The sequence below is a fragment of the Marivita sp. genome (genome assembly GCF_020055635.1).
Taxonomy (GTDB): domain Bacteria; phylum Pseudomonadota; class Alphaproteobacteria; order Rhodobacterales; family Rhodobacteraceae; genus Marivita.
This window is the reverse complement of the sequence record NZ_JAIPUT010000036.1, coordinates 1-44,290: the sequence shown is the minus strand read 5'-3', so window position 1 is coordinate 44,290 and position 44,290 is coordinate 1. Positions and strand designations below refer to the sequence as shown.

Sequence of the window (44,290 nt, the reverse complement as noted above, 5' to 3'; positions counted from 1 at the left end):
TGGAGCCTGTGAGACGGGGCGGTCATCTTTGGAATTCAGGGCTGGGTCACCTTTGTGGTGCCTGCTGAGCCCATGATGAAGGATCGGCTCTGTGGCAGGCCGGGCGTTTGCATGTTTGGAAAGAGAAGAAGCCGGGAGCGGCGCGTTAACCTTGACGACGGCTTAACCTGCAACGGGACGGGTATAGAGGAGGCCACGCGGCTCAGTCCCTTGCACATCGCCGGGCAAGTTCGGCGATATGGGCGGGACCGGTTTCGCAGCACCCACCAAGGATGGTGGCACCGTGGTTTTTCCAGGTTGCGGCGTGATCTGCGTAAGTCTCCGGTCCCATGTCGCGGCGCGCGCTCAGGGACTCGACGGTGGATTTGTCCTTGAGGAAGTCCTTGGTGATCTGCGTGAACGCATTTGCATAAGCCCCTACAGGCTTGCCGCTGGCCTTGAGAATGTCGATCGCCGCGGGCATCGCCTCGGGGGCCGAGCAATTGGCGAGAAGCACGTCGGCGTCGCCGCACAAAGCCACTGCATCTGACAGCGCCTCGCCCGAGCGCAGGCGGCTGCCATCCTCGTCATCCACCGAAAAGGCGATCCAGAGAGGTTTGCCGACGCCGCGCGTCGCTTCGAGTGCGGCGCGGGTCTGGGCGGCGGAGATTACCGTTTCGAAAAGCAGCATGTCACAGTCCGGCGCGATCAGGGTCACCACTTCGGCCATGCGCGCAACCGCGATGTCATGAGGTGGCTGGAGATCCGACCGATAGGATGCGCCGAGCGGACCGATGGCGCCCGCGACCTGACCCGACCCATGGGCGTCGCGCGCTGCCAGCGCCATGTCGAGCGCGGTGCGGTGCAGGTCTTCGAAACGGTCCTCGAACGCGGTGCCAGCCAGCCGGTCGCGGTGGATGGCGTAGGTGTTGGTGGTCGCGATATCGGCCCCGGCGGCGAAATAATCTGCATGGATGTCGCGCACCAGATGCGGGCTGTCGATCATGATCTGCGTGGACCAGAGCGGGGTCGGTTTGCTGCCGGAACGGTGGATCAGTTCCTGACCCATGCCACCGTCAAGAATCGTGATCGTCATGCGCGCAGCCTTTCGTTTTTCGGATCCCAGAGGGGGGCGTCCTTCTGGACCACCGCCTTGCGCATTTCGCCGTAGATGTCGATCTCGAGTTCCGTGCCCGGCACCGCAAGATCGGCCCGCAGCATGCCAAGCGCTATGGAGGCATTCACCCGGTAACCCCAGTCTCCGCTCGTGGTTTCACCAACAACGGTCCCGTCATGCCAGAGCGTCGACATGTAGGGGGCGTCATGGGCACCTGCGTCCACGATCAGGGCGACAAAGCGTTTGGTCACGCCCTGCTGTTTCTCGTTTTGCAGAGCCGCCTTGCCGGGGAAGTCCTGTTCCCTGTCTAGTCTGACGAACCGGTCCAGCCCGCCTTGCAGCAGGGTGTAATCGGTCGAAAGATCGTCCTTCCACGCACGGTAGCCCTTTTCGATCCGCAGCGCGTTGAGGGCGTACATGCCAAAGGGCTTTGCTCCTGCGCCCAGAATGGCGTCGTAGATCGCGGGCGCATCCTCGGTCAGGCAATGCACCTCCCATCCCAGTTCACCGGCGAAGGAAACGCGCAACAGGACACAAGGTTTGCCGCAGACCTGCGCCTCCTGGAAGGACAACCAAGGCAAGGTCAGGTCGGCATCCGTCAAAGGTGCGAGCATCTCGCGGGATTTCGGCCCGGTCACAAGGAAACACTCGTATTTCGTCGTGCGGTCATGGATGCTGATGCCTTCGGGCAGATCGCGCATCAGCACATCGCGGTCGTGCCATTGTGCCACGGCCGCGGTGATTAGCCAGATCGCGTTTTCGCTTTGCGGGATCACCGACATCTCGGTCAGGATGCGGCCGCGATCATCCGGGAAATAGGCCAGACCAACGCGCCCCGGTTGCGGCAGGGACGAACAGGTGAGGGCATCGACATGGGCGCGCGCGCCGGGCCCTTCGACCGACAGGCGGGTGAAGCCGGAAATGGCGATAACGCCTGCCGTGTCGCGCACCGCTTCGCATTCTTCCTTGATGCGCTGCTGCCAAGGACCTGATCGCGCCCAGGTCTGTGTCGTTTCCTCCGATGTGTCGTCGCCCGGTTGCGCGAACCAGTTGGCCCGTTCCCAGCCATTGTAGGCCCCCATCACACCGCCTGCCGCGATGATCCTGTCATGCACCGCCGACAGTTTCTTGTCGCGTCCAGCAGGCCAGGCGTGGCGCGGGAAATGCATGGCGTATTCGTGGCCGTAGACCTCGATCGCCTTCTGGGTGCAGTAGTCTTGGTCGGTGTAATCGGTGTAGCGGCGGGGATCGACCGCCCACATGTCCCACTCGGTCTGGCCTTCGGTGACCCATTCCGCCAGCACCTTGCCCGCGCCGCCGCCTTGGGTGATGCCGAATGTGAACACACAGGCCTCGAACGCGTTCGGCACGCCGGGCATCGGGCCCAGCAGGGGCAGACCGTCGGGCGCATATGGAATCGGGCCGTTGATCACCCGGCCCACACCCGAGGCACCAAGGATCGGCACACGGGCCATCGCGTCTTCGATATACCATTCGAGCCGTTCCAGATCGTCGGGATAAAGCTGAAAGCTGAAATCGTCCGGCATGGGATCGTCGGGCATCACCCAATGCGCCTTGCAGTTCCTCTCGTACGGTCCAAGGTTCAGACCGTACTTTTCCTGCCGCAGATAGTAGCTGGAATCCACGTCCCGCAGAAGCGGCAGCTTGCCGTTCTCCTTGGACCACGCCTCAAGCTCGGCCACGGGTTCGGTCAGGAAATACTGGTGGCTCATCACCGCCATCGGGACGGTGCGCCCGCCATAAGGCTTGAACCATTCCCCGACCTGCTGGGCATAGTAGCCTGCCGCGTTGACCACCTTTTCGCAGGTGATGTCGCCCTTGTCGGTGTGCACGATCCAGTCGCCGCCTTTACGGGACACCCCCGTAGCTGGGCAGAAGCGTTCGATCTTCGCCCCCATCTGGCGCGCGCCCTTGGCCAGTGCCTGTGTCAGCTGCGCCGGGTCGATATCGCCGTCGTCAGGATCATAAAGACCCCCGGCAAGGTCGTGGGTTTCGATGAACGGATACCGCTGCTTGATGTCCGCGACGGACATCATCTCCAGATCCAGCCCCTGATACCGCCCCATCGCACGGGCGCGTTCAAACTCCTGCATGCGCTCCTTGGTATGGCCCAGACGGATCGACCCGGTGACGTGGTAATTCATCGGGTAATCGACCTCGTCCGCGAGGGTGCGATACAGTGACAGCGAATAGCGCTGCATGTTCATCACGGCCCAGCTTGTGCTGAAGGACGGGCAGTTCCCTGCGGCATGCCATGTCGACCCGGCGGTCAGCTCGTTTTTCTCCAACAGCACGCAGTCCCATCCCGCCTTGGCGATGTGATAGGCGCAGGAGGCACCGACGACACCGCCGCCGATGATGACGACACGGGTGGAAGTCGGGAAATCGGACATGGCAGTCTCCTCAGTTCCAGGCAAGGCGCAGCGCGAGCCCGCCAAAGACGATTGCAGACAGTTTGCCCAACCAGCCGGACGCGCGCTTGATGCGGGCAGCGGCAAGGCCGGCAAAGCCGCCCAGCACGCAGTAGACCGCCAGTTCCCCGACAGCGAGCAGCGTGCCGAGGATCAGGATCTGCTGCCAGACCGGGCCGATGGCGGGATTGGCGAATTGCGGCAGGAAGGCCAGCACGAAGAGGCCCACCTTGGGGTTCAGGATATTGGTCAGGAAACCGCGCCGAAACGCGCGCCATGTGTCATCGCGTCCCTGGCGCGTTGCGGGATCGGTTGTGTCGGTCCAGCTGTGCCAGGCGAGCCAGAGCAGATAGGCCGCACCCGCGTAGCGCAGGGCGTCATAGGCGATGGGGTAGGTGAGCAGCAACACGGCAAGACCCGCCGCCGCGATCACCACATGGCCCATGACGCCCAGCCCGATCCCTGCCGCCGCCGCCATGCCGGACCGCGCGCCACCGCGCATGCCGCTGGCCAGCGTGAACATCATGTCGGCCCCTGGCGTCAGATAAAGCACCAAGGCTGCCCCCATGAAAGTGATGTAGGTCCAGAGCGGGATCGACAGGGCAAGCTCGATCATGGTCGATCCTCGCGTTTCAGGTCGTGGAAGGGAAAGCTCATCTTCGCGGCTCCGGCAGCGAGGCAGCGCCAAGCGCGACGCCGTAAAGGACAAAGCAGATGGCGAGGAGGCGGCGGGTCAGGCGGTGCCCGATGGTTCCGAACGCGCTGCGTCCGAGCCCGGCCCCAAGCGCGGTGTATGTCATGTAGCTCGCGGCGGTGATGGTCAGCGCTGTGGGTACGATGACCCACATCTGCTGGCCGATCGGTGTGTCGGGCTGCACGAACTGGCTGAAGGCGGCCAGGTAGCCCGCGACGGATTTCGGGTTGATCGTGGCGATCAGAAAGGCGCGGCCATAGATCGTGCCGGCATGCACATCCGGCGTGGCCAGCGGCTTGGCCGCATTGCGCCAGCTTCGCACGCCAAGCCAGATCAGCACGCCTGCGCCCAGGATCCGGGCGACCAGGAAGGCGGTGGGCGATGCCGCGATCAGCGCGGTGATGCCGGCCGCCGACAGGCACAGGAACAGCACGGCCTGTGTCAGAATCGCCAGCACGCCCCAAAGGGATCGCGCAAAACCGAAGGTCATGCCGTTCTGGATACAATTGACCGCGTTCGGACCGGGAGAGGTGACGAACACCACCCAGAACAGCGCGAAGATGCTCCAACCCTCGAACGTCATCAGTAGACCGGCGGCGCGATGACCCAGATCGCCACGGCGGGGTCATCATAAGGGTTGATCCACTCGAACGGCTCGGCCCGTATGCGGAAGCTGTCGCCAGGGGTCAGCGTGAATCTGCGTGCGCTGATGATCAGGTCGAGCCTGCCCGACACAAGGTAGCCGACTTCCTGAGTCGGGCGGGTGACGACCTCGCCGATGCGGCTGTGCGGCTGGAAGGTGGAGTGCACGACTTCGAAATCATCGGACAGGTCGGGTGAGAGCAGTTCCTCGACAAGCCCCGAGTCGCCGCTCCCGATCGGCCGTCGCGCCCCGGCGCGCACGACGTATCCCGACTCGTCTGCCGCGGCCTGTGGTGTGCCGAAAAGCAGCGAGACCGGCACATCGAACAGCTTGGCGATGTGCCGCAGATCGGTGATCGACGGTTCGGACAGGTCGCGCTCGATCTGGCTGACCCAACCGACCGACCGCCCCAGCCTGTCCGCGATGTCCTGAAGCGTCAGTCCACGCGCCTTGCGCAGCGCCCGCAGATCGGCGCCGAGGGTCTTGCTGTGGAGGACCGGATCGTGCTGCACGGGTCGCCTGTGAAAATTCGGTTATGAATTTCATTGCACGGGAACGTGAAAATTCAAAAGGAAATTTCACGCCACAATTCCCGCTTTCGGACCCTCCGTCGGCAAGACAGGGATCAAGCGAGACAACGGCGGTCGGGACAAACGGCGCTGGCCGGACGTACTTTCCGGCCCGGTTCGAGACAGATTGCCAGGCATCTCTGCGGCGTCACTTGCACGATCCATGAAACAAATTGGCGTTCAGGCGGTTGAGAGCCAAAGCACCAGCAAACAGGATAGTCCATGAACCGCATCATCTACATCGTTGGCCTCGTCGTGATCGTCATCGCAATTCTGTCCTTCATCGGGCTGGCGTAGAACCGGCCTGCCTCCGGTTCAGGCGGCTTTGCGAACGGTGGCGCGGCGGCACGTCAGATCACCTGCGCAAAGCTGTCCTTCAGGATCGCGGCCAGCGCCTCTGAATCGGTTTGCGTGAACGCGTCGGGCTGATCGCTGTCGATGTCGAACACGCCCAGCAAGCGCCCCTTGCCGTTCCAGACCGGCAGGACCAGTTCGGATCTCGTGCTGGATGCGCAGGCGATGTGGCCCGGAAAGGCATGCACGTCGGGAACAAGCTGCGCCGCTCCGCTGCGCGCTGCAGCGCCGCAGACCCCGCGGGAGAACGGGATGGCCAGACAGCCATGCCCGCCCTGATACGGTCCGACCTTGAGCATCTGCGGACCGGTGACACGGTAGAATCCGGTCCAGTCGAACCGGTCATCCGCATGGTGGACCTCGCAGACCACGGTGGCCATCAGGCTCACCGTGTCGGTTTCACCTTGCGTCAGGGCTTGGATTGTCTTGGCGAGCGTCGGGTAGTCAATCGTCATGTTTGTGCCTTTGGCAACCCGGGGCAGGGGGCTCTGCCCCCCTCGGCCTTCGGCCTCACCCCCGGGATATTTCTGAACCAGAGAAGTGTCAGAGACGTTCGATCGCGATGGCCGTGCCTTCGCCGCCGCCGATGCAGATCGCTGCAACCCCGCGCTTCAGCCCGCGTTTTTCCAGCGCGTTGAGCAGCGTCACCATGATCCGCGCGCCGGACGCGCCGATGGGATGTCCCAGCGCGCAGGCGCCGCCATTGACGTTCACGATGTCGCGCGACAGGCCCATCTGCTGCATGAAGGCCATCGGCACCACCGCGAAGGCCTCGTTGACTTCCCACAGGTCCACCTCGTCCGTGCTCCAGCCGATCTGGTCGAGCAGCTTTTGCGCTGCCGGAACCGGTGCGGTGGTGAACAATCCGGGGGCCTGTGCGTGGCTTGCATGGCCGACAATGCGCGCGCGGGCGTTTGGCCCGGCGGCGTCCGCGGTCGTCAGGACAAGGGCCGCTGCGCCATCCGAGATCGACGAGCTGTTGGCCGGGGTCACGGTGCCGTCCTTGCGGAAGGCGGGTTTCAGCGTCGGGATCTTGTCGGGGCGGGCATTGCCGGGTTGCTCGTCCACGGTCACGGTGACGTCGCCCTTGCGGGTCGAGAGGGTCACCGGGCTGATCTCGTGCTCGAACGCACCGGATTTCTGCGCCTCCAGGGCGTTGGACAGCGACCGCAGCGCGTAGTCGTCCTGAGCCTCTCGGGTGAACTGGAACGCCTCGGCGCAATCCTCGGCAAAGGTGCCCATCAGGCGGCCCTTGTCGTAGGCGTCTTCCAACCCGTCGAGAAACATGTGGTCGATCACCTGGCCGTGCCCGATCCGCGCTCCGCTGCGCATCTTGGGCAGCAGGTAAGGCGCGTTGGTCATCGATTCCATGCCGCCCGCGACAATGGTGGTGGCACGCCCGAGCGCGATGGCGTCGAAGGCCATCATCGCGGCTTTCATGCCCGATCCGCACATCTTGTTGAGCGTTGTCGCGGGCACCTCTTCGCCCAGACCGGCGGCAAACCCCGCCTGACGCGCCGGGGCCTGGCCCTGGCCGGCCGGCAGGACGCAGCCCATCAGGAGTTCGTCCACCGAAGGCGCACCCGACTGACCCAGCGCGGCGCGGATCGCGCTGCCGGCAAGCTCTGCTGCGGTGACATCGGCAAAGACGCCCTGAAAGCCCCCCATGGCGGTGCGTGCTGCACCTGTGATCACGACCTCTGGCATATCCCATCCTCGTCTCTGAAGCGTTGGGCCCTGCATACCGGATGGTAAGGATTGGCGTCTAGCCTGTGCTGTGGAACAAATTGCAGAGGCACCATGGAACTTATCGTCACCCCCACCCCGACAGCGACCGTGATCCGCGTGAACGCATCCCGCATAGACGCGTCGACGGCGCTTCAGTTCAAGGAGGAAATGCGCAGCCTCACGGCAGCGGCAGAGGGGCGGTTCATGCTGGATTTGCAGCAGGTCGATTTCATCGATTCAAGCGGTCTGGGCGCGGTGGTCGCCTCGATGAAGCAGCTTCGTCCGGGGCAGGTCCTGGAACTGGCGGCGCTTCAGCCGGTGGTCGCAAAGGTGTTCCGTCTGACTCGGATGGATACGATCTTCACGATCCATGACACGGCGGATCAGGTTAGTGACACCGGGCAGGGCTGATCCCGCTCCGATCGCCGAACTCTGCCTGCCGGCGATGGACAGGACAACCCCCGTGATCCTGTCGCGGGTGCTCGGGGCGTTGCGGCGCTCCGGGTACGGCCAGATGTGCGACACGGTCCAGATCGTTCTTGCCGAAGCGCTGAACAACGTGGCCGAACACGCCTACCCGGCTGTGGCACTTGGTGCGGTGGCCGTGCGGGTCGACACGCAGGCGGCGCATCTGCGGATACGGATCACCGATTGGGGCTTGCCCGTGCCGCCGGCAACCCTGGCCGGTTGCTCGGCCCCGGACCCGCTGGAGCTGGCCGAAGGTGGGTATGGATGGTTCCTGATAAGATCGCTGGTGGCCGATCTGGCTTATGGCCGCCAGGTCTGCCGGAACGATCTGATCCTGCGACTCGATATGTGACCCTCGTGTGGTGATCCCGAGCATTGGCGACTTGCCGGCGCGATTGTCTAGAATTTGGATTAAATGGTTGTGAACAAACGGCTTTGTTGACCGATTTCGAGGGTAAGCCGCAGAAAGACCGCAATTGTTCCGAAATTTCGTCGCGGTTCGGATGGATAAGGCAAGGGTAGCTGCAAATAGCTTCACCTCGGCGCCGCGCCATTAACAGCCCCCACCCAGTGTGCGGCGTCGAGGTACTACTTCCCCCCAGCATGACCATCTGATTGACCTCCCTTCCCGTCTGCCTATGGTGGGCCGAAAAAAGAGGGGACGTCATGCGTGACTTTCAACGGCCAGGCCGCTCTGCGGTGATGGCGGCAAACGGGATGTGCGCCACGTCGCATCCGCTGGCGGCCGAGGCGGCCATCGACATTCTCAAGCGCGGCGGCAATGCCGTCGACGCGGCCATTGCGGGTGCCGTGATCCTGGGACAGGCAGAACCGGCGATGACCGGGATCGGCGGCGATTGTTTCGCACTGATCTCACCCGCCGGGGGCGACGAAGTGATCGCCGTCAACGGATCCGGCCGCGCCCCTGCTGCGGCCAGGCCCGAGGACCTGCGTGACCGTGGCGAGGCGACCGTGCCGCTTTATGGCCCCGAAGCGGTGACCATTCCCGGCGCGATCGACGCGTTCTGCACGATGTCCGAAAAATGGGGCCGCCTTGGCATCGCCGACAGCCTGGCCCCGGCGATCGGTTACATGGAGAACGGGCTTCCGGTGGCGGATCGCGTGGCGTGGGACTGGGCGCAGAACGCGCATCTGCTGCAGGGTCACGCCCGCACGCATTACCTGCCGCAGGGCAATGCGCCGAAGCGCGGCGATCTGTTCCGGCTTCCCGGCAATGCCGAGGTGCTCAAGCGCGTGGCGAAAGAGGGTCGCAACGGGTTCTATACCGGTGAGGTCGCAGACGACATGCTGGCCACGCTCAATGCGCTTGGCGGCGTCCATGCCGAGGCGGATTTCGCGGATGCCCGGACCACCACGGGCGACCCGATCAGCGGCACCTACAAGGGGCGCGAGCTTCTGGAACATGCCCCCAACGGTCAGGGCGCAACGGCGATCCTGCTGCTCAATATCCTGGCGCAGTTCGATCTGGCTTCGCTCGACCCGTTCGGCGCGGACCGGGCGCATATCGAGGCCGAGGCGACCAAGCTTGCCTATGATGCGCGCAACCGTTTCGTGGCCGATCCCGATCACATGACCCGGCTGGATCACATGCTGTCGATGGACACGGCGCAGCGGCTGGCCGGGCTGATCGATCCGAAACGCGCGATGGACGGGCCTGCCGCGCTCAGCGAGGCGGTGCACAAGGATACGATCTACATCACCGTCGTCGACAAGGACCGCATGGTCGTATCGCTGATCTATTCGGTGTTCCACAGCTTCGGGTCGGGGCTGGCGTCGGAAAAATTCGGCATCCTGATGCAGAACCGGGGCGCGGGCTTTACCCTGCAAGAGGGGCACGCCAACGAATATGGCGGAGGCAAGCGCCCGATGCACACGATCATTCCGGGGATGCTGCGCGATGCCGGTCGGGTGTCGATGCCGTTCGGCGTGATGGGCGGTCAGTACCAGTCCTGTGGACATGCGCGGGCGGTGACCAACATGACCGATTTCGGGCTCGATCCGCAGGCGGCACTGGATGCGCCGCGTTGTTTTGCCGAGAACGGCAAGCTGATGATGGAGCGCGGCTATTCGGACGCGGTGCGTGCCGAGCTGACGGCGATGGGACACGAGGTGGACACACCCGAGGTCGCCATCGGTGGCGCGCAGGCGATCCTGATCCACGACCACGGCGTTCTCGAAGGCGCGTCAGACCCCCGCAAGGATGGCTGCGCGATCGGGTATTGACCGCTCGTACAGGTCGAAATCGAAAAAAGCCGCTGCAAGGCGGCTTTTTTATCCCGATTCAGTAACTGTATTCGCGGTAGACCCGCGTCAGGTCGCCGTTCCAATCGCCGTTGTAATGCTCGATCAGCTCATCGGCAAGGGTCTGTCCCGTCTCGACGCTTTCCTTCAACGCGTTCAGGAAATGGGTCTCGTTCGGCACCAGCCCGCCCGCACCCGGTCGCGCTCGGGCCACCAGCCCGGCCTCGGAAATCGCCAGCGCCTCGCGCGCCAGATCGTGCATCCTGATTCCGTTCACCTTGGCCTGAAGCCCGTCGACCGACGCTGCCACGCGCAGCCCTTCACGGGTCTCGGCATCCCAGCCCTTGACCAGATCCCACGCCGCGTCCAGCGCTGACTGATCATAGGTCAGGCCGACCCAGAACGCGGGCAGCGCACACAGCCGCCGCCATGGGCCACCGTCCGCGCCGCGCATCTCGATGAATTTCTTGACCCGCGCTTCGGGAAAGATCGTCGTCAGGTGATCGGCCCAATCCGACAGCGTCGGGATTTCACCCGGCATCGCAGGCAGTTCACCCTTGAGGAAATCGCGGAACGACTGCCCCAGCGCGTTGTGGTAGACCCCGTCGCGGTAGACGAAATACATCGGCACATCGAGCGCGTATTGCACCCAGGCCTCGAACCCGAAACCGTCCTCGAACACGAAAGGCAGCATCCCCGTGCGTGCATCGTCCAGATGCCGCCACACGCGCCCCCGCCAGCTTTTGTGACCGTTCAGCTTGCCCTCGAAAAACGGCGACGTGGCAAAAAGCGCATTGGCGACCGGCTGCAACGCCAGCGCCACGCGCATCTTCTGCACCATGTCCGCCTCGGACGAAAAGTCGAGGTTCACCTGAACCGTGCAGGTGCGTCGCATCATCGTCGTGCCGGCGGTGCCGACCTTCTGCATGTAGCGATCCATCAACTTGTAGCGCCCCTTGGGCATCAGCGGCATGTCTTCATGCTGCCAGATCGGGGCGGCACCCAGACCGATGAACCCGACGCCGATCTTGTCCGAGATGTCCTTCACGTCGCGCAGGTGGTCGTTCACCTCGTCGCATGTCTGGTGAATGGTCTCCAAGGGTGCGCCGGACAGTTCCAGCTGACCACCGGGTTCAAGCGAGATGTTCGCGCCGTCCTTTTCCAGCCCGATCAGGTATTGGCCTTCCATGACCGGCGCCCAGCCATGGGCGTCGCGCAGACCCTGCAGCACCGCAAGGATCGACCGGACGCCTTCATAGGGCAGCGGGCGCAGACTGTCCTTGCAATAGCCGAATTTCTCATGCTCGGTGCCGATCCGCCAGTCTTCCTTGGGCTTGCACCCCTCGGCAAGGTACTGCGCCAGCTGGGCTTCGTTTTCGATGGGCCCGCCGCCGGATTGGGGGATGGACATGGCGCGTCTCCGGTCTGTCTGCTCGTCATTCGGCGCCAGCCTTGGGCCGATTTCTTCGGGCTGTCAATGCAGGCGCGCGATGCGTTTCTGAAGGTCTGGTCTGCGCCAGAGCACAATTGGCGCGGTGCCCTCGTGTTTCAAGGTCGAAGCGACACGCCCGGGGCTCAGGCCGGGCAGGCCGGCAAACGCATCAAACAGGCTGTCGGCCCCTTCGGCGTTGACCGGAATGTGCAGGGCGGGGCCATCCTCGTGGGCGATGACCCAATGACGCGGGTGTTCGGTGGGATCGAGGCTCAGCGACGTGATCGCGTCCAGATCGACCAGCCCGCCGTTGAGCGGCCCGAAATAGCCGATCCGCCGTTCGACAACCTGCACCACGCCGGGGCCGCCGCCACCCATGCGGGCGCGCCCGCGCTGAACTCCGGCAAAGAACAACGCGGCCCCGACAAACAGCGCCAGGTAGCCGATCCAGGTCAGCAATCCGGGCGTCACGCCAAGGCTCCAGTACAGACCCACCAACAGGATCAGCACGCCGACCAGTGCCTCGCGCCAACGCAGCATCGCCGCACGCACTTCGGGTCGAACAAAGCTCATCGCGCGTCACCGGGCGCTGCACATCCGTCGACGGATGTGCGCGTTTCGGTTGACCGAAACGCCGTCACGCCCAGTCCCCCAGGGTGGTCTGCCACAATGTCAGGGCCGCCACCGCCGCCGTGTCGGCGCGCAGGATACGCGGGCCAAGGCTGATCGCTGTCGCATGCTCCATCCCCCGCAGCCGTTTGCGTTCGTCTTCGGAAAACCCGCCTTCCGGTCCGATCAGAACCGCCCACGGTCCCGGTGTGTCTGGCAGGCGCCCGGTCTCTCCGGCCATGGCCTCGTCGCAGAAGGCGATGCGCCGGGCGCCGTCCCATCCGCTCAGCAGCCTATCCAGCTTGGTCAGTTCCGCCACCTCGGGCACGAACACGCCGCCGCATTGCTCGGCCGCCTCGATCGCATGGGCCTGAAGCCGGTCCTGCCGGATGCGTTCTGAATTGGTGTGCGCCGTCTGCACCGGAAGGATGCGCCGCGCGCCCATCTCGACGGCCTTTTCCACGATGAAATCGGTGCGGGCCTTCTTGATCGGCGCAAAAAGCAACCACAGGTCCGGCGGCGTTGCCTGCGGCTGGGACTGTTCGCGGCACACAAGGATGCCCCCGCGCTTGCCCGCCTCGGCGACCTCGGCCTGCCATTCACCGTCGCGCCCGTTGAACAGCGCCACGGGATCGCCCACACTCATCCGCATCACGCCAAAGAGGTAATGCGCCTGCTCCCGCGTCAGAGGAACCGGTTGTGCCGCCCCAAGCGGCTGCTCTACAAAAAGCCTGACTTTCGCACGCAGTTTCGCATTCATGGAGCAACACATATGCCCGGCCCGCAGATTTCACCAGACCAGAGCGGTCAGGTCGCCGACGCAGTCACGGGCAACTGGGTCGACAGCCATGCGCCCGCCTGGACCCGCCCCTATCTGCGGCTCAGCCGGGCGGACCGGCCCATCGGCACATGGCTGCTCTATCTGCCCTGCGTCTGGGGCACGTTGCTGGCGATGTTCCACACCGGTCAGGTTCGGCTTTTCGATGCGTGGATCATCCTTGGCTGCGGCATCGGCGCGTTCCTGATGCGCGGTGCGGGCTGCACCTGGAACGACATCACCGACCGCGACATCGACGGGTCCGTCGCGCGCACCGCCTCGCGGCCGATTCCCTCGGGACAGGTCAGCGCGAAACAGGCGCTGGCCTGGGCGGTGATCCAGTCGCTGGTGGCGTTCCTCATCCTGATCACCTTTCCGGCACAGGCGATCCTGCTGGGCATCATCGCTCTGGTGCCGGTGGCGATCTATCCCTTCGCCAAGCGGTTCACCTGGTGGCCGCAGATCTTTCTCGGTATCGCCTTCAACTGGGGCGCGCTTCTGGCGTGGACGGCGCATACCGGCCAATTGCAATGGCCCGCGGTGGCGCTTTACCTGGCGGGGATGGCCTGGACGCTCTTCTACGACACGATCTACGCCCACCAGGACAAGGAGGACGACGCCCTGATCGGCGTGAAATCCACCGCGCGCCTGTTCGAGGAGGACACACCGCGATACCTTGCCTGGTTCCTTGTACTGACCGTGGCGCTCATGGGGTTCGCGATCATCCTGTCGGCCCCACGCGGCGAAATCTTCGCATTGGTGCTCGCGCTGGGCGGCCCCTGGGCGATGGGCTGGCACATGATGTGGCAGTTGCGGCGGCTGAAAATGGATGACATGGACCGGCTGCTCGAACTCTTCCGATCGAACCGGAACGCGGGCCTGATCCCTGTGCTGTTTTTCGCCGCTGCGCTGTTCGTGTGATTGCGTTCCCCGGCCCTGCGGCGTATCGCTGGAGCAACATCATCTGACGCGGAACGCTGATGCGCCTGTCTTCTGTCTTTACATTGCTGTTCACATTTGCCGTCGCCGCCATGCTCAGCCTTGGCGCCGCCTGGGTCGCGGCCGGATCTGTCGAGGAAAGCTCCGAGAGCGCGGTGCGCACCGAACTCGACCGGGATGCGCTGACATGGGCCGACGTGGACACGAACGGCCTTCAGGTGTTCCTGATCGGCACGGCCCCGACCGAAGCGGACCGGTTTCAGGCGCTGACAGCGGCCGGCCGCGTGGTCGACAGCGCGCGCGTGATCGACCAGATCGACATCACCGACACCGATGGCATAACGCCGCCCCGGTTCTCGATCGAGCTTTTGCGCAACGACAACGGCGTGTCGATGATCGGGCTGCTTCCGGCGGCAACCGATCGCGAACAACTGGTCTCGGACATTTCCCGCGCAGTTCCCGACGCGCCCATCGCCGATCTTCTGGAGGTCGCGGATTACCCCGTGCCCGACCATTGGGAGGATGCGCTGGATTACGCGGTGTCCGTGCTGCGCGTGCTTGACCGGTCCAAGATCTCGATCGAGGCGGGCAGCGTGACGATCAAGGGGGCGGTCGCCGACGAGGACACCCGCCGCCGGGTCGAGGCCGACCTGGCCCGCCGCGCCGGGGACGACGTGCAACTGGCGCTCGAGATCACTGCGCCCCGCCCGGTGATCTCGCCGTTCACCCTGCGCTTCATCAAGGATGCGGATGGCGCGCGCTTCGATGCCTGTGCCGCGCCCACGATCGAAGATCGCGCGGCCATCCTGTCCGCCGCCGCCGATGCGGGGCTGGACGACAAGGTCGACTGCCGGCTTGGACTCGGCACCCCCACCAATGACTGGGGCCTTGCCGCGGCGATGGGCATTTCCGCGGTCGACACGCTGGGGGGTGGCTCCATCACCTTTGCCGATGCCGATGTCGCGCTCTTCGCGCTCGAGGGAACCGAACAGGCGCTGTTCGACAGGGTTGTCGGCGAACTGGAAAACGATCTGCCGGACGTCTTCGTCATCAAGGCGACGCTGCCGAAACCGCCGTCGGCCGAACCCGAGGGCATTCCCGAGTTCACCGCGACCCGCAGCCCGGAGGGCGACGTGCAACTGCGCGGACGCATCAACAGCGAAATCGCCCGCCAGACCGCCGACAGCTTTGCCCGCGCCGCGTTCGGGTCCGCCACCGTGCGCACCACCGCCCGGGTTGACGAAACCCTGCCCGCCACCTGGTCAAGCCGCGTTCTGGCAGGTCTCGAAGCGCTGTCCCGCCTGTCGAACGGTGCCGTCGTCGTGACACCGGACGCGCTGAGGATCACCGGCAACACCGGCAACCAGAACGCCAGTTCCGAGATCGCAGGTGTTCTGGCCGACAAGCTGGGCGAGAGCGAAGAGTTCGAGATCGAGGTCCTCTACCAGGAAAAACTCGACCCGCTGCTCGGCATCCCGACGCCCGAGGAATGCGAGGCCAAGATCGTCGAGATCATCGGCGAGCGCAAGATCACCTTCGAACCGGGATCGGCCACGCTGGACGCGGCAACGCGCGATATCATGGACGAGATCGCGGAGTTGCTGCAGCTTTGCGGAGACATTCCGCTGGTCATCGCGGGGCACACCGACAGCCAGGGGCGCGAAGTGATGAACCAGCAGCTGAGCCAGGATCGGGCGCAGGCCGTTGTCGATGCGCTGCGGAACCGGCGTGTCCTGACGGCAAGCTACGAGGTCAAGGGCTACGGCGAGGAACAACCGATTGCCAGCAATGACACCGAGGAAGGCCGCGAGGCCAACCGCCGGATCGAGTTCAAGCTGCGACGTCCCGACCCCATCCCCGAGACGGAAACCACGCTGGAAAGCATTGAAGAATCCGCGCCAACCGACGAAACATCCGAAGGCGAAGGCGCAGAGGACACCAGCGATGAACAGAACTGAGTTTGTCATCACGACCGCGATCATCCTGTTCGTGGCGTTTTGCCTGGGATGGTTCGCGAACTGGCTCGTGCACCGCTTCACCCGCGTCAGCCAGGCCGACATGGACCAACTCGAACGCATGAGCCAGGAGCTTCACGAGGCCGAGGAAACCCGCGATCAGGCGATCACCTATCTTCAGCAACGCGAGGCGGAGCTGACGAACCAGTTGGCGCAGACCGAAGCCGAACTGGCCGCCGCCATGGAGGGCCTGCGCGATGCCCGCCACGAGGCCGAAGAGATGCGCGCCTATGTCGAACGCATGAACGTCGGTTAAGCCGAAGACCCACGGCGCGCTGTCACAAAAGCCCGTAAGCAACGGTCAAGCGGGCTTTCCGCAAGCCTGACATGTGCCCATGCCGTTGACGACGATCCTTGCGCGTCAGACCGGACTCCTGAAATGCTTTGACGCGGTCGCTCGGTTGGAACCCGGCCGCGTCGCGCTGCGTTTTCCACCAATAAAATGGTGGAGGATCCTGTCATGAAACATTTTCCGAAAATGAGCATTGAAGATGCGCCCGAAGACAGCGGGCGGCGCGGGTTTCTGGGCGTTTCGGGTCTCGGACTCGCCGCTGGCATTCTGGGTGTGGGCGTGCCGATCCAGATGACGTCGACCCGCGCACTGGCGCAGAACGGCGGGCTGGATGGCAAGGACGGGCTTGACGTTCTCAATGACCGACCGATCAATGCCGAAACCCCGGCGCACCTGCTCGACGACGACATCACGCCCATTGATCGTCACTTCGTGCGCAACAACGGAATCGCGCCCGCCGAGACATCGGCCGAGGGCTGGACCCTGACCGTCGATGGGCTGGTGAACGAGCCGATGGAGATGAGCATCGACGAGCTGCGCGAGAATTTCGAGGTCGTGACGATGGCGCTGACACTCGAATGCGGCGGCAACGGGCGGGCATTCTTCAATCCGCCGGCCTCGGGCAACCAATGGACCTATGGCGCGGTGGCCTGTTCGGAATGGACGGGCGTGCGGTTGCGCGACGTGCTCGATGCGGCCGGTCTTCAGGACAATGTCGTCTATACCGGCCATTATGGCGCCGATGCCCACCTGTCAGGTGATCCGGACCGGTCGCCGCTGTCGCGCGGTGTGCCGATCGAAAAGGCGATGACGGACAACGTGCTGATCGCCTTCGAGATGAACGGAGAACCTCTGCACCCCTTGAACGGCGCGCCGCTGCGGCTTGTCGTGCCGGGATGGCCTGGATCGTGTTCGCAGAAATGGCTGACGCGGATCGAATTGCTGGATGAAAAGCACGACGGAACCAAGATGGCCGCGCCATCCTACAGCGTGCCGACGTATCCGGTCGCACCCGGAACAGATGTGCCGCTCGAGGATTTCGAGACCATCCACGCGATGCCGGTCAAATCCCTGATCACCCATCCGCAGGACGGGGCCGAGGTCGGAACCGAAATCGACGTGCGCGGACATGCCTGGGCGGGCGACCGCGAGGTGCGGCGCATGGAGGTGTCCTCGGATTACGGCGAAAGCTGGCAGGAGGCCGAGCTTGACGATCCGGTGAACAACGGCGCCTGGCAGAACTGGCGGACCAACGTGACGGTGCCGCAGGCTGGCTATTACGAGATCTGGGCCCGGGCCACCGACAGCGAAGGCGTCATGCAGCCCCACGCGATCCGCTGGAATCCGAAAGGCTATCTCAACAATTCGTTCCACAAGGTTTCCGTTCAGGCGGGGGATGCATGACGGTCCTTCCTCTGAAACGAACTCTTGGGGCGGCGGTTTTGGCCGCTGCCCTGCCATTCGGCCTCACCGCGCAGGACAACGGGTCCGAGGATCCCGCGGCGGATGTGGGCGACGTGGGCGCGCTTTATCCGGCGGAAGGCGCGGGCGTCACCTATTCCTATTGCGCAAGCTGCCATTCCACGCAGCTTGTGGCGCAGCAGGGCCAGACCCGCGAAGGCTGGGATGAACTGCTGGTGTGGATGGTCGAAAAACAGGGCATGGAGCCGATCCCCGACGAGGATCGCGAGATCGTCCTCGACTACCTCGCCGAACACTACAATACCGACAGGCCGCACTTTCCGCGCTGAGACAGGCGCCGTCTGGCGCGCGTCGTGCCGGCGCGCTCCAATCGTTACCAAATCGTTAATGGGTCCGATGCGGACCGAATGTTTCGCGCGCGAAACAATAGGACCCGTCCGGACCTATCTCTTGCGCTTGCGCCGCCCGCCCGCGCTGCGGCTGTGAAACTCCGGCGGCCGCTTTGCCACCCAGTCGAAGAAGCCTGACAACCGCGGATGGGCACGCAGCGCCTCGGGTGTGTTGAAGTCCCGGGCCAGTTCGGCTTCGGTCAGCGTGGCATGAACCTCGTTGTGGCAGATCTGATGCACCAGCACGGTCGGCCCGCCCTTGCCGCCCTTCAGTTTTGGGACAAGGTGATGATGGCTTTGCTTCACCCCGACCGGGATCGGGCGCTGGCAAAGCGGGCATATGGGGACTGAAGGACTCACTTTGGTGGCGCTCCGCCGTGCGAGGCTTGTGCAAGCAACAGGCTCAAGGCATTGACTTGCTTCATCAGGGCGCATTTTCAAGGGAATCGGCATGGATTGGGATTTGGCGGTACAGCACCCGATTGTGCAGCAGGCCGGTACCTACGCGCAGCAGGGATCGCAGATCGCGCTGACCTGGCTCATGTCGCCGGCGGCGTGGTCGCAATTTGCCACGCTGGTGGTCGCCTATCTTCTGGCCGTCCTTGTCGCGCGACGCGTTCGCAAGCCGTTTTCCGGCATGTTGACGCCGCGGGACGGGGCATCCGATCCTTTGTCCAGGGCGCGCGGCTTCTTGGTGTCCGGGGTGCCGCTGTTGCTTCCGCTACTTGCCTATCTGCTGAGCGGCATCGGCGAACAGGTCATCCGGTCTGTCTTCGGCTCGGGGGACATCATCGCGTTCGGAAAACGGCTGTTCCTGCTGCTGGCAGCGCGCGTCCTTGTTCGCGACATGGTCGCGGATCCGTTTCTCAAGCTGCTTGGCCGCTATGTGCTGTTGCCTGTGATGGCGCTTTACACGGTCGGGCTTCTCGACCCGCTGGCCGACCGACTGAACGCAACCATGATCAGCCTGGGCAACATCTCGTTCTCGGTGATGGCCTTGTTGCGCGGGGTCATCGCCGGAGCGATCCTGTTCTGGCTCGGGCGCTGGTCGAACGATCAGTCCGCGACCTATATCAACCGCCAGGAAGACATGCGCCCCGCCACCCGGCAACTGGCGGCCAAGGCGGCCGAACTTGTCATTTTCGGTGTCGCCTTCCTGCTGCTGATGAACATCATGGGTGTGCCGCTGACCTCTCTGGCCGTTCTCGGCGGCGCCATCGGTGTCGGTCTGGGCTTCGGTCTTCAAAAGATCGCATCGAACTATATCTCGGGTGTGATCCTGCTTCTGGAGGGGCAGGCAACGGTCGGCGACTATGTGGAACTCGACAATGGCGAGGCGGGCACCATCGTGAAGACAACAGCGCGGGCCATGATCCTGGAAACCTTCGACGGCCGCTGGATCGTGGTGCCGAACGAGGATTTCATCACCACACGGGTGATCAATTATTCGGACCAGGGCAGCGCCAACCGCTACGAGGTGCCGTTTTCGGTGCATTACGATACCGATATCAACCGCGTCCCCGAGATCATCGAGGCGGCGGTGTCCAGGCACCCGTCGGTGCTTCAGGATCCCGAGCCACCGGATTGTGAACTGCGCGGCTTCGGGGACAGCGGCATCGATTTCTGCGTGGAATTCTGGGTGAACGGCATCGACGACGGAAAGAACAGGTACAGCTCGGATGTTCTGTTCCTGATCTGGAATGCGCTCAAGCAGCACGATATCGAGATACCCTACCCGCATCGCGTGATCGAGATGCGTCATGCCGCTGCGGCGGAATGACGGATGCGCTGGTCATCGGCGGCGGCCCGGCGGGGCTGATGGCGGCAGAGGCGCTATTGTCCGCGGGTCGCGTGGTGACGCTGGTCGAGGCGAAACCGTCGATCGGGCGCAAGTTCCTGATGGCGGGAAAGTCCGGGTTGAACCTGACCAGGATGCAGCCGTTCGGGCCTTTTCTGGCCTCTTATGGCGCCGGGCTTCATCCGACATTGCGGGCCTGCCTCAAGGGCTTCGGGCCACAAGAAGTTCGCGCTTGGGCGGAGAATCTCGGACAGACGACATTCGCGGGATCGACGGGTCGGCTTTTTCCGCATGCGATGAAGGCGTCGCCGCTTCTGCGCGCGTGGCTGGAGCGGTTGGACGGGCTCGGATTGGAGCGTCACACACGCTGGCGCTGGGTTGATTGGGATCAGAACACCTACCGGTTCGACACGCCCGAGGGCACGCGGGTTCTGACGCCCCGAGTCACGGTCTTTGCGCTGGGTGGCGCAAGCTGGGCACGGCTGGGGTCGGATGGGCACTGGGCCGACCGTTTCGCAGCGAACGGAATCACGGTGACGCCGTTCCAGCCGTCCAATGTCGGGCTCAGGGTCGACTGGTCCGGCCACATGACGACGCAGTTCGGCCAACCGATCAAATCGGTGGAATGGCGCGCCGGTGATCTGCGGTCGCGGGGCGAGGCGATCCTGTCGAAAGAGGGGCTTGAGGGGGGCGGCATCTATTCGCTGGCCCCCGCGCTGCGCGAAGACGGAGCGCCGCTGACCGTTGACCTGCTGCCGGACCTTTCGGTGAAGGAGGTGCAAAAGCGCCTGCCGGACACGGCCAAGAAGGGCATGGCGAAGATCCTGCGCAACACATTGAACCTGCCCCCCGTCAAGATCGCGCTTTGGAACGAGTTTACCCAAGGTGCGCCGGTTCCGTTCGATGAGCTTGCGACGCGATTGAAGGCGCTTCCGATCCGCCATTCCGGGTTGCGCCCGATGGACGAGGCGATTTCGACCGCCGGGGGTGTCGCGTTCGAGGCGCTGGATGACAACCTGATGCTGAAAGACCGTCCGGGGACGTTCTGCGCGGGGGAAATGCTCGACTGGGATGCGCCGACCGGGGGGTATCTGCTAACCGCATGTTTCGCCACCGGGCTTTGGGCGGGGCGGCATGCGGCGGAGTATGATCGCCCATGACGTAACCCCGTGACGTGACGTTGGGGCGTGACACGTCAACTTCGCGCGTGTCAGGTGACGGCAACGGAGGAGTTCTGCCATGACCGAATACCCGCACATGCTGGCCCCGCTCGACCTTGGGTTCACGACGCTCAAGAACCGCGTGCTGATGGGGTCGATGCACACGAACCTTGAAGAGACCGGTGACTGGAACCGCGTGGCCGAGTTCTACGCCACCCGCGCGCGAGGTGGTGTCGCGCTGATGGTGACGGGCGGTATGGCACCTAACCGCGAAGGCGGGGTGTTTCCGGGGGCGTCGGGGCTGTTCACCGATCAGGACATCGCCAACCACCGGATTGTCACGGACCGGGTGCATGCAGCGGATGGCAAGATCGCGATGCAGATCCTGCATGCCGGGCGCTATGCCTATGGCAAGGAATGTGTCGCACCTTCCCCGGTCAAATCCCCGATCTCTCCGTTCCCGCCGATCGAACTGGATGAAGAGGGTATCGAGAAACAGATCGCCGACATGGTGACCGCTGCGAAACGCGCACAGGAAGCGGGGTATGACGGGGTCGAGGTGATGGGATCGGAGGGGTATTTCCTCAATCAGTTTCTTGTCACCCATACCAACAAGCGTACGGATCGCTGGGGTGGGTCGTACGAGAACCGCATGCGCCTGCCCATCGAAGTGGTGCGGCGGGTGCGCGAGGCGGTGGGGCCGGAGTTCATCGTCATTTACCGCCTGTCGATGATTGATCTGGTGCCCAATGGCTCGACCCATGACGAGGTTGTCCAGCTGGCGCAGGAGATCGAAAAGGCCGGGGCCACGATCATCAACACCGGCATCGGCTGGCACGAGGCGCGCATCCCGACGATTGCCACCTCCGTGCCGCGTGCCGCCTTTGCGTGGGTGACGAAAAAGCTGATGGGCAAGGTGGGGATTCCGATCATCACGTCGAACCGGATCAACACTCCCGAGGTGGCCGAAGAGGTGCTGGCGGAGGGCTGTGCCGACATGGTGAGCATGGCGCGGCCATTTTTGGCCGATCCGGATTTCGTGGCGAAAGCGGCAGCGGGCAAGGCCAAGCAGATCGCGCCCTGCATCGCCTGCAACCAGGCTTGTCTGGATCACACGTTCCAAATGAAAATCTCGTCCTGCCTCGTGAATCCGAAGGCGTGTTTCGAAACCGAGTTGCTTGTTGAACAAATCGATAACCCCAAGCGCGTTGCGGTGGTGGGTGCCGGGCCTGCGGGTCTGTCGGCGGCGATCACGGCGGCAGAGCGCGGGCATGACGTGACGCTTTTCGACAAGGCCGACGAGATCGGCGGACAGTTGAACATGGCCAAGCAAATCCCCGGCAAGGAAGAGTTCTGGGGCTTCGTGGAATGGTACCGGACGATGCTGGCGGAAACCGGGGTCAGGGTTGTTCTGGGCAAGGCTGTCGCGGTTGATGACCTGGCTGATTTCGACGATGTGATCATCGCCACCGGTGTCTTGCCGCGCGATCCGCAGATTGCCGGTCAGGACGGGCCAAACGTCGTGGGCTATGTCGACGTCCTGCGCGGCAGGGCCAAGGTGGGCAAACGGGTTGCGGTGGTCGGGGCCGGGGGCATCGGGTTCGACGTATCGGAGTTCCTTGTGCACGAGGGCGAGAGCCCGACCGAGCATCTGCCGGAATGGATGAAGGAATGGGGTGTCACCGATCCGGCCGAAGCGCGCTCGGGTCTGTCCCCCGACGGTGCGCAGCCCGGCCCGCCCGCGCGGCAGGTGACGCTGTTGCAGCGCAAGGCGGAAAAGCCGGGCAAGCGGCTGGGCAAGACGACGGGCTGGATTCATCGCATGAGCCTGACGATGAAGGATGTCCAGATGAAGGCGGGCGTGAATTACGAACGCATCGACGCCGATGGGTTGCACATCTCTTACGGAGAGGCGCGCGAGCGGCCCGAATTGATCGCCTGCGATACGGTGGTCCTGTGCGCCGGGCAGGTGTCGGAACGGTGGCTCGCGGATGCTCTGGAGGCGAAGGGTGTGGTCTGTCACGTGATCGGCGGGGCCGATGTGGCGGCGGAACTGGACGCCAAGCGGGCGATCGATCAGGGCACGCGCCTGGCCGCGACACTGTAAGGAACGGCTGGTACTCCGATGCGTTGATTGGTCAGACGGCGGGACATGATGTCCCGCTTCGACATTCATCCCATCAGGAGGCCCAAAATGCCAGCGATCAACGACGCAAAGATCCTACTCATTGCAACCCACGGATTTGAACAGTCCGAATTGGAGTTTCCCCGCGATCAACTGCGCGCCAAAGGTGCCAAGCTGCACGTGGCCACGCTTGACGGTAACCCGATCAAGGGCTGGGAAGGCAGCGACTGGGGGCGCGAAGCCGAGGCCGATGCGAAGATCTCGGACGTGTCTGCCGATGACTATGACGCGCTGGTGATTCCCGGCGGTCAGATCAACCCGGACCTGCTGCGCGTCGAGGAAGACGTGCTTGATCTGGTGAAGGCGTTTCACAACCAAGGCAAGACGATTGCCGCCGTGTGCCACGCGCCCTGGGTGCTGATCGAGGCCGACATTCTCAAAGGCCGCGAGGCGACGTCCTATCATTCGATCAAGACCGACGTGCAGAACGCGGGCGCGGATTGGAAGGATGAAGAGGTCGTGGTGGATCAGGCAATCATCACGAGCCGCAACCCCGGCGACCTCAAGGCCTTTGTCGGCAAGATCGTGGAAGAGGTCGAAGAAGGCAAACACACGCGCAAGGCGGCCTGAGCACAAAAGGGTGTAGTGTGAGGAGCGCCGGGCCGATTGGCCCGGCGTTTTGTCATTCGGCCACGGTGATCGTGATCACGTCGCTGACCACGGGCGGGTTGTGCGGGACGTGGAATTCATCGCCCAGGACAAGCTGGATCGTATGTTCTCCGGGCGGAAGATCGAGACTTACCTCGGTCTGGCCCCCGCCGAAGTGCAGATGTGACTCGTCGCTCGGGATGCCGTTCGCGATCAGGTCGTCATCCTCGGTGCCTTCGCCGAAGGGGGCGCGGTTCAGGAAAATATGATGATGGCCGGTGGCCTCTTTCTCGATACCGGCGGGCGCGACCCCCATGCCGCTGAGACCGAAAACAACGGTAACCGGGGATTGCACGCTGGTGCCGTCCTGCGGCGCGACGAAGTAGACTGCGGCCCCGGCGGGCGAGGGCGTGGTACCGGCATGGGCGGTGTGGGCTATGGCCAATGCAAATGCGGCCGTGAGTATGATGCGTTTCATGTATTCCTCCCTGAAAATGGGGCGCTGAAATTGCCCTTGGGTAAACATAGGCTGAGCATCGGCCATGGCGAGGGCAGAGCGGCTGTCGGACAGGGTGGACGGGGGGCAAACCTTGTTTCCATGCCGGTGACATTGCCAGAGAAAACCAAGATATTGTCGGCAGTACGCCCAAGTCGCGCCTGATTTGACGGCCATACCCGTGTCAACAAAACACGAGGGATACGTATGGACCGTCTTACCGAAATGGAGGCCTTTGCCACGGTTGTGGATCAGGGTGGCTTTACCGACGCGGCGAAGAAGATGGGCATTTCCAAGTCTGCTGTCTCGAAGCATGTGTCCTCTCTCGAGGCGCGGCTTGGCGCACGGCTCTTGAATCGGACGACGCGGCGGGTGAGCCCGACCGAGATCGGTCTGGCCTATTACGACCGCGCGCGCCGGGTGCTGAACGATGCGGGCGAGGCGGATGCGCTGGTCACGTCGATGCAATCCGCGCCTTCGGGCCTGCTGCGGATCAGCGTGGCGACCGATTTCGGGGTCAATCACCTGTCGCCTGTCCTTGGTGAGTTCCTGTCCGATTTTCCGGACATCACGGTCAACATGGTTCTGAACAACCGCTATGTGGAACTGATTTCCGAAGGGTTCGACATGGCGGTCCGGATCGGTGAACTGGAAGACAGCACGCTGCGCGCGCGCAAGCTGACCGAGACCACCAAGCGGATGATCGCGGCGCCGGGGTATTTCGACAAATACGGTCGCCCGCGGCGGATCGACGATCTGAACGAGCACAAGCTCTTGCACTATTCGAACCAGTCCAGCGGCAATGTCTGGAAGGTGACCGCGCCCTCGGGTGAAAAGCGCCAGATTCGCACCGCCGGTTGGTTGTCGGTGAATGACGGTCAGTCGCTGCTCAATGCCTGCGTGGCGGGTCTGGGCATCGCCTATCTGCCGTCGTTTCTGTATGCCGACGCGATGGAGAAAGGGCTGGTCGAGGATGCGATCCCGGACCTTCCGATCGACACGCAGGGCATTTACGCGGTCTATCCGCCGGGCCGCTTTACCCAGCCCAAGGTCCGCGCCTTCATCGATTTCCTGGTTCACCAGTTTGCCGACAAGGGTCCGAAGGACTGGTGATTTTTTCCTCCCTCGTCTGTTCGCAGACTACCTTCACGCCTCGGGTGCCATAGCCCGGGGCGTTTTTTCGTGTCGGTTTCCGGGTTGCGATGGGCGACCTGCGGGGGCAGTGTCTGGCGACCTGACACCTGCCGGAGATGCGCTTCATGTCCTTTACCCTTGCCACCTGGAACATCAATTCCGTCCGTTTGCGTGAGGGGCTCGTGGCCCGGCTGATGACCGATGAAGCGCCGGATGTCCTGTGCCTCCAGGAGTGCAAGAGCCCGGTCGACAAGATCCCGCTCGAGCAGTTCCGGGCGCTGGGCTACGGCCATGTGATCGCGCGCGGGCAGAAGGGGTATAACGGCGTTGCAATCCTGTCGAAGCTGCCGATCGAGGATCTGGGCGACAAGGACTTCGCCGGGCTGGGCCATGCGCGCCATGTTGCGGGGCGGCTCGAGAACGGGGTGACGATCCACAATTTCTACGTGCCCGCAGGTGGTGATGCGCCGGATCGGGAGATCAACGAGAAGTTTGGCCAGAAGCTGGATTACCTGACCGACATGCGGGACTGGTTTCATGGTGAGCGGCCCGAGAAGGCGATTCTTGTCGGTGATCTGAACATCGCGCCGCGCGAGGATGACGTGTGGTCGCACAAGCAACTGCTCAAGGTCGTGAGCCACACGCCCATCGAGGTCGAGCATCTTGGACAGACCCAGGAGGCCGGTGGCTGGGTCGATGTCACGCGGCAGGATATCCCGGACGGGTTGCTGTATTCCTGGTGGAGCTATCGCGCCAAGGATTGGGATGCTGCCGACAAGGGACGGCGGCTGGACCATGTCTGGGCGACGCCGGACATTTCCAACGCCGCGCATGGCAGCCGCGTTCTGCGCGCGGCGCGGGGCTGGGAAAAGCCAAGCGACCATGCACCGGTTTTCGCAAGTTTCGATCTTTGACGCAGTCCGATCCTGAGGCTCGTTTGGACGTGGACCAACGCGCCCGGTCCAGCGGGTAACAGCCAGTTTGGCACGCAGGCTTTATTACTGGCGCGTCTTCTGTCACGCTCCTTGCCAGGAGGATAGCGTGCGGGCACGAGTCGATGTGGCGACCGGCAAAGATGCCGAACCAATCGCAGCCACGTGACCGGATATGCAGGGTTGCCCGCGAATAAATTGTTTAAGCTTGAACCAATTTGCCATGCGTCTAGCGCATGGAGGGTATGTATCCGCCTTACTGCCGCTGGGGAACCCGGCATGTTAGGAGCGCGTTGAGACCGTTGAGCATAGTGCATGCACGTGATTGGTTCAGCGATAAACTACTGGCCAAGGGCCTGACCAAGGGAAGAGGGAATATGAAAGACAGCCCGAATGATATTGACCCGGTCGAATCCCAGGAATGGCAAGACGCGATAGAGGACGTCATCCTGCGCGATGGCGCAGATCGCGCGCATTTCCTGCTCGACAAGGCGGTGCAGCAAGCCCGCGCAAACGGGGCCAAGCTACCATTTTCGGCGAATACGCCTTACCAGAACACGATTGCACCGGATGATGAGGTCGACATTCCGGGTGACATCGAGATGGAATGGCGTATCCGCACGATCAACCGCTGGAACGCCATGGCGACCGTGGTCAAGCGCAACAAGGTGAGCAGCGAATATGGCGGTCATATCGCGTCCTTCGCGTCGTCGGCTGCGCTTTATGATATAGGGCTGAACCATTTCTGGCGGTCCAAGTCCGCGATCCATGGCGGCGATCTTGTCTTCTTTCAGGGGCATGTGATTCCCGGAATCTACGCCCGGTCCTTCATGGAAGGCCGGATCAGCACCGAGCAGTTGGAGAACTTCCGGTCCGAAGTTGCCGGCGACGGGCTGAGTTCCTATCCGCACCCCTGGTTGATGCCGGATTACTGGCAATTTCCCACCGTTTCGATGGGTCTGGGGCCGCTCATGGCGATCTACCAGGCGCGATTCATGAAATACATGCACAATCGCGGCCATATCGACATGGCCGACCGCAAGGTGTGGTGCTTCCTTGGTGATGGAGAGATGGACGAGCCGGAAAGCCGGGGCGCCATCGACCTTGCCTCGCGCGAAGGGCTGGACAACCTGATCTTCGTCATCAACTGCAACCTGCAACGGCTGGACGGGCCGGTGCGTGGCAACGGCAAGATCGTTCAGGAACTCGAGGGCGATTTCCGCGGTGCCGGTTGGGATGTGATCAAGCTCTTGTGGGGCCGTGGCTGGGACGAATTGCTGGAACGCGACACGTCGGGCATGCTGCGCAAGCTGATGGACGAGACCGTCGACGGCGATTACCAGACATTCAAATCCAAGGATGGCGCGTATATCCGCGAGCATTTCTTCGGAAAGTATCCCGAAACGGCTGCTTTGGTCGAAGACTGGACCGACGACCAGATCTGGGCGCTGCGCCGCGGTGGGCATGACCCGAAGAAGGTCTACAACGCCTTCCTGCGGGCCAGCAAAGCCAAGAACACGCCGACCTGCCTTTTGGTCAAGACGGTCAAGGGGTACGGCATGGGGACCGCTGGCGAGGGCCAGAATACCACGCACCAGCAGAAGAAGATGCAGCTCGACCAGCTCAAGGCGATGCGGGACCGGTTCCAGATTCCGGTGACGGATCAGGAGCTTGAAAAGGACATTCCCTTTGTCAGCCTGAACAACGCGCAGAAGGCCTATCTCGCGGATCGCCGCAAGGAGTTGGGCGGGTCGTTCCCGGTCCGGCACTGGAAGGATGCGCCCAAGCTGGAGATCCCGGCGCTCGACAAGTTCAAGGGGCAACTCGAGTCCACGGGCGATCGCGAGATTTCGACGACGATGGCGTTTGTGCGTATCCTGACGACGCTGCTGCGTGACAAGCAGATCGGCAAGAATGTGGTGCCGATCGTGCCGGATGAAAGCCGCACCTTCGGGATGGAAGGGCTGTTCCGGTCTGTCGGGATCTACAACCCGCTGGGACAGAACTATGTCCCCGAAGACCGCGACCAGATGATGTTCTACAAGGAAAGCCTGGATGGCCAGGTGCTTCAGGAGGGCATCAACGAAGCGGGCGCGATGGCGGACTGGATCGCGGCGGCGACGTCGTATTCCAATCACGGCGTGCCGATGATCCCGTTCTTCATCTACTACTCGATGTTCGGCTTCCAGCGGATCGGCGATCTGTGCTGGGCGGCGGGCGACAGTCGGGCACGGGGCTTCATGCTTGGCGGGACGGCCGGGCGGACCACGCTGAACGGCGAAGGCTTGCAGCACGAGGATGGACACAGCCACATCCTGGCCAGCACGATCCCGAACTGCATCAGCTATGATCCGACCTTCAGCTACGAGGTTGCGGTGATCGTTCAGAACGGGTTGCAGCGGATGTTCGTGGATCAGGAGGATGTCTATTTCTACCTGACGCTGATGAACGAGAATTATCAGCACCCGGAAATGCCGATGGGCGCCGAAGAGGGCATCATCAAGGGTCTGTACCGGATGCACAAGACGGCGAAGCCCGGCAAGAAACACGTCAACCTGATGGGATCGGGGACGATCCTTGTGCAGGCGATCAAGGCGGCCGAGATGCTGAAGGAAGATTTCGGCGTGACCTCGGATATCTGGTCGGCCACGTCGCTGAACGAGCTTGCCCGAGATGGGCAGGATTGCGCGCGTCAGAACAGGCTGAACCCGCTGGACGAGCCGAAAGTGCCGTATGTCACCCAGCAGCTTGAGAGTGTGAAAGGTCCGATCGTCGCGGCGACCGACTACATGAAGAACTACGCCGAGCAGATCCGGGGCTTTGTGCCGGGTCGGTTCACGGTTCTGGGCACCGATGGTTATGGCCGGTCGGACAGCCGCCTGAACCTGCGCCGGTTCTTCGAGGTGGACGCGAACCACATCGCCGCCGCTGCGATGGTCGATCTCTTCCGTGAAGGTGCGGTGACCGAGAAAGACCTCAAGACAGCTTTGACGAAATACGACATCGACGGCGACAAGCCGAACCCGCGTCTGGTGTGAGCGGGAGGAGAACAAGATTATGACAACCGAAGTAAAAGTGCCGGATATCGGTGATTTCACCGATGTGCCCGTCGTGACCGTTCTGGTGAGCGTGGGTGACACGATTGCCGAAGAAGACCCGATCGTCGAATTGGAATCCGACAAGGCGACGATGGAAGTGCCGTCGTCGACCGCCGGTGTCGTGAAGGAGATCAAGGTCAGCGAAGGCGACAAGGTGTCCGAAGGATCGGTGATCCTGATCGTCGAGGCCAAGGGCGCCGAAGATGCGCCGAAGGACGAGCCGAAAAGCGAGCCGGCCAAATCCGAAAGCAGCGCGCCGCCCAAGGCCGCCGACACGCCTGCCGCGGCCCCTGCACCGGCCAAGACCGATGCGGGCTTTGGCAAGGTTCACGCCTCGCCATCGGTGCGTGCCTATGCGCGTCGGGTCGAGATCGACCTGACACAGGTGAACGGGTCCGGCCGCAAGGGCCGTATCCTGCGCGAAGATGTCGAAAAGGCGCTCAAGTCCCAGACCGTGCCCGCCGCAGCGAGTGGCGGTGGCGTGCAGGGGGGCATGGGTATTCCGCCGATCCCGGCTGTGGATTTTTCCAAGTTCGGACCCATCGAAGACGTGGAAATGTCCCGGATCAAGAAGATCTCGGGGCCTGCGCTTCACCGGTCATGGCTGAACATTCCGCATGTCACGCATAATGACGAGGCGGACATCACCGATCTCGACAAGTATCGCAAGGAAATGGACACGATGGCCAAGGATAACGGCTATCGCGTGACGCTGTTGTCTTTTGTGATCAAGGCCTCGGTATCGGCGCTCAAGGAACATTGGGAATTCAACAGCTCGATCCACCCGGATGGCGACAAGCTGATCAAGAAGAACTTCTACAATATCGGCTTTGCGGCAGACACGCCGAACGGCCTGATGGTTCCGGTGATCAAGGACGCGGACCGCAAGGGGCTGGTCGAGATTTCGAAGGAACTGATGACCCTGTCCAAGGCGGCCCGCGATGGCGAACTTAAATCCAAGGACATGCAGGGCGCGACCTTTACGATCTCGTCACTGGGCGGCATCGGGGGCACCAGCTTTACCCCCATCGTGAATGCGCCCGAAGTGGCGATCCTGGGCCTGACCCGGTCCAAGATGGCGCCGGTCTGGAATGGCGAGGAGTTTGTGCCGCGCCTGATGCAGCCTCTGTCGCTGTCCTACGATCACCGTGCCGTCGACGGGGCCCTGGCCGCGCGCTTCTGCGTGACGCTCAAGACCCTGCTCGGCGATATGCGCAAGTTGATGTGGTAAGGGGAGCGATCTGATGGATGTCAAAGTACCCGATATCGGGGATTTCAAAGACGTGCCCGTCGTGACCGTTCTGGTCAGCGTGGGCGATACGGTCAGCGAGGAAGACCCGCTGATCGAGCTGGAATCCGACAAGGCGACGATGGAAGTGCCATCGCCTGCGGCCGGCAAGATCACCGAGATCAAGGTCAGCGAAGGTGACAAGGTTTCCGAAGGCGACGTGATCATGGTGTTCGAAGGCGCGGACGCCAAGGAAGAGACGGCCAAGGATGCGTCGGGCCAAGGGGGCGAGGTCAAGGGTGGCTATGGTGGGCGCGGATCACCGCCTCAGTCAGATACACCGCAAGCGGTCGAAGCGACTGGAAGCGCCAGCGGCAAGGGTGACATCCATGCCGAGGTGGTGGTTCTGGGCTCTGGTCCGGGCGGCTATTCAGCGGCGTTCCGGGCTGCCGACCTTGGCAAGAAGGTTGTCCTGATCGAGAAATATCCGTCGCTGGGCGGTGTCTGCCTCAATGTCGGCTGTATTCCGTCCAAGGCGCTTTTGCATGTGGCCAAGGTGATCACCGAGGCCGAGGAAATGGGGTCGCACGGGATCAGTTTCGGCAAGCCGAAGATCGATCTGGATGAATTGCGCGACTTCAAGAACGGCGTTGTCGGACAGTTGACCGGCGGGCTGAGTGGCCTTGCGAAGGGCCGCAAGGTTCAGGTCGTTCAGGGCTATGGCACATTTACCGGACCGAACATGATCGAAGTGGTCGGTGACGACGGCAAGACCAATGTCAGCTTTGATCAATGCATCATCGCCGCCGGGTCCGAGCCCGTGAACCTGCCGTTCATTCCGCAGGACGACGAGCGGGTGATCGACAGCACGGGCGCTTTGGAGTTGAAGGACATTCCGAAGCGGATGCTGGTCCTTGGCGGTGGGATCATCGGTCTGGAAATGGCCTGCGTCTATGATGCGCTGGGGTCCAAGATCTCGGTCGTCGAATTCATGGACCAGCTGATGCCGGGGGCCGACAAGGACATCGTCAAGCCGCTGCACAAGCGGATCGAGGGGCGGTACGAGAACATCTGGCTCAAGACCAAGGTCACGAATGTCGAGGCGCTGAAGAAGGGGCTCAAGGTCACGTTCGAGAATGACAAGGGCGAGACCTTTGACGATACGTTCGACAAGGTTCTGGTGGCCGTGGGGCGCAAGCCGAATGGCAAGCTGATCGACGCGGAAAAGGCCGGGGTTGCCGTGGATGAGCGCGGTTTCATCGCCGTCGACAAGCAGCAGCGCACCGGTGTGTCGCACATCTTTGCCATCGGTGACGTGGTCGGCCAGCCGATGCTGGCGCACAAGGCGGTGCATGAAGGCAAGGTCGCGGCAGAGGTCTGTGCGGGGCACAACCGGTTCTTTGATGCGCAACTGATCCCGTCGGTCGCCTATACCGATCCCGAAGTGGCGTGGTGCGGCGTGACCGAGACCGAGGCCAAGGCCAAGGGCATCACCTATGAAAAGGGCGTGTTCCCATGGGCCGCATCTGGGCGGTCCTTGTCGAACGGGCGGAACGAGGGGATCACCAAGCTCCTGTTCGATCCGGCGGATGACCGGGTGATCGGGGCCTGCATCGTGGGCACCAATGCGGGCGATCTGATTTCCGAAGTGGCGCTGGCCATCGAGATGGGTGCCGATGCGGTTGATCTGGGGCACACGATCCACCCGCACCCGACGCTGTCGGAAACGGTGAATTTCGCCGCCGAGATGTTCGAGGGCACGATCACCGACCTGATGCCGCCGAAGAAGAAAAAAGCCTAAGCCGAAACGACAAAGGGGGCCGCGTGGCCCCCTTTTTGCATCCGGTTGATGCGGGTCAGATCCCGATGAACGGCTGCGCGATGCGGGGCATCAGCCCCTTGAACCTGAGCGGCGCATCGGTGACCGCAAGGCAGATGCAATCTTCGGAAATGTCGGCGACCGGCGTATGGTGCAGGTCTTCGCTTGCCACTTCGACATCGCCACGGCCGAAATAGCCGTCTTCGTCCTGGAACGCGCCTTGCAGAACAAGGGTCAGTTCAAGACCGTTATGGCTGTGATCCGGGATCGCGGTGCCGGCGGGGATGTAGAGCAGGCGCGCCGTCGCGTCTTTGGACGTCGGCAGGATCGCGTGTTTCACACCCATCCCGGCAGAGCGCCAACGAACGGAGTCGAGCCCACCCTTGACGTAGTCTCGCAGCGGGGCCGGCAGGATGCCATCAGTTTCCGGAACGCGGATTTCCTGTTCTGGCGCGTCGTCATCCCGAGTATGGATCAGCTTCAGAACCGAAGCGAGGCTGTCGCCTGACATCGGTGCGCTTTCGCAGGTATCGAGCACGGCCCCACCAACCGCGTCGTAGCTGCCAAGCGCGGCGCGGCAGTCATCGCAGAGCGAAATATGCGTGGCGACGATCAGGTTGACCGCTTCGGACAGTTCGCCTGCCGAATAGGCCATGAGAAGCTCGTCTGGCAGATGGTGTTTGATGGTCATGGCATTCATCACTTCATTTGGTGGCGCAGTCGTTCCAGCGCCAGTCGGATGCGTGATTTGATCGTGCCCAGAGGCAGGCCTGTGCGTTCTGCAATTTCGCTGTGCGACAGGTCTCCGAAATAGGCTTGTTCAATCAGCTCCCTTTGTTTTTGCGGAAGGTCGCGCAGCGCGCGACCCAGTTGCTCGCTCTCCTGTTGCAACCCGATGAGATCGGCCTGATCGGGTTCCGCTTCGGGGCCCCATGGCAGGTCTTCGGGTTCCGGACGTCTTTGCTTGCGCAACACGTCGATTTTCTTGTTCCGGGCGATGGTGAAGATCCATGTCGATGGACTTGCCCGTGTAGCATCATAAAGATGCGCCTTGTTCCATACCGTCACCAGCACTTCCTGCGCGCATTCCTCGGCAAGGGCTGCGTCCATGCCGGTACGCATCAGGAACGCTTTGACCCTCGGGCCAAAATGCTGGAAGACCCGGATAAAGGCTGCTTCGTCCCGCGTGTCGCGGACCGCCAGAAGGTCGTCGACCCAAGGCGTCGTAATGTTCAGCGTTCCGTCGTTCAAAACAATCTTTCCGTCACTGACTTCACGACACGAGTCCCTGATTTTCAGACCGTTCGCAACGGCCGCAGGGTCGCACTCCGGTAAAAGAACAGTGTTCGAAATCATATGGAAGATACGCCATGGTAACAGCTTTGGATCAAAGTTAGTTTTCTTTTTCTTTTGTCATCCGAAAGGCGGGTATTGGCGTAAACAAAACTAGACACACCACACAGAGAGACACCTATGCCGTTTGAAGCCCGCGCCAGCGACCCCAAGAAAATTGCCGTGATTGGCGCAGGTATTTCGGGAATGGGGGCAGCGCACATGCTGTCCGAAGATCACCACGTCACCCTGTTCGAAGCCGAGCCGCGCCTTGGCGGTCACGCCAGGACGATCGTCGCGGGGAAGAACGGCGATCAGCCGGTGGACACCGGGTTCATCGTCTTCAACTACGCCAACTATCCGCACCTCGCGCAGCTGTTCAAGTCGCTGGATGTGCCGGTCACAAAGAGCAACATGAGCTTTGGCGCCAGCCTCGATGGCGGGCGGATCGAATATGCGCTTGCGACCGTCGGGTCGATCTTTGCGCAGAAGCGGAACCTGGTGAATCCGAGGTTCCTTCGCATGCTCGCGGATATCGCGAAGTTCAACAAACATGCGCTGGATGCCACGCGTGACCGCAGCCTGTGCCTTGGCGCCTTTCTCGACCAGCTTGGCACCGGTGAATGGTTCCGCGACTATTACCTCCTGCCGCTGACCGGTGCGATCTGGTCCACGCCAACTGAAAAGGTGATGGATTTCCCGGCCCACGCGCTTGTTCAGTTCATGGAGAACCACGCGCTGTTGTCGGTGTCGGGCCAGCACCAGTGGTACACGGTGCAGGGCGGGTCCATCGAATATGTGCGCCGTCTCGAGGCGTCGATGACGTCGCGCGGTGTGACATTGCGCCTTGGCGCGCCGATAGATGCCGTGCGCCGGGGCGTGACGGGGGCCGAGGTCAAGGCCACGGGCGCCGAATGGGAGCAGTTCGACGAGGTGGTCTTTGCCACGCATTCCGATGACACGCTGCGGCTCTTGTCCGATGCCACAGGGCTTGAGAAAAGCGCGCTTGGCGCGATCAGGTACCAGCCCAACCGCGTCGTGCTGCATGCCGACGCGAGCATCATGCCGAAACGGCGCGTCTGCTGGTCGTCCTGGAACTATACCGAAAGTGCCGCCAAAGAGCTGAACACCATCGACCTGACCTACTGGATGAACAGCCTTCAGCCGATCCCGGAAAGCGATCCGCATTTCGTGACGCTGAACACCACGCGCCCGATCCGCGAAGACCTGATCTACGACGAATGCACTCTGCGCCATCCGGTCTACGACCTTGAGGCGCTGGCCGCCCAGGAGACCTTGCGCGACATGAACGGCACCCATCGCACCTGGTTCTGTGGCGCCTGGATGAAGAACGGGTTTCATGAGGACGGGTTGGGCAGCGCCGTGGATGTTGTCGAGGCGATCCGGGCGCGCAACGCCGTGGCGGTGGCGGCAGAATGAGGGTGGTCGATCATATCGTCGGCCACACCTATCACGGTCGCAAGGGCAGCACTGAAAACGCGTTTCGCTATTCCATCGACTACGTGATGCTGGATGCCGAAGCCAAGCCGAAGACGCCGTGGCTGTTTTCGCGCAACAAGGGCAATGTGGCGAGCCTTCAGGACAGCGATCACGGCGGCGCGCCGGGCGAAGGGCGCGGGGCCGCATGGGCGCGCGACGTTCTCGAGGCGCATCAGGTGCGGTCGCGCGGGCGGCTGATGCTGCTGGCGCAACCCCGGTTCCTTGGCCATGTGTTCAACCCGGTGTCGTTCTGGCTGGCGCATGATGAAAAAGACAACCTCGTGGCAGTGATCGCCGAGGTGTCGAACACCTTTGGCGACCGGCATTCATACCTGTGCCGCAAGCGCGACAATTCCCCGATCGGATCCTCGGACCGGTTGCAGGCGACCAAGATTTTCCATGTCTCGCCTTTTCAGCCGGTCGACGGCGGGTACGAGTTCCGGTTCGATATCCGTCCGGACAAGATCGGGATCTGGATCGATTATTCGCAGGCATCGGGGGGCCTCATCGCGACACTCACCGGGCCGCGCAAGGCGATCAGCAACAGGTCCATCCTGCGATCCTTGTTGCGTCGTCCGCTTGGGTCTCGCCGGGTGCTGGCGCTGATTCACTGGCAGGCCCTGAAGCTGTGGTGGAAGGGGGCGCGCTATCGGACGCGGCCCGAGCCGCCGCTGGACGAAGTCAGCCAGTAATGCTTGCAGATCGGCAGAAACTGGGCGGATACGCTGTCTTTGCGGCGGTTCTCGCGGCGGCAGGTTTGCCGATCTACATCCACGCGCCCAAGTTCTATGTCGATGAATACGGGGTCAGCCTTGCCGCGCTGGGCTCGGTCCTGTTCGGGCTTCGGTTGCTTGATGTGGTGCAGGATCCGCTTCTGGGCAAGCTGGCGGTCGCCGTGCGGCGCTATCAGGGACTGGCAGTCGGCGTGACGCTGGCGATCATGGGGGCCGCGATGCTGGGCCTGTTCGCCGTCACCCCACCCACCAACCCGATCCTGTGGTTCGCGGTCATGCTGACGCTGGTGTTTTCGGCCTTCAGTTTCCTGACGATCAATTTCTATGCGCGCGGCGTGCAGAAGGCCAGATCGCTGAGTGGGGACGCGGGACATCTAACGGTCGCCCGATGGCGCGAGACCGGGGCTTTGCTCGGGGTCTGTGTCGCGTCGGTAATGCCGTCGATCTTTCTTGCCATCGCCTGGCCTGAATTCGTGGCCTACGCTGTGGCGTTTGCGCTGGCCTGCCTGATCGCAGGTCTCGCGATGCACAATGAATGGCGCGGAACAACAACCGAACCCTCTGCCGGCTTCGGGATCATCCTGCGAGACCAGATCTCGCGTCGGCTCTTGCTGATTGCCCTGGTGAACGCGGCGCCGGTTGCGGTGAGTTCGACATTGTTTCTGTTCTTCGTCGAAAGCCGCCTGGATGCGCCGGGCTGGGAAGGGCCGCTGCTGCTTCTGTTCTTCGTGGCAGCTGCCGCGGCTGCGCCCATCTGGGGAATCGTGGCCGAACGGATCGGTGCCAAGAACGCATTGCTGGCCGCGATGGTCCTGGCGATCATCGCCTTCAGTTTCGCCATGATGCTGGGGAGCGGGGACACCGTCTGGTTCGCGCTGATCTGCCTGGCTTCCGGAGCCGCGGTCGGGGCCGATCTGACTCTGCTCCCGGCGGTGTTTGCGCGCCGGATGGAACGGATCGCACCAGAGGCGTCCGAGGGATTCGCCCTTTGGGGGTTCGTGTCCAAGCTCACTCTGGCCTTCGCTGCGATTGCGCTGCTGCCCATTCTCGAAGCCAGCGGTTTCGTCTCGGGTGCGCAAAACAGCGACGCGGCGCTCACGACACTGACATTGCTCTACGCGGGGGTGCCCTGCGCTTTGAAACTGGTGGCGATCGGACTTCTTGTCGCGACACCGATTGGAAAGGAATGACGTCATGGAGACTGTCTTTCTCGTATTTCTCGGAGCAAGCGCGATGCTCGTCCTCGGGTATCTGAAGAACCGGTATTTCGGTTTTTATGGCCAGACCCCGTCAGATTATGCGACGGCACATGGAGAGCCTTTCGATCTGCGCATGCATCTGAACGGCCCGATCGTTTGCGAAGGTGTGATCTATGGTCCGACCGGGCGTGTGACATCGCGCTTTGTCGGTGACTTCCTTGCCGAATGGAACGGCAACAAGGGTGTGATGACCGAGAGATTCACCTATGACAACGGCGAAGAGGTGCTGCGGGAGTGGAAGCTGACGCTAGGCAATGACGGGCATATCCGCGCCTTGGCGTCGGACGTGGTCGGCGAGGGTCTTGGCGTTCAAAGCGGCCCGACGGTGCGGCTCAAGTACAAGTACAAGTTGCCCGACTCGCAGGGCGGTCATGTGCTGGACACGACGGACTGGATGTACCTTGCTCCGAATGGAACCATCGTGAATCGCAGTCAGTTTCGCAAATATGGAATCAAGGTGGCCGAACTGGTGGCCACGATGCGCAGGAAGGAAGCAGTGTGAGCGATTGGGCGGGCAAACGATACTGGTTGGTCGGGGCAAGCGAAGGTCTCGGCGAGGCGCTGGCGCACAAGATGAGCGCGGCTGGCGTCGAGCTTGTGCTGTCTGCCCGCAGCGAAGACAAGCTGACAGCATTGGCGGATGCGCTTCCGGGGCGCGCGCAGGTTGTCCCGGTCGATGTTTCGGATGCAGCTTCGGTCACATCCGCGGCAGAAGCTGTTGGCGAGATCGATGGGGTGGTTCAGCTTGCCGGTGTCTACTGGCCCTTCGGTGCCAAGGATTGGGATGCCGAACAGGCCATCGCCATGGCGGATATCAATTATACCGGCGCAATGCGACTGATGGGGGCGGTGGTCCCCAAGTTTGTTGAACGCGATTCTGGCCATATCGTTCTGACAGGGTCGCTCTCCGGGTTTCGCGGGCTTCCCGGTGCCGCTGCCTACACCTCATCAAAGGCGGGGGTCATGACGTTGGCAGAGTCGCTTCATGCCGATCTGCACAGGACGAATGTCAGGGTCCAGCTGGTCAATCCGGGGTTCGTCAAGACACGTCTGACAGACAAGAACGATTTCCGGATGCCGTTCATCATGGAGCCCGACGCAGCCGCCCGTGAATTTTTCGAGCACATGAATTCGGATGCGTTCAAGCGCAGCTTTCCCGGCCTTTTTTCCTTGGTCTTTCGCGGCAGCCAGTTCCTGCCAGACTGGCTCTACTATCGGCTGTTTGCGTAAGATCAAAGTCAAAGATTCCTTTCCGGCCCATGTTATCCTCGACGACATGGGAGAATCGACATGGAACATATCACCGCAAACAAGGTGGCGGCCGTCATCGTGATGGCGCGCGAGCTTGATCGGGCCGAGGGCGAGCTGCGCGGCTTCGTCGATCGGATGGACGAAGAGGAACAGGCGGCGCTTGTCGCGGTCATGTGGATCGGGCGCGGGGCCTTCGAAGCCGAGGAATGGGACGAGGCGTACCAGACCGCCGTGAACGAAGCGACAACCCCGACGGCGGATTACCTCATCGGAACGCCGCACCTTGCCGACAACCTCGAAGCGGGTCTGGATGCGTTCGGAATTTCCGCCACAGACGAGGAAAACCAGTTGATGTGAGATTCAGCGCAGGGCGCGGCCCTTGAGGATTGCGTCCGGGCCGAATTTTTCGCGGATCGCGTCGGTCGCCCGTTCCGCCTGCGCGCGCTTGATCCCGTTCGGGTCGAGCAGGTCGCCCGAGACATCCGCGCCCTCTGCCGTGCCGAGGTCGCTGATGCCGACACCCAAAAGGCGGTAGGGGCCCTGGTCTCCAACCTGATCGAACAGCCTTCGCGCGGTGCGATAGATGCGGTCGGCGATCTGGGTCGGATCTGTCAGGGAGAGGCGCTTGGTCAACAGGCTGAAGTTCGACTTCTTGAGCTTGAGGGTCACGACGCGCCCGGCCAGACCCTTGGCCTTGGCCCGGTCCGAGACCTTTTCGCACATCCGCCAGAGATGACCGTCGAGCAGGTCGGGATCGTTTGTGTCTTCGTGGAAGGTGGTTTCGTTCGAGATCGACTTCATCGGGCTGTGGGCGGAGACGCGCCGCTGGTCCTGGCCGCGCGCCAGATGCCAGAGGCGGTGACCCATGCTGCCGAAGCGATGGGTCAGATCATCCAGGTCCCAGCGCAGCAGATCGTCGAACGTGCGGATGCCCGACCGGTCAAGCGCGTCCTGCGTGGCCGTGCCGACGCCCCAGATCATGCGCACCGATTTCGGCCGCAGAAACGTCTGGGTTTCGGCACGACCGATGACCGAAAACCCGCGCGGCTTGTCCAGATCAGAGGCGATCTTGGCAAGGAACTTGTTGTGGCTCAGGCCGATCGAGCCGGAGAGGTTCAGTTCGTCCCGCATGCGCTTGACCAGCCGCGCCAGCATCACCGCAGGGGGATGGCCATGCAGCCGCGCGGTGCCGGTCAGGTCGATGAAGGCCTCGTCCAGCGACAGCGGCTCGATCGACGGGGTCAGTTCCTCCATCAACTTCCGGATCGAGCGCGACGCTTCGACATAGGCGTCCATGCGCGGTTTCACGATCACCGCGTCGGGGCAAAGCTGAAGCGCCTTGAACATCGGCATGGCGGACCGGACCCCCTTGATCCGGGCGACATAGCAGGCGGTGGACACGACACCGCGCCGCCCGCCGCCGATGATCACCGGCTTGTCGGCCAGGTCGGGATTGTCGCGCTTTTCCACCGAGGCATAGAACGCGTCGCAATCCATATGCGCGATACTCAGGTCGCAAAGTTCGGGATGCGCAACGACACGCGGACTGCGGCACACGGGGCAGCGCGCTCCGGCGTCGAATTCGGTCAGGCAATCGCGGCACAGGGCAGGCATGTGTTGGGTATCCGAACAGGCGATGACAAGATACACCCGGCGCGGGGCAGACAAAAGGGTCCGTACATGCAGGCGTTTGGCGGGGCGAAACTGATCCTGTTCATCGGGGACCGCATCGTCGTGCTTCGCCGCGATGACAGGGCGGATATCCCGTGGCCCGGTCGGCTTGATCTGCCCGGGGGCGGGCGCGACGGTGAAGAAAGCCCGCAAGCCTGCGTGCTGCGCGAGACAGCCGAGGAAATCGGCCTGTCCTTGCAGGACCGCGATCTTGTCTGGTGCGAACGCTATGGGCGTGGCGTGTTCTTCGCCGCCCATTTGCCCGCCGAGGCCGAAGACCTGATCGTTTTCGGATCAGAGGGGCAAGGCTGGTCGCTGATGCGGGCAGAAGATTATACGCGGCATCCCGAGGCGATTCCGCATTTTGCCATCATGGTGCGTCGGTATCTGGTTCAGACGTTCGGCTGAACCGCCTGCGGCGACCGCATCTCGGCGACGATCGCCTGTGCGGCGGCGCGTGGATCCGGCGATTGCCAGACCGGCCGACCGACAACGATATGATCGACACCGTTCTTCACGGCATTCGCCGGGGTCGCGACGCGCTTCTGGTCTCCCATGTCGGCACCGACCGGGCGCACGCCCGGGGTCACGATCAGGCGGCCTTCGGCATCCGGCAGGGCGCGGATCATGGCCGCTTCGTTCGGGGACGAGATCACGCCATCCGCGCCGGCCTCGAAGGCGCGCCCGGCGCGCTCGGCCACCAGATCGGGAATGGCACCGCTGCGGATCAGGCTGTCGTCGAGATCGCTGCGCTCGAGCGAGGTCAGGATCGTCACCGCGAGAATCCTCAGATCCGACCCGGCAGCGCCTTCCTTTGCCGCGCGCACCACATGGGGGTCGCCATGCACGGTCAGGAAATCCAGATCGAACTGCGCCAGCCCGCGCACGGCGGCTTCCACGGTTGCGCCGATGTCAAAGAGCTTCATGTCGAGGAAAATGCGCTTGCCATGTTCGTGTTTCAATTCGTTGGCCAGCGCCAGCCCGCCTCCGGTGAGCATGCCCAGCCCGATCTTGTAGAACGAGACCGCGTCGCCCAGCCTGCCGGCAAGCTCAAGCCCGGCCACGGCATTCGGCACGTCCAGGGCAACGATCAGGCGGTCATCTGGCACGGTGGCGATCCCTTTTGCAAAGCCGCTTCGTCTTACAGGCATGTGCGCTTGGGTCAAGGAACAACACATGCCGAAAATCGTTGATTTACCGAAAAAGGAGAGACCCATGGCAAAGAGCACAGACCCGCAAGGCAGGGCAAGATTTCTGCGTCCCGCCGCAATCCTCGTGGTTGTGGTTGCCCTTCTGGTCCTGGTCATCTGGCAATTCGGTCCCGCACCCTATTCCAATACGACCCCTGATATGGAGGGCGTTCTGGAAAACCCGACAGGGGCAGGCAGCAACCCGGATGGAGCGGCATCCGTGTTGGAGCAGAATTTCCCGGTGGAACGCGAGGACGGGCAAATGCTTGACGGCAGTACCGACGCCACCGACCTGACGGGCATCGAGGGCAGCGGCGAGGATGACACGGTTGCGGACGAGGACAGACGTCTGCTGGAACCCGGCCAAGTCGTTTCGCCCGAAGACGGCACGGTCAGCAATCAAACAGGGGTTGTTCAAGCCCCGGAGGAAGAATGATGCGAAGATACATGTATGCCCTGATCCCCATCGGATTCGTCATCCTGGTCGCGGTCATGGTCCTGATCGGACGGCCGTCAGGAGGTCCGGTCGCGCCGGAACCGCAACAGATCGAGACCGACCCGCTGGCTACCAGCGAAGCAACGGATGTCGACACCGACGTTGCGGACGATCCTGACGTCGATCGATCAGGCGGCCCGACACCTTCGGGCCCCGAGTATCAGGACAACGAAACGATTCTCGAAGAAGCGCAGGAGTAAGCGTTCACAAGCTCTTGAATGGGGGTCCCGCAGCCCCCATTTTTGATGCTGAAGGCCCCGAGGGGACGCGCCGCGAACGGGCGTTGCCGGAGGATGGGGTGCTTAACAGAAGGAGAATGCCATGAACTTGGAGAAGTTCACGGAACGGTCGCGCGGCTTCATTCAGGCTGCCCAGACCATTGCCATGCGGGAAAGCCACCAGAGGCTTGCGCCGGAACATATTCTCAAGGCCTTGCTGGACGACGAACAGGGGTTGGCGACCAACCTCATTCAACGCGCGGGCGGTGCGCCCGAACGCGTCACGCAGGCGTTGAACGGAAAGCTTGCGAAAATCCCCCAGGTGTCCGGCGACGCCGGTCAGGTCTATCTGGACAGCGCAACAGGCAAGGTGCTCGACGAGGCGGAAAAGATTGCCAAGAAGGCCGGGGACAGTTTTGTCCCGGTGGAGCGAATCCTCATGGCCCTGGCGATGGTGAAAAGCCCGGCGAAAGAGGCCTTGGAGGCTGGCGCGGTGAACGCACAGGCGCTGAACACGGCCATCAACGATATTCGCAAGGGGCGGACCGCCGACAGCGCGAGCGCCGAAGACCAGTACGAGGCGCTCAAGAAGTTCACTCTCGACCTCACCGAAAGGGCGCGCGAAGGCAAGATCGACCCGATCATCGGTCGGGATGACGAGATCCGCCGCGCGATGCAGGTGCTCAGCCGCCGGACCAAGAACAACCCCGTTCTGATCGGGGAACCCGGTGTGGGTAAAACCGCGATTGCCGAAGGTCTTGCTTTGCGCATCATCGACGGTGACGTGCCGGAAAGCCTGCGCAACAAACGGCTTCTGGCGTTGGACATGGGCGCGCTGATCGCCGGTGCGAAATATCGCGGTGAATTCGAGGAGCGCCTCAAGGGCATCCTCTCCGAAGTGACCTCGGCTGCGGGTGAAATCATCCTGTTCATCGACGAAATGCACACGCTTGTGGGCGCGGGCAAGGCCGATGGCGCGATGGATGCGTCCAACCTGCTCAAGCCTGCGCTGGCGCGGGGAGAGTTGCACTGTGTCGGTGCCACCACGCTCGACGAATACCGCAAGCACGTCGAAAAGGATGCGGCATTGGCGCGCCGGTTCCAGCCCGTGATGGTGCAGGAGCCGACGGTCGAGGACACGATTTCGATCCTGCGCGGTATCAAGGAAAAGTACGAACTGCACCATGGTGTGCGGATCTCGGACAGCGCTCTGGTGGCTGCCGCGACCCTGTCGCATCGCTATATCACCGATCGGTTCCTGCCGGACAAGGCGATCGACCTGATGGACGAGGCGGCGGCACGTCTGCGGATGGAAGTCGACAGCAAGCCAGAAGAACTGGACGCGCTGGACCGCGACATCCTGCAAAAGCAGATCGAGGTCGAGGCGCTGCGACTGGAGGACGATCAGGCCTCCAAGGACCGGCTTGCAAAGCTGGAAAAGGATCTGGCGGATCTCCAGGAACAGTCGTCCGAAATGACCGCCAAGTGGCAGGCAGAACGTGACAAGCTGGCTTCGGCAAGGGATGTCAAAGAGCAGTTGGACCGTGCGCGGGCCGAGCTTGAGATCGCCAAGCGCGAAGGCAACCTCGCCAAGGCGGGCGAGCTGTCTTATGGCGTCATCCCGCAGCTTGCAAAGCAACTGTCCGAGGCCGAGAATTCGGATGATGACGTGATGGTCGAAGAAGCCGTGCGCCCCGAACAGATCGCAGGTGTGGTCGAGCGCTGGACAGGGATTCCCACGTCCAAGATGCTCGAAGGCGAGCGCGACAAACTGCTCCGCATGGAGGACGGTCTGCACAAGCGGGTCATCGGCCAGGATCAGGCGGTCAAGGCGGTTGCAAACGCGGTGCGACGGGCGCGTGCCGGTCTGAACGACGAGAACCGTCCGCTTGGGTCGTTCCTGTTTCTCGGGCCGACCGGCGTGGGCAAGACCGAGCTGACCAAGGCCGTGGCCGAGTTCCTGTTCGACGACGACAACGCGATGGTGCGCATCGACATGTCCGAGTTCATGGAGAAGCATTCGGTGGCCCGCCTGATCGG

The 44,290-nt window shown here is 62.7% G+C and carries 43 protein-coding genes; 27 read left to right on the top strand and 16 right to left on the bottom strand.

The window, feature by feature from the left end; all coding sequences use genetic code 11:
- Positions 1-202 precede the first annotated feature (202 nt).
- The 7 genes from LCF60_RS15995 to LCF60_RS15965 form a co-directional block, all read right to left on the bottom strand.
- Positions 203-1,075 (bottom strand): homocysteine S-methyltransferase family protein, encoded by an 873-nt coding sequence (locus tag LCF60_RS15995; RefSeq protein ID WP_292293110.1) that lies wholly within the window; start codon positions 1,073-1,075, stop codon positions 203-205.
- A complete protein-coding gene (locus LCF60_RS15990) occupies positions 1,072-3,510 on the bottom strand; it encodes an FAD-dependent oxidoreductase (protein WP_292293108.1) in 2,439 nt (812 codons plus the stop codon). Before LCF60_RS15990 ends, LCF60_RS15995 begins: the two co-directional genes overlap by 4 nt.
- A 10-nt stretch (positions 3,511-3,520) precedes the next feature.
- Positions 3,521-4,144 carry a LysE family translocator gene (locus tag LCF60_RS15985; RefSeq protein WP_292293106.1) on the bottom strand — a complete coding sequence of 208 codons (624 nt, stop codon included), beginning with the start codon at positions 4,142-4,144 and terminating at the stop codon, positions 3,521-3,523.
- 37 nt (positions 4,145-4,181) lie between these two features.
- Entirely contained in the window at positions 4,182-4,805 is a 624-nt protein-coding gene (locus tag LCF60_RS15980) for a LysE family translocator (protein WP_292293104.1), read from the bottom strand.
- The gene (locus LCF60_RS15975) at positions 4,805-5,377 is read right to left on the bottom strand and encodes an XRE family transcriptional regulator (protein WP_292293103.1); all 573 of its coding nucleotides are present in this window, start codon (positions 5,375-5,377) and stop codon (positions 4,805-4,807) included. The genes LCF60_RS15980 and LCF60_RS15975 overlap by 1 nt, the downstream gene beginning before the upstream one ends.
- 407 nt (positions 5,378-5,784) lie before the next feature.
- Positions 5,785-6,243 (bottom strand): GAF domain-containing protein, encoded by a 459-nt coding sequence (locus tag LCF60_RS15970; RefSeq protein ID WP_292293101.1) that lies wholly within the window; start codon positions 6,241-6,243, stop codon positions 5,785-5,787.
- An 88-nt stretch (positions 6,244-6,331) separates the two neighbouring features.
- Positions 6,332-7,495 carry an acetyl-CoA C-acyltransferase gene (locus LCF60_RS15965; RefSeq protein WP_292293099.1) on the bottom strand — a complete coding sequence of 388 codons (1,164 nt, stop codon included), beginning with the start codon at positions 7,493-7,495 and terminating at the stop codon, positions 6,332-6,334.
- Between the two features lie 93 nt (positions 7,496-7,588).
- On the opposite strand from LCF60_RS15965, the gene LCF60_RS15960 reads away from it, so the two are divergent.
- The 3 genes from LCF60_RS15960 (at position 7,589) to LCF60_RS15950 (ending at position 10,228) form a co-directional block, all read left to right on the top strand.
- Positions 7,589-7,927 carry an STAS domain-containing protein gene (locus LCF60_RS15960; RefSeq protein WP_292293098.1) on the top strand — a complete coding sequence of 113 codons (339 nt, stop codon included), beginning with the start codon at positions 7,589-7,591 and terminating at the stop codon, positions 7,925-7,927.
- Positions 7,887-8,336 carry an ATP-binding protein gene (locus tag LCF60_RS15955; protein WP_292293097.1) on the top strand — a complete coding sequence of 150 codons (450 nt, stop codon included), beginning with the start codon at positions 7,887-7,889 and terminating at the stop codon, positions 8,334-8,336. The genes LCF60_RS15960 and LCF60_RS15955 overlap by 41 nt, the downstream gene beginning before the upstream one ends.
- Positions 8,337-8,650: 314 nt before the next feature.
- Positions 8,651-10,228, top strand: coding sequence for a gamma-glutamyltransferase family protein (locus LCF60_RS15950; protein ID WP_292293096.1), 1,578 nt, complete (start codon positions 8,651-8,653; stop codon positions 10,226-10,228).
- 58 nt (positions 10,229-10,286) lie between these two features.
- Here LCF60_RS15950 and LCF60_RS15945 read toward each other — a convergent pair whose 3' ends face one another.
- The 3 genes from LCF60_RS15945 to LCF60_RS15935 all read right to left on the bottom strand — a co-directional run bounded on the left by LCF60_RS15945 (position 10,287) and on the right by LCF60_RS15935 (position 13,047).
- Complete coding sequence (locus LCF60_RS15945; RefSeq protein WP_292293094.1) at positions 10,287-11,657, bottom strand: glutamate--cysteine ligase; 1,371 nt, start codon at positions 11,655-11,657, stop codon at positions 10,287-10,289.
- A gap of 63 nt (positions 11,658-11,720) precedes the next feature.
- Entirely contained in the window at positions 11,721-12,251 is a 531-nt protein-coding gene (locus LCF60_RS15940; RefSeq protein WP_292293092.1) for a hypothetical protein, read from the bottom strand.
- A 64-nt stretch (positions 12,252-12,315) separates the two neighbouring features.
- The gene (locus LCF60_RS15935; protein ID WP_292293091.1) at positions 12,316-13,047 is read right to left on the bottom strand and encodes a 16S rRNA (uracil(1498)-N(3))-methyltransferase; all 732 of its coding nucleotides are present in this window, start codon (positions 13,045-13,047) and stop codon (positions 12,316-12,318) included.
- Positions 13,048-13,059: 12 nt separating this feature from the next.
- Here LCF60_RS15935 and ubiA point away from each other — a divergent pair, with 12 nt between their 5' ends.
- From ubiA to LCF60_RS15910, 5 genes are all read left to right on the top strand, one after another.
- Positions 13,060-14,025, top strand: coding sequence for a 4-hydroxybenzoate octaprenyltransferase (gene ubiA / locus LCF60_RS15930; RefSeq protein ID WP_292293090.1), 966 nt, complete (start codon positions 13,060-13,062; stop codon positions 14,023-14,025).
- Between the two features lie 59 nt (positions 14,026-14,084).
- On the top strand, positions 14,085-16,001 hold the full coding sequence (locus LCF60_RS15925; RefSeq protein WP_292293089.1) for an OmpA family protein: 1,917 nt from the start codon (positions 14,085-14,087) through the stop codon (positions 15,999-16,001).
- On the top strand, positions 15,988-16,314 hold the full coding sequence (locus LCF60_RS15920; protein ID WP_292293087.1) for a hypothetical protein: 327 nt from the start codon (positions 15,988-15,990) through the stop codon (positions 16,312-16,314). The genes LCF60_RS15925 and LCF60_RS15920 overlap by 14 nt, the downstream gene beginning before the upstream one ends.
- A gap of 204 nt (positions 16,315-16,518) precedes the next feature.
- Positions 16,519-17,754, top strand: a complete 1,236-nt coding sequence (locus tag LCF60_RS15915) for a sulfite oxidase (RefSeq protein ID WP_292293086.1) — start codon at positions 16,519-16,521, stop codon at positions 17,752-17,754.
- Positions 17,751-18,101 carry an aldehyde dehydrogenase gene (locus LCF60_RS15910; RefSeq protein ID WP_292293085.1) on the top strand — a complete coding sequence of 117 codons (351 nt, stop codon included), beginning with the start codon at positions 17,751-17,753 and terminating at the stop codon, positions 18,099-18,101. Before LCF60_RS15915 ends, LCF60_RS15910 begins: the two co-directional genes overlap by 4 nt.
- A 114-nt stretch (positions 18,102-18,215) precedes the next feature.
- Here LCF60_RS15910 and LCF60_RS15905 read toward each other — a convergent pair whose 3' ends face one another.
- On the bottom strand, positions 18,216-18,521 hold the full coding sequence (locus LCF60_RS15905) for an HNH endonuclease (RefSeq protein ID WP_292293084.1): 306 nt from the start codon (positions 18,519-18,521) through the stop codon (positions 18,216-18,218).
- A 91-nt stretch (positions 18,522-18,612) separates the two neighbouring features.
- Here LCF60_RS15905 and LCF60_RS15900 point away from each other — a divergent pair, with 91 nt between their 5' ends.
- The 4 genes from LCF60_RS15900 (at position 18,613) to LCF60_RS15885 (ending at position 23,874) form a co-directional block, all read left to right on the top strand.
- Entirely contained in the window at positions 18,613-19,941 is a 1,329-nt protein-coding gene (locus LCF60_RS15900; protein WP_292293083.1) for a mechanosensitive ion channel domain-containing protein, read from the top strand.
- Positions 19,938-21,119: a TIGR03862 family flavoprotein gene (locus LCF60_RS15895; RefSeq protein ID WP_292293082.1), complete on the top strand. Its 1,182-nt coding sequence runs from the start codon at positions 19,938-19,940 to the stop codon at positions 21,117-21,119. Before LCF60_RS15900 ends, LCF60_RS15895 begins: the two co-directional genes overlap by 4 nt.
- 79 nt (positions 21,120-21,198) lie before the next feature.
- A complete protein-coding gene (locus LCF60_RS15890) occupies positions 21,199-23,226 on the top strand; it encodes an NADPH-dependent 2,4-dienoyl-CoA reductase (RefSeq protein ID WP_292293080.1) in 2,028 nt (675 codons plus the stop codon).
- An 87-nt stretch (positions 23,227-23,313) separates the two neighbouring features.
- Positions 23,314-23,874 (top strand): type 1 glutamine amidotransferase domain-containing protein, encoded by a 561-nt coding sequence (locus tag LCF60_RS15885; RefSeq protein WP_292293079.1) that lies wholly within the window; start codon positions 23,314-23,316, stop codon positions 23,872-23,874.
- Positions 23,875-23,926: 52 nt separating this feature from the next.
- Here LCF60_RS15885 and LCF60_RS15880 read toward each other — a convergent pair whose 3' ends face one another.
- Entirely contained in the window at positions 23,927-24,370 is a 444-nt protein-coding gene (locus LCF60_RS15880) for a DUF4399 domain-containing protein (RefSeq protein ID WP_292293077.1), read from the bottom strand.
- Positions 24,371-24,595: 225 nt separating this feature from the next.
- Here LCF60_RS15880 and LCF60_RS15875 point away from each other — a divergent pair, with 225 nt between their 5' ends.
- The 5 genes from LCF60_RS15875 (at position 24,596) to lpdA (ending at position 32,581) form a co-directional block, all read left to right on the top strand.
- Positions 24,596-25,501 carry a LysR family transcriptional regulator gene (locus LCF60_RS15875; protein ID WP_292293075.1) on the top strand — a complete coding sequence of 302 codons (906 nt, stop codon included), beginning with the start codon at positions 24,596-24,598 and terminating at the stop codon, positions 25,499-25,501.
- 146 nt (positions 25,502-25,647) lie between these two features.
- Complete coding sequence (locus LCF60_RS15870; RefSeq protein WP_292293074.1) at positions 25,648-26,436, top strand: exodeoxyribonuclease III; 789 nt, start codon at positions 25,648-25,650, stop codon at positions 26,434-26,436.
- Between the two features lie 395 nt (positions 26,437-26,831).
- Positions 26,832-29,492 (top strand): pyruvate dehydrogenase (acetyl-transferring), homodimeric type, encoded by a 2,661-nt coding sequence (gene aceE, locus LCF60_RS15865; RefSeq protein WP_292293073.1) that lies wholly within the window; start codon positions 26,832-26,834, stop codon positions 29,490-29,492.
- A gap of 19 nt (positions 29,493-29,511) precedes the next feature.
- Positions 29,512-30,783 (top strand): dihydrolipoyllysine-residue acetyltransferase, encoded by a 1,272-nt coding sequence (gene aceF / locus LCF60_RS15860; RefSeq protein WP_292293072.1) that lies wholly within the window; start codon positions 29,512-29,514, stop codon positions 30,781-30,783.
- Positions 30,784-30,796: 13 nt separating this feature from the next.
- A complete protein-coding gene (gene lpdA, locus LCF60_RS15855) occupies positions 30,797-32,581 on the top strand; it encodes a dihydrolipoyl dehydrogenase (RefSeq protein ID WP_292293071.1) in 1,785 nt (594 codons plus the stop codon).
- Positions 32,582-32,636: 55 nt separating this feature from the next.
- Here lpdA and LCF60_RS15850 read toward each other — a convergent pair whose 3' ends face one another.
- Both LCF60_RS15850 and LCF60_RS15845 read right to left on the bottom strand, forming a co-directional pair.
- Positions 32,637-33,290: a ChrR family anti-sigma-E factor gene (locus tag LCF60_RS15850; RefSeq protein ID WP_292293070.1), complete on the bottom strand. Its 654-nt coding sequence runs from the start codon at positions 33,288-33,290 to the stop codon at positions 32,637-32,639.
- An 8-nt stretch (positions 33,291-33,298) separates the two neighbouring features.
- Complete coding sequence (locus LCF60_RS15845; protein ID WP_292293068.1) at positions 33,299-33,850, bottom strand: sigma-70 family RNA polymerase sigma factor; 552 nt, start codon at positions 33,848-33,850, stop codon at positions 33,299-33,301.
- Between the two features lie 222 nt (positions 33,851-34,072).
- Between LCF60_RS15845 and LCF60_RS15840 the strand changes: the two genes are divergently transcribed.
- Genes LCF60_RS15840 through LCF60_RS15815 form a run of 6 tightly spaced genes read left to right on the top strand, consistent with a single transcriptional unit; the run spans position 34,073 to position 39,032 of the window.
- Positions 34,073-35,371, top strand: a complete 1,299-nt coding sequence (locus tag LCF60_RS15840) for an FAD-dependent oxidoreductase (RefSeq protein WP_292293067.1) — start codon at positions 34,073-34,075, stop codon at positions 35,369-35,371.
- A complete protein-coding gene (locus LCF60_RS15835; protein ID WP_292293066.1) occupies positions 35,368-36,123 on the top strand; it encodes a DUF1365 domain-containing protein in 756 nt (251 codons plus the stop codon). Before LCF60_RS15840 ends, LCF60_RS15835 begins: the two co-directional genes overlap by 4 nt.
- Positions 36,123-37,355 carry an MFS transporter gene (locus LCF60_RS15830; protein ID WP_292293065.1) on the top strand — a complete coding sequence of 411 codons (1,233 nt, stop codon included), beginning with the start codon at positions 36,123-36,125 and terminating at the stop codon, positions 37,353-37,355. Before LCF60_RS15835 ends, LCF60_RS15830 begins: the two co-directional genes overlap by 1 nt.
- Before the next feature lie 4 nt (positions 37,356-37,359).
- Complete coding sequence (locus LCF60_RS15825; RefSeq protein ID WP_292293064.1) at positions 37,360-37,926, top strand: DUF3833 family protein; 567 nt, start codon at positions 37,360-37,362, stop codon at positions 37,924-37,926.
- Positions 37,923-38,654, top strand: coding sequence for an SDR family NAD(P)-dependent oxidoreductase (locus LCF60_RS15820; RefSeq protein WP_292293063.1), 732 nt, complete (start codon positions 37,923-37,925; stop codon positions 38,652-38,654). The genes LCF60_RS15825 and LCF60_RS15820 overlap by 4 nt, the downstream gene beginning before the upstream one ends.
- Before the next feature lie 60 nt (positions 38,655-38,714).
- Positions 38,715-39,032, top strand: a complete 318-nt coding sequence (locus tag LCF60_RS15815; RefSeq protein ID WP_292293062.1) for a DUF3775 domain-containing protein — start codon at positions 38,715-38,717, stop codon at positions 39,030-39,032.
- Positions 39,033-39,035: 3 nt separating this feature from the next.
- Here LCF60_RS15815 and LCF60_RS15810 read toward each other — a convergent pair whose 3' ends face one another.
- Positions 39,036-40,289 (bottom strand): DNA polymerase IV, encoded by a 1,254-nt coding sequence (locus LCF60_RS15810; protein WP_292293061.1) that lies wholly within the window; start codon positions 40,287-40,289, stop codon positions 39,036-39,038.
- A 66-nt stretch (positions 40,290-40,355) separates the two neighbouring features.
- Between LCF60_RS15810 and LCF60_RS15805 the strand changes: the two genes are divergently transcribed.
- A complete protein-coding gene (locus LCF60_RS15805; RefSeq protein WP_292293059.1) occupies positions 40,356-40,754 on the top strand; it encodes an NUDIX hydrolase in 399 nt (132 codons plus the stop codon).
- Here the strand turns inward: LCF60_RS15805 and pyrF are convergent.
- Positions 40,739-41,455, bottom strand: a complete 717-nt coding sequence (gene pyrF / locus LCF60_RS15800) for an orotidine-5'-phosphate decarboxylase (RefSeq protein WP_292293057.1) — start codon at positions 41,453-41,455, stop codon at positions 40,739-40,741. The two genes, LCF60_RS15805 and pyrF, sit on opposite strands and share 16 nt — an antisense overlap.
- Positions 41,456-41,561: 106 nt before the next feature.
- Between pyrF and LCF60_RS15795 the strand changes: the two genes are divergently transcribed.
- From LCF60_RS15795 to LCF60_RS15785, 3 genes are all read left to right on the top strand, one after another.
- The gene (locus LCF60_RS15795) at positions 41,562-41,972 is read left to right on the top strand and encodes a hypothetical protein (RefSeq protein ID WP_292293055.1); all 411 of its coding nucleotides are present in this window, start codon (positions 41,562-41,564) and stop codon (positions 41,970-41,972) included.
- Entirely contained in the window at positions 41,969-42,232 is a 264-nt protein-coding gene (locus tag LCF60_RS15790) for a hypothetical protein (protein ID WP_292293053.1), read from the top strand. Before LCF60_RS15795 ends, LCF60_RS15790 begins: the two co-directional genes overlap by 4 nt.
- Positions 42,233-42,353: 121 nt before the next feature.
- Positions 42,354-44,290: Clp protease N-terminal domain-containing protein (locus tag LCF60_RS15785; RefSeq protein ID WP_292293052.1), on the top strand; the 1,937-nt coding region annotated here is incomplete at its 3' end.

What these genes read in the sequence shown, in the direction of transcription:
- LCF60_RS15935 (WP_292293091.1), bottom strand. Translation starts at nt 13,047, where the DNA reads ATGAATGCGAAACTGCGTGCGAAAGTCAGGCTTTTTGTAGAGCAGCCG.
- LCF60_RS15835 (WP_292293066.1), top strand. Translation starts at nt 35,368, where the DNA reads ATGAGGGTGGTCGATCATATCGTCGGCCACACCTATCACGGTCGCAAG.
- LCF60_RS15910 (WP_292293085.1), top strand. Translation starts at nt 17,751, where the DNA reads ATGACGGTCCTTCCTCTGAAACGAACTCTTGGGGCGGCGGTTTTGGCC.
- LCF60_RS15965 (WP_292293099.1), bottom strand. Translation starts at nt 7,495, where the DNA reads ATGCCAGAGGTCGTGATCACAGGTGCAGCACGCACCGCCATGGGGGGC.
- LCF60_RS15960 (WP_292293098.1), top strand. Translation starts at nt 7,589, where the DNA reads ATGGAACTTATCGTCACCCCCACCCCGACAGCGACCGTGATCCGCGTG.
- LCF60_RS15915 (WP_292293086.1), top strand. Translation starts at nt 16,519, where the DNA reads ATGAAACATTTTCCGAAAATGAGCATTGAAGATGCGCCCGAAGACAGC.
- LCF60_RS15985 (WP_292293106.1), bottom strand. Translation starts at nt 4,144, where the DNA reads ATGATCGAGCTTGCCCTGTCGATCCCGCTCTGGACCTACATCACTTTC.
- LCF60_RS15875 (WP_292293075.1), top strand. Translation starts at nt 24,596, where the DNA reads ATGGACCGTCTTACCGAAATGGAGGCCTTTGCCACGGTTGTGGATCAG.
- LCF60_RS15880 (WP_292293077.1), bottom strand. Translation starts at nt 24,370, where the DNA reads ATGAAACGCATCATACTCACGGCCGCATTTGCATTGGCCATAGCCCAC.
- LCF60_RS15900 (WP_292293083.1), top strand. Translation starts at nt 18,613, where the DNA reads ATGGATTGGGATTTGGCGGTACAGCACCCGATTGTGCAGCAGGCCGGT.
- LCF60_RS15870 (WP_292293074.1), top strand. Translation starts at nt 25,648, where the DNA reads ATGTCCTTTACCCTTGCCACCTGGAACATCAATTCCGTCCGTTTGCGT.
- LCF60_RS15850 (WP_292293070.1), bottom strand. Translation starts at nt 33,290, where the DNA reads ATGACCATCAAACACCATCTGCCAGACGAGCTTCTCATGGCCTATTCG.
- LCF60_RS15980 (WP_292293104.1), bottom strand. Translation starts at nt 4,805, where the DNA reads ATGACGTTCGAGGGTTGGAGCATCTTCGCGCTGTTCTGGGTGGTGTTC.
- LCF60_RS15950 (WP_292293096.1), top strand. Translation starts at nt 8,651, where the DNA reads ATGCGTGACTTTCAACGGCCAGGCCGCTCTGCGGTGATGGCGGCAAAC.
- LCF60_RS15945 (WP_292293094.1), bottom strand. Translation starts at nt 11,657, where the DNA reads ATGTCCATCCCCCAATCCGGCGGCGGGCCCATCGAAAACGAAGCCCAG.
- LCF60_RS15805 (WP_292293059.1), top strand. Translation starts at nt 40,356, where the DNA reads ATGCAGGCGTTTGGCGGGGCGAAACTGATCCTGTTCATCGGGGACCGC.
- ubiA (WP_292293090.1), top strand. Translation starts at nt 13,060, where the DNA reads ATGCCCGGCCCGCAGATTTCACCAGACCAGAGCGGTCAGGTCGCCGAC.
- LCF60_RS15890 (WP_292293080.1), top strand. Translation starts at nt 21,199, where the DNA reads ATGACCGAATACCCGCACATGCTGGCCCCGCTCGACCTTGGGTTCACG.
- LCF60_RS15885 (WP_292293079.1), top strand. Translation starts at nt 23,314, where the DNA reads ATGCCAGCGATCAACGACGCAAAGATCCTACTCATTGCAACCCACGGA.
- LCF60_RS15920 (WP_292293087.1), top strand. Translation starts at nt 15,988, where the DNA reads ATGAACAGAACTGAGTTTGTCATCACGACCGCGATCATCCTGTTCGTG.
- LCF60_RS15810 (WP_292293061.1), bottom strand. Translation starts at nt 40,289, where the DNA reads ATGCCTGCCCTGTGCCGCGATTGCCTGACCGAATTCGACGCCGGAGCG.
- aceF (WP_292293072.1), top strand. Translation starts at nt 29,512, where the DNA reads ATGACAACCGAAGTAAAAGTGCCGGATATCGGTGATTTCACCGATGTG.
- lpdA (WP_292293071.1), top strand. Translation starts at nt 30,797, where the DNA reads ATGGATGTCAAAGTACCCGATATCGGGGATTTCAAAGACGTGCCCGTC.
- LCF60_RS15840 (WP_292293067.1), top strand. Translation starts at nt 34,073, where the DNA reads ATGCCGTTTGAAGCCCGCGCCAGCGACCCCAAGAAAATTGCCGTGATT.
- LCF60_RS15790 (WP_292293053.1), top strand. Translation starts at nt 41,969, where the DNA reads ATGATGCGAAGATACATGTATGCCCTGATCCCCATCGGATTCGTCATC.
- LCF60_RS15795 (WP_292293055.1), top strand. Translation starts at nt 41,562, where the DNA reads ATGGCAAAGAGCACAGACCCGCAAGGCAGGGCAAGATTTCTGCGTCCC.
- LCF60_RS15830 (WP_292293065.1), top strand. Translation starts at nt 36,123, where the DNA reads ATGCTTGCAGATCGGCAGAAACTGGGCGGATACGCTGTCTTTGCGGCG.
- LCF60_RS15815 (WP_292293062.1), top strand. Translation starts at nt 38,715, where the DNA reads ATGGAACATATCACCGCAAACAAGGTGGCGGCCGTCATCGTGATGGCG.
- LCF60_RS15955 (WP_292293097.1), top strand. Translation starts at nt 7,887, where the DNA reads ATGACACGGCGGATCAGGTTAGTGACACCGGGCAGGGCTGATCCCGCT.
- aceE (WP_292293073.1), top strand. Translation starts at nt 26,832, where the DNA reads ATGAAAGACAGCCCGAATGATATTGACCCGGTCGAATCCCAGGAATGG.
- LCF60_RS15925 (WP_292293089.1), top strand. Translation starts at nt 14,085, where the DNA reads ATGCGCCTGTCTTCTGTCTTTACATTGCTGTTCACATTTGCCGTCGCC.
- LCF60_RS15895 (WP_292293082.1), top strand. Translation starts at nt 19,938, where the DNA reads ATGACGGATGCGCTGGTCATCGGCGGCGGCCCGGCGGGGCTGATGGCG.
- LCF60_RS15995 (WP_292293110.1), bottom strand. Translation starts at nt 1,075, where the DNA reads ATGACGATCACGATTCTTGACGGTGGCATGGGTCAGGAACTGATCCAC.
- LCF60_RS15990 (WP_292293108.1), bottom strand. Translation starts at nt 3,510, where the DNA reads ATGTCCGATTTCCCGACTTCCACCCGTGTCGTCATCATCGGCGGCGGT.
- LCF60_RS15970 (WP_292293101.1), bottom strand. Translation starts at nt 6,243, where the DNA reads ATGACGATTGACTACCCGACGCTCGCCAAGACAATCCAAGCCCTGACG.
- LCF60_RS15940 (WP_292293092.1), bottom strand. Translation starts at nt 12,251, where the DNA reads ATGAGCTTTGTTCGACCCGAAGTGCGTGCGGCGATGCTGCGTTGGCGC.
- LCF60_RS15825 (WP_292293064.1), top strand. Translation starts at nt 37,360, where the DNA reads ATGGAGACTGTCTTTCTCGTATTTCTCGGAGCAAGCGCGATGCTCGTC.